The sequence below is a fragment of the Mesorhizobium denitrificans genome (assembly GCF_003403035.1).
GTDB lineage: Bacteria > Pseudomonadota > Alphaproteobacteria > Rhizobiales > Rhizobiaceae > Mesorhizobium_G > Mesorhizobium_G denitrificans.
Map to the genome: position 1 here is coordinate 112,955 of NZ_QURN01000009.1, position 57,671 is coordinate 170,625.

At 58.2% G+C, this 57,671-nt stretch carries 45 protein-coding genes (2 of these 45 running past the window's edge); 16 read left to right on the forward strand and 29 right to left on the reverse strand.

The annotated features are described in order from the left end of the window. Positions 1 to 140 carry the 3' portion of a polyphosphate kinase 2 gene (gene ppk2, locus DY251_RS13240; RefSeq protein WP_116624445.1) on the forward strand. Its footprint begins 778 nt before the window's first position, so only the last 140 of its 918 coding nucleotides appear in the window; the start codon falls outside the window, past its left edge; the stop codon is at positions 138 to 140. A 6-nt stretch (positions 141 to 146) separates the two neighbouring features. Here the strand turns inward: ppk2 and DY251_RS13245 are convergent, their stop codons facing one another. Then, a complete protein-coding gene (locus tag DY251_RS13245; RefSeq protein ID WP_116624376.1) occupies positions 147 to 1,940 on the reverse strand; it encodes a glycosyltransferase family 2 protein in 1,794 nt (597 codons plus the stop codon). Between the two features lie 190 nt (positions 1,941 to 2,130). On the opposite strand from DY251_RS13245, the gene DY251_RS13250 reads away from it, so the two are divergent. Then, the gene (locus DY251_RS13250; protein WP_116624446.1) at positions 2,131 to 2,928 is read left to right on the forward strand and encodes an ABC transporter substrate-binding protein; all 798 of its coding nucleotides are present in this window, start codon (positions 2,131 to 2,133) and stop codon (positions 2,926 to 2,928) included. Here the strand turns inward: DY251_RS13250 and DY251_RS13255 are convergent. Next, positions 2,925 to 3,338 carry a tellurite resistance TerB family protein gene (locus DY251_RS13255; protein ID WP_116624377.1) on the reverse strand — a complete coding sequence of 138 codons (414 nt, stop codon included), beginning with the start codon at positions 3,336 to 3,338 and terminating at the stop codon, positions 2,925 to 2,927. The genes DY251_RS13250 and DY251_RS13255 overlap by 4 nt on opposite strands. 134 nt (positions 3,339 to 3,472) lie before the next feature. Here DY251_RS13255 and DY251_RS13260 point away from each other — a divergent pair, with 134 nt between their 5' ends. Continuing rightward, the gene (locus DY251_RS13260; protein WP_116624378.1) at positions 3,473 to 5,125 is read left to right on the forward strand and encodes a lysine--tRNA ligase; all 1,653 of its coding nucleotides are present in this window, start codon (positions 3,473 to 3,475) and stop codon (positions 5,123 to 5,125) included. 66 nt (positions 5,126 to 5,191) lie between these two features. On the opposite strand, the gene DY251_RS13265 is transcribed toward DY251_RS13260, so the two are convergent. From DY251_RS13265 to DY251_RS13300, 8 genes are all read right to left on the reverse strand, one after another. Further along, positions 5,192 to 6,109, reverse strand: a complete 918-nt coding sequence (locus DY251_RS13265; RefSeq protein WP_116624379.1) for a thermonuclease family protein — start codon at positions 6,107 to 6,109, stop codon at positions 5,192 to 5,194. Positions 6,110 to 6,115: 6 nt separating this feature from the next. Continuing rightward, positions 6,116 to 6,748, reverse strand: a complete 633-nt coding sequence (locus DY251_RS13270; RefSeq protein ID WP_116624380.1) for a S24 family peptidase — start codon at positions 6,746 to 6,748, stop codon at positions 6,116 to 6,118. A 38-nt stretch (positions 6,749 to 6,786) separates the two neighbouring features. Beyond that, positions 6,787 to 7,365, reverse strand: coding sequence for a thioesterase family protein (locus DY251_RS13275; protein ID WP_116624381.1), 579 nt, complete (start codon positions 7,363 to 7,365; stop codon positions 6,787 to 6,789). A gap of 6 nt (positions 7,366 to 7,371) precedes the next feature. After that, on the reverse strand, positions 7,372 to 9,588 hold the full coding sequence (locus DY251_RS13280) for a 3-hydroxyacyl-CoA dehydrogenase NAD-binding domain-containing protein (RefSeq protein WP_116624382.1): 2,217 nt from the start codon (positions 9,586 to 9,588) through the stop codon (positions 7,372 to 7,374). 120 nt (positions 9,589 to 9,708) lie between these two features. Further along, positions 9,709 to 10,917 carry an acetyl-CoA C-acetyltransferase gene (locus DY251_RS13285; protein ID WP_116624383.1) on the reverse strand — a complete coding sequence of 403 codons (1,209 nt, stop codon included), beginning with the start codon at positions 10,915 to 10,917 and terminating at the stop codon, positions 9,709 to 9,711. Positions 10,918 to 10,944: 27 nt separating this feature from the next. Further along, complete coding sequence (locus tag DY251_RS13290; RefSeq protein WP_116624384.1) at positions 10,945 to 12,114, reverse strand: acyl-CoA dehydrogenase family protein; 1,170 nt, start codon at positions 12,112 to 12,114, stop codon at positions 10,945 to 10,947. Positions 12,115 to 12,141: 27 nt separating this feature from the next. Continuing rightward, complete coding sequence (locus DY251_RS13295; RefSeq protein ID WP_116624385.1) at positions 12,142 to 13,938, reverse strand: acyl-CoA dehydrogenase C-terminal domain-containing protein; 1,797 nt, start codon at positions 13,936 to 13,938, stop codon at positions 12,142 to 12,144. 173 nt (positions 13,939 to 14,111) lie between these two features. Further along, a complete protein-coding gene (locus DY251_RS13300; RefSeq protein WP_170971383.1) occupies positions 14,112 to 14,564 on the reverse strand; it encodes a MerR family transcriptional regulator in 453 nt (150 codons plus the stop codon). A gap of 348 nt (positions 14,565 to 14,912) precedes the next feature. Between DY251_RS13300 and DY251_RS13305 the strand changes: the two genes are divergently transcribed. The 3 genes from DY251_RS13305 (at position 14,913) to DY251_RS13315 (ending at position 20,199) form a co-directional block, all read left to right on the forward strand. Beyond that, positions 14,913 to 18,317 carry a peptidoglycan-binding protein gene (locus DY251_RS13305; RefSeq protein WP_116624387.1) on the forward strand — a complete coding sequence of 1,135 codons (3,405 nt, stop codon included), beginning with the start codon at positions 14,913 to 14,915 and terminating at the stop codon, positions 18,315 to 18,317. Between the two features lie 176 nt (positions 18,318 to 18,493). Next, complete coding sequence (locus DY251_RS13310; RefSeq protein WP_116624388.1) at positions 18,494 to 19,426, forward strand: sulfite exporter TauE/SafE family protein; 933 nt, start codon at positions 18,494 to 18,496, stop codon at positions 19,424 to 19,426. Beyond that, entirely contained in the window at positions 19,423 to 20,199 is a 777-nt protein-coding gene (locus tag DY251_RS13315; RefSeq protein WP_116624389.1) for a TIGR02186 family protein, read from the forward strand. The genes DY251_RS13310 and DY251_RS13315 overlap by 4 nt, the downstream gene beginning before the upstream one ends. On the opposite strand, the gene pdeM is transcribed toward DY251_RS13315, so the two are convergent. Both pdeM and DY251_RS13325 read right to left on the reverse strand, forming a co-directional pair. Beyond that, a complete protein-coding gene (gene pdeM, locus DY251_RS13320; RefSeq protein ID WP_116624390.1) occupies positions 20,200 to 20,910 on the reverse strand; it encodes a ligase-associated DNA damage response endonuclease PdeM in 711 nt (236 codons plus the stop codon). After that, a complete protein-coding gene (locus DY251_RS13325) occupies positions 20,907 to 23,408 on the reverse strand; it encodes a ligase-associated DNA damage response DEXH box helicase (protein WP_245415955.1) in 2,502 nt (833 codons plus the stop codon). Before DY251_RS13325 ends, pdeM begins: the two co-directional genes overlap by 4 nt. Positions 23,409 to 23,579: 171 nt before the next feature. Between DY251_RS13325 and DY251_RS13330 the strand changes: the two genes are divergently transcribed. Beyond that, a complete protein-coding gene (locus DY251_RS13330) occupies positions 23,580 to 24,746 on the forward strand; it encodes an acetyl-CoA C-acyltransferase (RefSeq protein ID WP_116624447.1) in 1,167 nt (388 codons plus the stop codon). Positions 24,747 to 24,950: 204 nt separating this feature from the next. On the opposite strand, the gene modA is transcribed toward DY251_RS13330, so the two are convergent. The 6 genes from modA to DY251_RS13360 all read right to left on the reverse strand — a co-directional run bounded on the left by modA (position 24,951) and on the right by DY251_RS13360 (position 31,239). Further along, positions 24,951 to 25,739 carry a molybdate ABC transporter substrate-binding protein gene (gene modA / locus DY251_RS13335; protein ID WP_116624392.1) on the reverse strand — a complete coding sequence of 263 codons (789 nt, stop codon included), beginning with the start codon at positions 25,737 to 25,739 and terminating at the stop codon, positions 24,951 to 24,953. 129 nt (positions 25,740 to 25,868) lie between these two features. Next, entirely contained in the window at positions 25,869 to 26,705 is an 837-nt protein-coding gene (locus DY251_RS13340) for a dipeptide ABC transporter ATP-binding protein (protein WP_116624393.1), read from the reverse strand. Continuing rightward, positions 26,702 to 27,586, reverse strand: a complete 885-nt coding sequence (locus tag DY251_RS13345) for an ABC transporter ATP-binding protein (protein WP_116624394.1) — start codon at positions 27,584 to 27,586, stop codon at positions 26,702 to 26,704. Before DY251_RS13345 ends, DY251_RS13340 begins: the two co-directional genes overlap by 4 nt. A gap of 2 nt (positions 27,587 to 27,588) precedes the next feature. Further along, entirely contained in the window at positions 27,589 to 28,509 is a 921-nt protein-coding gene (locus tag DY251_RS13350) for an ABC transporter permease subunit (RefSeq protein WP_116624395.1), read from the reverse strand. 10 nt (positions 28,510 to 28,519) lie between these two features. After that, positions 28,520 to 29,530, reverse strand: a complete 1,011-nt coding sequence (locus tag DY251_RS13355; RefSeq protein ID WP_116624396.1) for an ABC transporter permease subunit — start codon at positions 29,528 to 29,530, stop codon at positions 28,520 to 28,522. 116 nt (positions 29,531 to 29,646) lie between these two features. Then, positions 29,647 to 31,239, reverse strand: a complete 1,593-nt coding sequence (locus DY251_RS13360) for an ABC transporter substrate-binding protein (RefSeq protein WP_116624397.1) — start codon at positions 31,237 to 31,239, stop codon at positions 29,647 to 29,649. 221 nt (positions 31,240 to 31,460) lie between these two features. On the opposite strand from DY251_RS13360, the gene DY251_RS13365 reads away from it, so the two are divergent. After that, positions 31,461 to 32,012, forward strand: a complete 552-nt coding sequence (locus tag DY251_RS13365) for a DUF924 family protein (RefSeq protein WP_116624398.1) — start codon at positions 31,461 to 31,463, stop codon at positions 32,010 to 32,012. A gap of 164 nt (positions 32,013 to 32,176) precedes the next feature. Continuing rightward, positions 32,177 to 34,057 (forward strand): long-chain-fatty-acid--CoA ligase, encoded by a 1,881-nt coding sequence (locus DY251_RS13370; protein ID WP_281004460.1) that lies wholly within the window; start codon positions 32,177 to 32,179, stop codon positions 34,055 to 34,057. Between the two features lie 77 nt (positions 34,058 to 34,134). On the opposite strand, the gene DY251_RS13375 is transcribed toward DY251_RS13370, so the two are convergent. Together DY251_RS13375 and pgi are read right to left on the reverse strand one after the other, a co-directional pair. Continuing rightward, positions 34,135 to 34,845, reverse strand: a complete 711-nt coding sequence (locus DY251_RS13375) for an HAD family hydrolase (RefSeq protein ID WP_116624400.1) — start codon at positions 34,843 to 34,845, stop codon at positions 34,135 to 34,137. Positions 34,846 to 34,920: 75 nt separating this feature from the next. After that, positions 34,921 to 36,606 (reverse strand): glucose-6-phosphate isomerase, encoded by a 1,686-nt coding sequence (gene pgi, locus DY251_RS13380; RefSeq protein ID WP_116624401.1) that lies wholly within the window; start codon positions 36,604 to 36,606, stop codon positions 34,921 to 34,923. A 172-nt stretch (positions 36,607 to 36,778) separates the two neighbouring features. Between pgi and pdxR the strand changes: the two genes are divergently transcribed. Further along, complete coding sequence (gene pdxR / locus DY251_RS13385; protein WP_116624448.1) at positions 36,779 to 38,275, forward strand: MocR-like pyridoxine biosynthesis transcription factor PdxR; 1,497 nt, start codon at positions 36,779 to 36,781, stop codon at positions 38,273 to 38,275. A gap of 18 nt (positions 38,276 to 38,293) precedes the next feature. Here the strand turns inward: pdxR and DY251_RS13390 are convergent, their stop codons facing one another. Further along, positions 38,294 to 40,099 (reverse strand): IlvD/Edd family dehydratase, encoded by a 1,806-nt coding sequence (locus tag DY251_RS13390; RefSeq protein WP_116624402.1) that lies wholly within the window; start codon positions 40,097 to 40,099, stop codon positions 38,294 to 38,296. Positions 40,100 to 40,234: 135 nt separating this feature from the next. Here DY251_RS13390 and DY251_RS13395 point away from each other — a divergent pair, with 135 nt between their 5' ends. Continuing rightward, on the forward strand, positions 40,235 to 40,687 hold the full coding sequence (locus DY251_RS13395) for an SRPBCC family protein (protein ID WP_116624403.1): 453 nt from the start codon (positions 40,235 to 40,237) through the stop codon (positions 40,685 to 40,687). On the opposite strand, the gene DY251_RS13400 is transcribed toward DY251_RS13395, so the two are convergent. Then, entirely contained in the window at positions 40,684 to 41,568 is an 885-nt protein-coding gene (locus DY251_RS13400) for a choline/ethanolamine kinase family protein (protein ID WP_116624449.1), read from the reverse strand. The two genes, DY251_RS13395 and DY251_RS13400, sit on opposite strands and share 4 nt — an antisense overlap. 269 nt (positions 41,569 to 41,837) lie before the next feature. On the opposite strand from DY251_RS13400, the gene DY251_RS13405 reads away from it, so the two are divergent. After that, a complete protein-coding gene (locus tag DY251_RS13405; protein ID WP_116624404.1) occupies positions 41,838 to 42,707 on the forward strand; it encodes a sugar phosphate isomerase/epimerase family protein in 870 nt (289 codons plus the stop codon). Positions 42,708 to 42,710: 3 nt separating this feature from the next. Here DY251_RS13405 and DY251_RS13410 read toward each other — a convergent pair whose 3' ends face one another. From DY251_RS13410 to DY251_RS13435, 6 genes are all read right to left on the reverse strand, one after another. Next, complete coding sequence (locus tag DY251_RS13410) at positions 42,711 to 42,953, reverse strand: formate dehydrogenase subunit delta (RefSeq protein WP_116624405.1); 243 nt, start codon at positions 42,951 to 42,953, stop codon at positions 42,711 to 42,713. Beyond that, the gene (gene fdhD, locus DY251_RS13415) at positions 42,943 to 43,767 is read right to left on the reverse strand and encodes a formate dehydrogenase accessory sulfurtransferase FdhD (protein WP_116624406.1); all 825 of its coding nucleotides are present in this window, start codon (positions 43,765 to 43,767) and stop codon (positions 42,943 to 42,945) included. The genes DY251_RS13410 and fdhD overlap by 11 nt, the downstream gene beginning before the upstream one ends. Positions 43,768 to 43,776: 9 nt before the next feature. Beyond that, complete coding sequence (gene fdhF, locus DY251_RS13420; RefSeq protein ID WP_116624407.1) at positions 43,777 to 46,653, reverse strand: formate dehydrogenase subunit alpha; 2,877 nt, start codon at positions 46,651 to 46,653, stop codon at positions 43,777 to 43,779. Positions 46,654 to 46,693: 40 nt separating this feature from the next. Continuing rightward, entirely contained in the window at positions 46,694 to 48,256 is a 1,563-nt protein-coding gene (locus DY251_RS13425) for a formate dehydrogenase beta subunit (RefSeq protein WP_116624408.1), read from the reverse strand. Then, positions 48,253 to 48,732, reverse strand: a complete 480-nt coding sequence (locus DY251_RS13430; RefSeq protein WP_116624409.1) for a formate dehydrogenase subunit gamma — start codon at positions 48,730 to 48,732, stop codon at positions 48,253 to 48,255. The genes DY251_RS13425 and DY251_RS13430 overlap by 4 nt, the downstream gene beginning before the upstream one ends. 92 nt (positions 48,733 to 48,824) lie before the next feature. Beyond that, positions 48,825 to 49,748, reverse strand: coding sequence for a LysR family transcriptional regulator (locus DY251_RS13435; protein WP_116624410.1), 924 nt, complete (start codon positions 49,746 to 49,748; stop codon positions 48,825 to 48,827). 165 nt (positions 49,749 to 49,913) lie between these two features. On the opposite strand from DY251_RS13435, the gene DY251_RS13440 reads away from it, so the two are divergent. Then, complete coding sequence (locus DY251_RS13440; RefSeq protein ID WP_116624411.1) at positions 49,914 to 51,062, forward strand: Mrp/NBP35 family ATP-binding protein; 1,149 nt, start codon at positions 49,914 to 49,916, stop codon at positions 51,060 to 51,062. Positions 51,063 to 51,138: 76 nt separating this feature from the next. Then, complete coding sequence (locus DY251_RS13445; protein ID WP_116624412.1) at positions 51,139 to 53,652, forward strand: heavy metal translocating P-type ATPase; 2,514 nt, start codon at positions 51,139 to 51,141, stop codon at positions 53,650 to 53,652. Here DY251_RS13445 and DY251_RS13450 read toward each other — a convergent pair. Further along, entirely contained in the window at positions 53,642 to 55,744 is a 2,103-nt protein-coding gene (locus tag DY251_RS13450) for a bifunctional rhamnulose-1-phosphate aldolase/short-chain dehydrogenase (protein ID WP_116624413.1), read from the reverse strand. The two genes, DY251_RS13445 and DY251_RS13450, sit on opposite strands and share 11 nt — an antisense overlap. 227 nt (positions 55,745 to 55,971) lie before the next feature. Between DY251_RS13450 and DY251_RS13455 the strand changes: the two genes are divergently transcribed. Together DY251_RS13455 and DY251_RS13460 are read left to right on the forward strand one after the other, a co-directional pair. Beyond that, the gene (locus tag DY251_RS13455) at positions 55,972 to 56,751 is read left to right on the forward strand and encodes a DeoR/GlpR family DNA-binding transcription regulator (RefSeq protein ID WP_116624450.1); all 780 of its coding nucleotides are present in this window, start codon (positions 55,972 to 55,974) and stop codon (positions 56,749 to 56,751) included. Further along, positions 56,748 to 57,671, forward strand: the 5' portion of a protein-coding gene (locus DY251_RS13460; protein ID WP_116624414.1) for an FGGY-family carbohydrate kinase. The gene runs 489 nt beyond the window's last position; 924 of the gene's 1,413 nt are visible here — the first part of the coding sequence; its start codon is at positions 56,748 to 56,750; its stop codon lies off the right edge, out of view. The genes DY251_RS13455 and DY251_RS13460 overlap by 4 nt, the downstream gene beginning before the upstream one ends.

A 57,671-nucleotide genomic window follows, 5' to 3' on the forward strand; every position in this document is an offset into this window, starting at 1 on the left:
CAAACGACAAGCGCCGCGCGCGGCTGGAGGTAATCCGGCACATTCTCAAGAGCATCGATTATGAGGATCGCGACCTGAAACGCATCGGCGAGGCGGACCCGAAGATCATCGGGCGCGGCAAGGCGATGTTGAAGAACTGACGCCTTTCACGGTGTGAAGGTGAACGGCTTGTGACTGGTCTTGTCCCAATGAAAGGGTCTGAGACACAGATCGCGCAAAGCCTTCCACGAAGCGAGTGAAATCAGCAGCCAATATGCAGGCGTGGCCGCGACGATGCTCCAGATATCCGCGCGCTCCGCGCCGCGCATGCGGCTGATGCCGAGGAACAGAAAGCCGGCATATCCGCCAATGATGCTGAGAAGGTCTACGCCGACAAGCCACCGGTCCAGTGATGTGAGCGGCATTCCGAACACGACGACATAGAGAAAGTAAGGTATCGCCAAAACCATCAAAGGATGGATGATTGCGGAAAAGACCATCCCAAACAGAACGAATTGCGTGATGAGAAATGATCCGACGCCGAGATCCCGGATGAGTTGCGCGGGTGAGCGCATGTGAACCAGCCAGGTTTGCAGCCAGCCCTTGTTCCAGCGGGCGCGCTGGGGAAACCAATCGCTTAAAACATCAGGTGCTGTTTCATAGGTGGGATGGGTGAGGGTTCCAGCGGAATATCCCATGCGCGCGAGCCGGATGCCAAGGTCCGCATCTTCGGTGACATTGTGCGGATCCCAGCCGCCAACGGCTTCCAATACCGCGCGACGAAAATGGTTTGATGTGCCGCCGAGTGGGAAGACAAGCCGCCTCGACGCCAGCCAAGGCACCAACCCGCGAAACAAGGCCGCGTATTCAAAGGCAAAGCATCGCGTAAGCCAGTTCTTTTGACCATTGACGATTTCCAGTGGCGCCTGAAGGCATCCGAGCGTAAGCGGGGACCGGTCGAACACGCCAAATGCCTCGCGCAATTGCTTCGGGTGGGGAATATCTTCAGCATCGTAAAGCACGACGAACTCGCCGCGGATCATCGGCATGGCATATCGAAGCGCCTTGGGCTTCGTGCGGGGATCGCAGGCCGGAACGGCAATGATTTCGACCGCAGCAGCCAGCCGATACGATTCAATTGCAGCAATGGTTTCAGGGTCGTCTGCTTCGCAGATCAGCTTGATTTCGAGACGGTCTTTCGGCCAATCAAGTCCAGAAAGCGCTTCGAGCAATTGCGGCGCCATGTTTGCCTCGCGCCACAACGCCACGAGCACGGTGTAGACAGGTTCGGGCCGTAACGGCGGTGGTATCTTGGCAATCCTGGGCGCAGGTTGAAGCGCAGCGGCAAACCGCAATATGGTGCAGCCTACGAAAAACACCGTCGCCAGAACATGCAGTGTCAGCAGGGCAATCTGAAAATGAAACCACAACAGTTGTGCCAGCACCACGAAGGCTGAACCAACCATGACACCTTGCGTTGAATTGATACGAATGCGCGCGGAATAGCCCGGCATCAAATCGAACAGCCCGTTGGTTGCGAAATAGGTAAGCGCTTTGGCAGCACGTTCCTGCAAGGCTTTGCGCACCGTGCGCGCTGTCGCTACGCGGATGCGTGATTTAAGCGGATGCGCCGATGCTCGTGTCGGTTGCAGCGCGTGCGCGGCGCGCGAATTTGGGACGACGACGGCACTGGGCGTGCTTGAAGCGCCGTCGATACATGCCCAGACCTGCGGCCCCTCGCGCCTTAGCAGTTCGAGGCAGTCTTCCTCGCGGCCGGAAATTTGTGTGCCATTGAGGCTTGGCAGAAATTGCAAACCCAGCTGAGCCGCCAAAAGGCGTGCGGCTTTTTCTTCCGCGTCAAACGGACTTGCATTGGCATCGATACTGTCCGGTGGATTGGCGTTAGCCGCGCCGGTGATGGCTGCGCGTTTTACTAATGCAGGAAGTTCGAGCGGCGGCATCGGGGCGGCAATTCCAAGGGCGGTGCGGTATAATATTAGATATTGCTAATTTATTTGAAAACCAATGCCCTTCGCGGCAATGGCTGTGCGTATGATTGGCGCAGGCAAAATTTTGAGCGAATCAGTGCAGCAAAAGTGCTTGAAGGCGTTGAGAGCGAGCATTCGCGCATTCGCGGCGGCGGCCTTGCTTATGGTCGCGCAGCCTCTCGCCGCAGCGGAATCCGGCCTGCCCGCACTATGGGATGCAAAAGAACGGCTGCCGAAGCCCGATCTCTCGCAGGTGCAGCGGCTGCGCTTTCTGACAACGACGGATTTTCCACCGTTCAATTTTCTTGACGATGGCGGACGCCTGAGCGGCTTTCACGTCGATCTGGCACGCGCCATTTGTGCAGAGTTGAGCATGGCGGATCGTTGCCAAATTCAGGCATTGCCGTGGGACGAGTTGCAGACTGCTTTAGAAAAGGGTGAAGGCGAAGCGATATTGGCGGGCATTTCGGTCACTGCGCAGAGCCGCGCCACCTATGCCTTCTCGCGGCCCTATATGATTTTTCCTGCACGGTTCGTGACGCGCCGGGCATCGCCGCTGGATGAACCGATGGCGGATCGGCTGGTGAACCAGCGTGTCGGGGTGATCGCAGGTTCGACGCATGAGCGGATGCTGCGAGCTTATTTTGCGGGGGTGAAGGTGATCACCTACGACCAGCCGGACTGGATGTATCGCGATTTGCGCGACGCCAAGCTGGACGCGGTTTTCGGTGACGGCATGCAGCTTAGCTTCTGGCTCAGTGGCCCGGAGCAGCAAGGATGCTGCAGCTTTGCGGGCGGCCCCTATCTGGCCCCGGAGTTTCTTGGGCAGGGTCTGTCGATTGCAACCACGCCGGAAAATCGCGCGCTGGTCGATGCGTTCGACTACGCCTTGCAGGCGATTTCCTCCAAGGGGACCATGACTGAACTCTATCTGCGATATTTCCCTGTCGGGTTCTTTTAGGTCAGCGTTCTGACGCGAGCCTTCGTCGCCATTTCAATGGCTGCCACGCTTAGCGCATCGATATCCAGATGCTCGCGAACGCGCTGCAGAATGCGCGCTTCTTCGAGGCGCATTTCCAGATCGGCGGCGGCGACTTCAAATACCGCGGCGTAGGCCGTGTCACGCAGACGCGTGGGAATGACCTGGTGCGCGAGTTCAAGCACATGCTCAAGGCCATCATTGGCGCTGAGCAGAACCTGGCAATCCTGCGCAACGTCCAGCAGCCTCGACTTGTCGAAATCTTCAAAGATCGGCCAGGTGCGGACCACTTCGCCAATGCTTCCCAGTTCGATGTCCGCCATGTCGCGATCTGACGCGGAGGTTACGATCATCAGGTAGATAAGTGCTTCGTGAACGGAAGGCAGTGACATGAATTGCTCCTTTGGAGCGCGGAAGGTAGGTAGCCTTCTGCTCCACGGCAAGGAAAAAGACCAGAATCGTTGACGCGTGCGTTTGCGGCGCTTAAAGCCATCGCTTTCCGCCGGGCAAGGCGAAGGAAGAATTCATGACCCGTTTGAATGCAGTTGATCTAAGCCCCGAAATTCTGGCCGCAGCAGCCGAAAGCAAAGCGTGGCCGTTTGAGGAAGCGCGCAAGATCATCGAGCGTTACAAAGGTCGCGATTATCCAGAAACGGTGCTGTTCGAGACCGGCTATGGGCCATCCGGCCTGCCGCATATCGGCACGTTCGGCGAGGTCGCGCGCACCTCGATGGTGCGGCACGCGTTCCGTGTTCTGACGGAAGATAAGGTGAACACCAAGCTGCTGTGCTTCTCCGACGATGTGGATGGTATGCGCAAGGTGCCGGAAAACGTGCCAAATCGCGATATGATGGCACAGCACATGGGCAAGCCGCTGACCCGCGTGCCGGACCCGTTCGGCAAGTATGAGAGCTTCGGCCACCACAACAATGCGATGCTGCGCCGCTTCCTCGATACGTTCGGCTTCGACTACGAGTTTGCATCAGCGCTGGATTATTACACGTCTGGCCGCTTCGATGACGGGCTGGTGCGGATGCTTGAGCAGTATGACAAGGTGATGGCTGTCATGCTGCCGACGCTGCGCGAGGAGCGCCGCAAGACCTACGCGCCGATCCTGCCGATCCATCCCGAAACGGGCGTTGTCATGCAGGTACCGATTGACGAGGTTCATCCCGAACGCGCGACGGTGGTTTGGACCGATCCGGACACCGGCAAGCGCTGGGAAACATCGGTCAAGGCCGGCGGCTGCAAGGCGCAGTGGAAGCCGGACTGGGCGCTGCGCTGGGCGGTGCTTGGCGTTGACTATGAAATGTCGGGCAAGGACCACATCGACAATGTGAAGACCTCCGGCAAGATCTGCCGCATTCTCGGCGGCACCCCGCCGGAAGGCTTCAATTACGAGCTATTCCTTGATGAGAAGGGCGAGAAGATTTCCAAGTCCAAAGGCAATGGCATCACCATCGATCAATGGCTGACCTATGCGCCGACTGAAAGCCTTGGGCTCTACATGTTCCAGCGTCCGAAGCAGGCGAAGAAGCTTTATTTCGACGTGATTCCGAAGGCGGTGGACGAGTATTATTCGTTCCTCTCGGCCTATCCACGCCAGGATTGGAAGGAACGCCTCGGTAATCCGGTTTGGCATATTCATGACGGCAATCCACCGGCGATCGACTTGCCAGTGCCGTTTGCCCTGCTGCTCAATCTGGTGAGCGCATCCAACGCGCAGAACAAGGATGTGCTGTGGGGCTTCATCTCCCGCTATGCGGCTGGCGTGACGCCTGAAACGCATCCTGAGCTTGACCGGCTTGTCGGCTATGCGATCCGCTACTTCGACGATTTCGTGAAGCCCGCGAAGCAATATCGCGTACCTGATGAGGTCGAGCGAGATGCGCTGGCGAAACTGTCCGCTGCGATGGCAGCTCTGCCCGCCGGTGCAAATAGCGAAGTAATCCAGAATGCCTCGCTGAATGTCGCGCGCAAGATCGAGCGCTATCAGGACCATGCCAAGCAGAGCCCTGAAGGTGGCCCCGGCGTTTCGGTCGCGTTTTTCCAGATGATCTATCAGGTGTTGATCGGGCAGGAACGCGGGCCGCGCTTTGGCTCGTTCGCCGCGCTCTACGGCGTCGAGGAAACACGCGCCCTGATCGAGAAAGCAATCGCTGGAAAGCTGGCTGCTTAGCGGAACCGGCAGGCGGATGAGGGGTCAGCAAAACTCTGCCCGTCGCAAGCTCCCGGTTAAAGACAGCTATTGCGGTGAAGGTGGCGCTGGCGGGAAAGCGCCTGTCAGCGGCGGTTGCGGGGTTACGGGCGCAGGTTCCGGCTCCTGCTCTTGCAAGATGGGGCCAGTCTGCGGAAAGGCCATTGGTTCCGGGTCGGACAAATGCGGCAGGTTAAGCCCGCCCGTTGCCGCTGGAGGGCCAAAAATGCCCTTGTGTTCTTCAGATGCTTTGCGGCCGGCCTCCGCATAGGGACCATCCGCCGAAGCCTTGGCCCAGCCGCTCGAAACGAGCCATTCAGACAGGTCGAACTTGCCCATATTGCACGCTGCGACCAAAAGCTGCGGGTCCGGCTGAGGCGGCACATCACAGGCAATTGCGCGGCCCCGAAGCCATGACCGAAAAGCGGTCCGCGCCTGCAATCCGCAAGGCCACTCCTTGCCTTCAAACGTGCAGGTTTCGTTAGAGTCGGTCGGTTCGACGCCTTTTAGCGCAATCTTGTAACCCTGTGCTTCGATCGTTCCGGCAGATGAGGCCACCGGCTTGAACAAGCGCATGCTTTTCCATTCGTCCGGCATCGCCGCTTTTGGCGGCGTGGGCGATTTTGGCGAGGCTAGCTCGCTGAGTGGCGCACGAGCGGGCAGACGCTCAAGTTCCCCTGTCTGCTGCTCTTGAGTCTGGTCCGGTTCAGGTGCGACCGGCGCAGGCTGCTGCGCTTCTGTCGGCTCGCTCGGCGGGGCGATTTCGGATTCCGATGTGCCTTCAGCGGCCGTTTCGTCCTCGGTCGCTGGCGATTCAGGCGTGTCGAGCGAGGCCGCGTCGTTGACGTCAGCGGGGTCTACTTGAAAAGACGGCTGCGGTTCAGCCAATTGCGCACCGCTCCAGACAATCGCACCGGCCGCGAGACAAAGGCCAGCGAGGGCAATTGCTGCGTTGCGAGGCTGCATCGTCTGTTACTGGCTCGCCCAAACGATGCGTGCGACCCATTCGACTTCGTCGGAGCGCAAGCGACGCGCCGGGTGTTCGGGATTGAGGGAGTGCAGGTCCATATCTGCATTGCTGCGGCGAGCGAGCACTTTGGCCATTACCTCGCCGCCACGTGTCTTGACGACCACACGATCGCCCTTTCGCAGGCTCGCATCGGGCCGAACGATCAGCACGTCGCCATTGCGATAAAGCGGAAGCATGGAATCTCCCTGCACTTTCAACGCGTAGGAACCCTCTTCCGGTCCCGCAGGAAGGTCGATTGTGTCAAACCCCTGACCCGCCGGAAAACCACCATCATCAAAAAAGCCGCCGGCGCCAGCCTGAGCAAAGCCGAGCAACGGAACGACATTGCGCGAACGATTTGTTTCGCTCTCGCTCACCAGACTCATAAACTCCTCCACAGAGGAATTGGTTGCTTCGATGATCTTTGCCAACGACTCCGTGGAGGGCCAGCGCGGCCGGCCGTCCGAAGAATGACGCTTGGATTTGTTGAATGCGGTCGCATCCAGACCGGCGCGTTTCGCCAGGCCAGAAGCAGACAGTGAATTGCGAGCGGCCAGCGCGTCGATTGCTGCCCAGACGCGTTCATGCGAAAGCATGCGCGCACCTCTCAGAAAGGAAAAAATACCTTGCCGTTCTAGTCGGCTGGAGATGCATTGTCCAGCCTTTGCGATATGGGCAATTTTGCCTGCGCGCGAAGCGCTTCGTGCGATGCAAGGAACCGGCTTTCGGCCTCTGTCGGTTCGCGCGAAGCGGCGTTGATTCCCAATGCGACCATCACTTCATCAATCGCAACAAAACGTCGATTGCGGAGATCATATATGCCTGCCGTGGTGAGGATTTCGCAGGCGGTCTGGCCGTTTTCAAGCACAAAGCGGTGTTTGCCCATAAATTGCAGGCCGCGCCAAAGCTCAAGCGAGGAGAAAAGTTCAAAACGGCGCCAGAGCCTGATTTCACGCAGAAACACGCATTGAATGCCGCCCATCATCGGCGCCCAACCGCGCTCACGCCCAAGCTTCACCAAACCGCTGCGGAAGAAAATATCGTACCGCCCGACATCGGCGAGCATTGGATAGCGAGCGTTGTTCATGTGCAGATTGCTGTCGACATCGCTGGGGAGACAGCGGAAGGCAATGCACGACGTATCGCCAACGTTGAATGGGCCGCGACTTTTTGCAGTCGCGGCCATCTTCGCGAGGCGCGCCCAGACATACATGACGACTTACGCCGCTTGCTTGGACGAGTCCTTATAGGGGTCGAAGCGCTTGTAGAATGTGTCGTCCGTCCCGGCCATTTCCGAGAGCAACTTCGGTGCCTTGAAGTCTGCACCATATTTCTTCTGAAGCGCTTTCGCTTGCTTCACGAAAGCTGCCGTACCCATGAAGTCGATATAGGAAATTGCGCCACCCGTATAAGGCGCGAAGCCGAAAGCGAGTATCGAACCGACATCGGCCTCGCGAGGATCGGTGACGATGCCTTCCGCCATGACACGCGAAGCTTCCAACGCGATGGTGGTGAGGAAACGCTTCTTGAGTTCCTCGAAGTCGATCTCTTCCGGCTTGCGCTGCGGATAGAGGTCGGCGAGGCCGGGCCATAGCTTCTTCTTCGCGGGCTTTGGCGGATAATCGTAAAAGCCCTTGCTGTTTTTACGGCCAAGGCGACCATGCTTATCGACCATGATGTCGATGAGCTTCATCTGCGCCGGATCCACCGCATTTTCGCCGAGGTCACGAACTGTCTGATGCATGATCTTCTGCGCCAGATCGACCGCAGTTTCGTCGGTGAGCGCAAGCGGACCCACCGGCATGCCCGCCGATTTGGCAGCATTCTCGATCATCGCGGCGGGAACGCCCTCGATCAGCATCTTGTAGGCTTCCGACATGTAACGCAGTACGCAGCGGTTCACGTAGAAACCGCGCGTGTCATTGACCACGATGGGCGTCTTCTTGATCGCCCGCACGTAGTCGATGGCGACGGCCAGCGCCTTGTCACCTGTCTTTTTGCCGAGAATGATTTCCACCAGCATCATCTTGTCGACAGGTGAGAAGAAGTGAATGCCGATGAAGTTTTTCGGGCGGACGGAGTTCTTTGCCAGCGATGTGATCGGGATCGTCGAAGTGTTGGAAGCAAACACGGCGGTGGATTTCAGCACCGCCTCTGTGTTTTCCGTGGTCGCCTTCTTGACCTGAGAGTCCTCGAAAACAGCCTCGATCACCAGATCGCAGCCCCGCAGGTCGGCGTAGTCTGCGGTAGGCGTGATGAGCGACAAAAGCTTGTCCTTGTCGTCGGCCTTGGCGCGGCCTTTCTTGATAGCATCGGAGATGATGCTTTCCGAGTGCGCCTTGCCCTTCTCTGCCAGCGCAACTTCGCGGTCGAGCAGCACCACAGGGATGCCCGCTTTTGCAGTGACATAGGCAATGCCCGCGCCCATGAAGCCAGCGCCAACAACGCCGATCTTCTTGAACTTGGTTTCCGGAACGCCCTCGGGACGGCGCGCGCCCTTGTTCAACTCCTGCAAGGAGACGAAAAGCGAGCGGATCATCGCCGCCGCTTCCTTGGACTTCATGATTTCCGTGAAATAGCGGCGCTCGATCTTGAGGCCGGTGTCGAACGGAACCAACAGCCCCTCGTAGACGCAGTTGAGGATGGCAATCGCTGCAGGATAGTTGCCGTAGGTTTCGCGGCGAAGGATAGCTATTGCCGGTGGCCAGAGATTTGCCCCTGCGGCGGAGTAAACGGGACCGCCCGGCAGCTTGAAGCCCTTCTCGTCCCAAGGCTGGACCGGCTTGAGGCCGTCTTTAATCATCTGCTTTGCGGCGTTGATGAGTTCACCCGGTTCAGCAACCTGATGCACCAGGTTTATGCCCTTGGCCTTCTGCGCCGAGAGCGTTTGGCCGGAGGTCAGGAACTGCAGTGCAGATTGCGTATCTGCCAAACGGGGAACGCGCTGCGTTCCGCCCGCACCGGGGAAAATGCCGACCTTCACTTCGGGAAGGGCAATTTTCACCTTGTCGGAATTTGCCGCAACGCGACCATGACAGGACAGCGAAAGCTCGAACGCGCCGCCCATGCAGATGCCGTTAATGGCCGCTACCCACGGCTTGCCGCTGGTTTCAAGCTTGCGGAAAAGACCAGTCAAATGGCCGGTGCTGTCAAAAAGCGTTTGCGTCGCCTTTTCCAGATCTTTCACGCTGTCACGAGCGAACGCTCCCACCTGCCCCTGAAGCATTTTGAGGTCCGCACCACCGGAAAAGCTGTCCTTGCCCGAGGTGATGACCGCGCCCTTGATCGATGCATCGCCCGCAATCTGGTCAACAATCTTGTCCAGCTCGCGGATCACGCTCTCGTCGATGACGTTCATCGACTTGCCGGGCATGTCCCATGTGACGAGCGCAATGCCATCGGCATCGGTTTCGACCGTGAAGTTTGTGTATGTCATTGGAGAATTTCCTCCTGATCAACTCAACTAGGTCTGCGGTGTCCGCGACCGGGAAAATGTTGCCCCTCATCCGGCCCTTCGGGCCACCTTCTCCCCGTAAACAGGAGAAGGAAGGGAGCGCTAAACGCGTTCGATGATCGTTGCGGTGCCCATGCCGGCACCGATGCAAAGCGTAACCAACGCGGTGTTGAGGTTGCGGCGTTCAAGCTCGTCAAGAACGGTGCCGAATACGATTGCACCGGTTGCGCCGAGCGGGTGGCCCATCGCAATCGCGCCGCCGTTGACGTTGATCCTGTCGGGCGAAATTTCGAACGCCTGCATGTAGCGCAGCACGACCGAGGCGAATGCTTCGTTCAGTTCGAACAGATCGATGTCCTTGAGCGTCATCTTCGCGCGCTTGAGAAGCTTTTCGGTTACGTCCACCGGTCCGGTCAGCATGATGGCCGGTTCGGAGCCGATATTGGCGAACGCCCGAATGCGCGCGCGCGGCTTCAAATCCATCGACTTGCCCGCCTTTTTTGAGCCGAGAAGCACGGCAGCCGCGCCATCCACGATGCCGGAGGAGTTGCCAGCGTGGTGAACGTGGTTGATCTCTTCGAGTTCAGGATAGCGCTGGACCGCGACAGCGTCGAACCCGCCCATTTCGCCGGGAATGACGAACGATGGATTGAGCGAGGCAAGCGACTGCATGTCCGTGCCGGGGCGCATATGCTCGTCATGATCGAGGATGGTCAGGCCGTTGACATCTTTCACCGGCACGACTGACTTTTTGAAATAACCCTTTTCCCAAGCATGTGCGGCGCGCTTCTGGCTCTCGACCGCATAAGCGTCCACATCGTCACGCGAGAAGCCGTATTTGGTAGCGATGAGATCTGCCGAAATGCCCTGCGGCACGAACCAGCCGGGGAAGCCCACGGCGGGGTCCATGTACCAGGAGCCGCCCGACATGCCCATGCCGACGCGAGACATGGATTCCACGCCGCCTGCAATGACGATTTCATCAGCACCCTGCGCGATCTTCGCCGCGCCGAGATTGATGGCGTCGAGACCGGATGCGCAGAAGCGCGAAATCTGGATCCCCGGCGCCTTGTTGTCGTAGCCTGCTTCAAAAGCGGCGGAGCGGGGAATGACCGCGCCGGCTTCGCCGACCGGATCGACACAGCCGAAAATGATGTCATCGACGGTGCTGGTGTCGAGACCATTGCGGTCGCGCAGTGCGGTCAGGGTCGTGGCGGCAAGGCGCGGCGTCGGCACTTCATGGAGCGAACCGTCCTTTTTGCCGCGTCCGCGCGGGGTGCGCACCGCATCATAGACAAATACATCTGCCATCCTGCTTCTCCTTGTCGCTGACGGCGCTCAGAGCGAGCGCGCAATCAGAACCTTCATGATTTCATTGGTTCCGCCATAAATGCGCTGAACGCGCGCATCGCGGAACATGCGGGCAATCGGGTATTCGTTCATGTAACCGTAGCCACCGAAAAGCTGCAGGCATTCGTCGACGACTTTGCCCTGCAAATCGCTGAGCCAGTATTTCGCCATCGAAGCCGTGACCGGGTCCAGCCCGCCATTGATATGGCGCTGAACGCAATCATTGTAGAAGATGCGGCCGATGGTGATTTCGGTTTTAAGTTCGGCCAGCTTGAACTGCGTATTCTGGAAGTCGATGACGGCCTTGCCGAACGCCTTGCGCTCTTTCACATATTCGATGGTCACGGCAAGAGCGCGCTCGGCCATCGATATGGCCTGCGTGGCAACCAGCAAGCGCTCCTGTGGAAGCTGCTGCATAAGCTGAATAAAGCCCTGCCCTTCTTCCGACCCAAGCAGGTTTGTGGTGGGAACGCGCACATCGTTGAAAAACAATTCCGACGTGTCGTTGGCCTTGAGGCCGATCTTGTCAAGGTTGCGGCCACGCTCAAAGCCTTCCGCACCGTCTGTTTCGAGCACGATCAGCGAAGTGCCTTTCGCGCCCTGGCTCGGATCGGTCTTGGCGACAACAACGATAAGATTGGCGTTCTGGCCGTTGGTGATGAACGTTTTCGAGCCGTTCAGCGTGTATTGATTGCCGGATTTTTCGGCGCGGGTTTTTACGCCTTGCAGGTCGGAGCCCGCACCCGGCTCGGTCATGGCAATTGCGCCGATCAACTCGCCGGTCGCCATGCGTGGCAGCCAGCGCTGCTTCTGCTCCTCGCTGCCATAATGCAGGATATAGGGCGCGACGATTGCGTTGTGCAGCGCTATGCCGAATCCATCCGTACCGACGTGGCCCAAGGCTTCCGCGATGGCGCTCTCATGCGCGAATGTGCCGCCGGAGCCGCCATATTCTTCAGGCATGGAGGCGCAGAGCAGGCCGTTTGCGCCGGCCTTTTCCCAAGCCGCACGCTCCACGATTTCGTTCTTTTCATATTCGTCATATTTCGGCGCAATCTCGTTTTCGAGAAAGCGCACGGACATATCGTAGAGCATGGCAACATCGTCTGTTGCCCAAGCAGGCTTCGGCAGGCCCAGAACTTCAGATGCACTCGCCATGTTTCCTCCCGGCGGTGTGACGACTGTTTAGAACGCTTCCGCAGGCAGCGCCATCATAGACGCGGAGCCGCTGGAAATGCGCGCAAGATGCGCTGCCGTTTCCGGCATGATCCGCTCCATAAAATAGCGCGCCGTCACCAGCTTGCCTTCGTAGAAATCGGCGGTGCCGTTTGCTCCTTCGGCCAGCCGCGCCTGCGCAACCTTCGCCATTTTAGCCCACATATAACCGAGCGATACAAGACCAAAGAGGTGCATGTAGTCCGTGGAGGCTGCGCCAGCGTCATCAGGATTTTTCATACCGTTCTGCATGAGCCAAAGAGTCGCCGCCTGAAGATCGTTCAGACCCTTTTTTAGCGCCTTGGTGAACGGAGCCATCTTTTCATCGGAGCGGTTTTCTTCGCAGAAATCGCCCACTTCCTTGAAGAAATGCTGCACGGCGCGGCCACCATTTTGTCCGAGCTTGCGGCCAACCAGATCAAGCGCCTGAATGCCATTTGCGCCTTCATAGATCATGGCGATGCGGGCATCACGCACGAACTGGCTCATGCCATGCTCTTCGATGTAGCCGTGACCGCCGAAAACCTGCTGCGCCATGACCGCGTGCTCAAAGCCCTTGTCGGTCAGCACACCCTTGGCGACCGGTGTCATGAGCGCAAGGTGATCCTCTGCTTCCTGACGGTCGGCATTGTCGCCAGAGCGATGCGCAATGTCAGACTTGAGAGCAGTCCAAAGCATGAATGCGCGGCCACCTTCATTGAACGCCTTCATCGTCATCAGATTGCGACGAATATCGGGGTGAACGATGATCGGATCGGCCTTCTTGTCCGGCGCTTTCGGTCCGGTCAACGAGCGACCCTGCAAACGCTCTTTCGCGTAGCTGACGGCGTTCTGATAGGCCACTTCCGATAGCGCCAGACCCTGTGCGGCAACGCCGAGACGTGCCTCGTTCATCATGGTGAACATGGCTTTCATGCCGCCATTGATTTCACCGATGAGATAACCTTCGGCCTCGTCATAATTCATGACGCAAGTGGCGTTGCCGTGAATGCCCATCTTCTCTTCGATCGAGCCGCAGGACACGCCGTTGCGCGTTCCGGGATTGCCATCCGCATCGAGAATGAACTTCGGCACGATAAAGAGTGAAATGCCCTTGATGCCATCCGGCGAACCTTCAGCGCGCGCCAGCACGAGGTGGACGATGTTCTCCGACATGTCGTGCTCACCGGCAGAGATGAATATCTTTTGGCCGGAAATCTTGTAAGCGCCCTTGCCATCCGGCACGGCCTTGGTGCGCAGCAGACCAAGATCAGTACCGCAATGCGGCTCGGTGAGGTTCATGGTGCCAGTCCACACGCCTTCCACCATTTTCGGCAGCCAGGTGGCTTTTTGCTCGTCCGACCCGTGAACGTGAATCGCAGCTATGGCGCCGTGGGTCAGGCCCGGATACATCATCAACGCCATATTGGCTGAGATGAAATACTCGCTAACCGCCTGATTCACTGAATACGGCAAGCCCTGCCCACCATGTTCGGCGGGAATTGCGAGGCCCATCCAGCCGCCTTCGCGATAGGCATCATAGGCAGGCTTGAAGCTCTTCGGCGTTTTTACCGTAGCGTCGGCGTTGCGGGTGCAGCCTTCAACGTCGCCATCGCGGTTTGTTGGCTGGATCACGTTTTCGGCCAGCTTGCCTGCCTCGCCCAGAATCGCCTCCAGCATATCACCGCTTGCATCTGCAAAGCCCGGAAGATTGCTGTAACGCTCGAAACCGAGAACTTCGTTCAGCACAAAAAGCGTATCTTTGACCGGGGCCTGATAGATCGGCATGCGTTCCTCCACAAACAGATCAGAATTTGTCCTGTGATCCTTACGCGATCACGAGACTGGGATAGGGGCAACAGCAATGTTCTGCTGAGCCCTATTTAGTTGACGTTTGCGTAAACGTCAATTTGCAAAATGCACGCGAACGATGACCTGTTCGTGAGCGTGCGGCCGCATTGTCAGTTGCTTTGACGCGGGCTTTCGCCGGTTCTTTTTGCAAGATCGGCGCGAACGACTTCCATAGCGCCAGTCAGTTCGCCGATTGCATCATCAATGAGTGCGCGCTGCTTTTCCAGACGAAGAAGCTGCTTCTCCGACTTCTCAAGCGTTACCTTGAGCTGGCGCGTATTCGATCCGCTCGGTTCGTAAAGATCGAGCATCTGCTTAACTTCCCGCAGCGAGAAGCCGGCCTTGCGGCCCAAAAGGATAAGCTTCAGCCTCGCCTTGTCGCGCCGCGTATAAAGGCGCATTACCCCGTCGCGCTTGGGGCTTATCAGGCCCTTGTCCTCATAGAAGCGAAGCGTGCGCAACGTGATGCCGAACTGCTTTGCAAGTTCGCCGATACGCTCATATTCGCCGGTTTCGGCATCGAGAGCCGCAGGCTCCGGTGCAACCGAAAGATTCGTGTTCATGTCCATGATCCTTGCGCAGGCGCGCACATCTCAGCGCATCGCCTTCCCGTCAAAAGTTAAAAAGGAGCGCACTGGTCCCCGCCTGACGCCCTTACGTTTACGTAAAGGAAATATAACGCCGTGCGGATTGCGATGCAAGATGCAATCAAATGGTAATGGAGGTTAACCGAACATTTACCACGTTCGGCGAAAGCTGCGCATGCTGGTCTCCCGTGACTATTGTGTATTGAATTTTTCACGGTTCTTCGCTGCGCAAACGCCGGAATCGTTCCGGTCGCTGTCCACGATTGAAACCGGCCATCTTGGCGGTAACCCGGCTGCACTTCGCGGCCAAGCAGGACGGTCTCAATGGAAAGCAGGCGATCCTATCTCGATTCAGTCAACGAAGGCAGGCAGCGCAAGCCTTCGGCCAGTCTGGAGCATCTCAGCCGTTCGCTCGAACAGCTTGAGCAACAGCTCAGCCTGCGCCAGCGCGCACAGCAAGTGGTTCGCGCGCAGGCTCAGGGAGCCTATGCCGACGAGCGCCCGGCGCCGCACTATACCGAGCAGCGCGACGCGGCCTGGGGCAAAAGCGACCCATACGAAAATGTTGAGCGCGTCACCCGCGAATTTCAGACATTGCGCGCCGAGATGCTGAATTCCAACCTCGCGCGGCAGGACCATATTCGCGAGCAGGTGGGAAGTGATCTGCGCCGCGAGTTCAACGCGCTGCGGCGCGAACTCGAACAAAGCTATGAATCCGCCAATGCGCAAACCGGCGCAAAGCTCGATGCCGAAATTGCGCGTTTGACAAAAGCCATTCAGCACTCGAAAGACAAGTCCGACGACAAGGCGGTTAATCTGCTGCGGCTGGAAATCGAGCAGATCAAGAATTCAGTCGCCGGCCTTGCGCGGGAAGACTCCGTGCTGGCCGTCACCGCGCGCTGGGACGAATTTGAGCGCAATATGGGTCAGTCCGGTTTCGATCAGGCTATCGAAGCCTTAAGCACGCGCCTGGAACAAATCAGCGATGCAATCGGCACACTGCCTGAGCAGATTTCAGTCGACCGCGTTGATTCAAAACTGCGCAATCTCGCCGAAGTAATCGAGCGGTTCGTCCAGCAGGAAAGCGAGCGTAACCAGCCCCAAGCCATCAATGCGATTGAAAGCAGGCTGGAGGAAATATCCCGGTCGATCGTCGCGATTTCGATGGCGGACCAGAAGAATGCCTTCGATCCGTCGCTGATAGAGAAGTTGGATTCTCGCATCGTCGCGCTTGCCCGCCAGATCGAAGATGGCGCGGGCCAGACCGATGATGTTATCGTTCAGCGCCTCGACGTGATTTCCGACCGGATCGAGAAGCTGGTCGCAGCGGGCAGCATGACTGCCGCTACGGACGAGATGACCAAGGAACTGAACAATATCAGCAAGAAGCTGGCGGCGGCGGCGTTTCCGACCGGCATCGACAAGAGCATCGAGCAGCTTGAACAGCGGCTGGTCAATATTTCCAAGCAGATCGAAACGCAGGCCGCGAGCGACGACGCAATACTCGGTTTGCAGCAGCGGCTGGACGCGCTGACCGACAAGCTGGATGCCAATCAGTCGGAGCCGCTTGATCCTGCATTGATAAGGGCACTGGAGGCACAGCTTTCCGCCCTTTCAGCGCATCTCGACCAGCCGAATCCAACAATTGCTGAAGTTGTGGAACTGGCTCCACGGCTCGAGCGCATTGAAGCTGCGGTATCCGGAAGCAAGGACGGGCTGATTGAGACGGCGCGGTTGGCTGCGGAGGAAGTTCTGCGCAACTTCGCCGGTTCGCCGATTGAAGCGGCAGCAATAGCCGGTCTGACAGACGATCTGAAGTCTTTGGAAGGCCTGACGCGCGATGCAGATGATCGCAACACGCGCACCTTTGACGCGATCCACGAGACGCTTATCAAGATCATCGACCGGATCGGTCAGCTTGACGTCAGCGAACAATATGTCGTCAGCAATGACGCACCGCTCGCAATCGCCGAAGCAGTGGTTGAGGAAGAGCAGGAGGAAGCACCCAAACTGGACGTCGGGCAGGCGCCATCCATCGATATGGATGAAGTGCCACCTATCGACGAAGATTCGGCAAGCTTCGAGTTCAATTTCGAGGCGGCGCCCGTACCGGGTCAGGTTGCCGAAGCAGATACGGATGAAGAGGTCACGGCAATAGCTGAAGTCGAGAGCGTGGTTGAGGATGCACCCGCTCCGGCTCCAGCGAAGGTGAGCGGCTGGAAACGCATATTCCGCAAGAAGGAAAAGACCGAGGCGCCAGCCGCAACGAGCGAGCCTACCTTGGAGATGCAGGCCGAAGATCTCGACGCAAACAGGCCGCTGGAACCGGGCTCTGCCGCGCCGGACCTCAACGCAATCATCCGCCGCGTGCGCGAAAACCGTGACGACCTCGGCACGGAAGTTGAAAGTGATACGTCGCGATCGGATTTCATTGCAGCAGCGAGACGCGCGGCACAGGCAGCCGCAGCGGAAGCCGAACTGCTCAAGAAAGACGAGAATGGCGAAAAGCCGGGTCGCAAGTCGGTACTCGCCAGCATTCTCAAAGGACGCCGCAGGCCGATCTTGCTCGCGGTTGCAGCGATCATGGCGGCACTGGCTGGGCTTCAACTCGGAAAAGCCTTCGTCAAGGATCCGGTTGAAATCGCTGGTGGCAATACCGGACCGGTAGCCGAAATTGCGGCGACGATGACGCCCGTAAGCGCGCCAAAAATGGAAGTTGCTGCTCCCGCAGTGAAGAGCGAGACGGTGAAGGCTGCGGCTGACGACGGCGACAGCGGACCCGATACAACACTGACAACAGCCAGTGTGACGCCGGCATCACCCGACGACCGCGTTGCGGCCGCAAGCGCGCCGGTGACGGCAGCAGCTGCTACTTCGACCGAGATTCCGGCGCAGGTGGGACCGCTCGCGCTTCGCGAGGCCGCGCAGAACGGCGATGCAAAGGCGCTTTACGTAATCGGCTCGCGGCTGGCGGAAGGTGCTGGCCTTGCAAGCAACATGCAGCAGGCTTCGGGCTGGTTCGAAAAGTCAGCAGAACTGGGCTACGCACCCGCGCAATTCCGCATTGGGAACCTGTATGAAAAGGGCCTCGGCGTAACGCGCGATTTCGACAAGGCTCGGAGCTGGTATCAGCTCTCGGCAAATCAGGGCAACGCCAACGCGATGCACAATCTCGCGGTGCTTTATGCAACCGGTGCGGACAAGGCGCCGGACAATGAAGCCGCCGTGCGTTGGTTCACCAAAGCAGCCGCGTTTGGCGTGAAAGACAGCCAGTACAATCTCGGAATTCTTGCGGCCAAGGGCGCGGGCATGCCTCTGGATATGGAGCAGGCGTACAAGTGGTTTGGCCTCGTGGCTAACACTGGCGACCGCGATGCAAGCGACAAGCGCGACGAGGTTGCCAAGGCGATGAGCCCTGACCAGCTCAACCAGGCCAAGCAAGAGATAGCCGCATGGAAAGCACAGCCGCAGGACCCTGCCGCCAATGAGGTCGAGATTCCCGACGCATGGCAGGAGGCACCGAGCAGCACAGCCAAAGTCGACATGGATAAGGCTATCCGCAACGTGCAGGCGCTGCTCAACAAGGCGGGATATGATGTTGGAATGGCTGACGGGATGATCGGGAACAAAACGCGTCAGGCAATCGCCGCCTTCCAGGAAGATCACGGAATGCAGCCCACAGGGCGCATCGACGAAAGCATGGTTAAGGCGCTCCTCGCCAAGAACTGAGACTTTTTCGCTACTTAGTGAAAGCAAAGAATGGTTGAAAGCCGCCATCAGGGCGGCTTTCTTCTTTCCATTCCGCCGCAATATCGGCACAACTAATGCCTAGAAATTCTGAGCATTGCGGGGCGGCGAAGGGGGCTAAATTCCCATCACCGTCAGTTATATAATTGAGTCTGCCGGTGGGTGTTTATCTCCCGATTGCTGAAATGTCGGTCAACGCCCTTGTCCTGCTGGCCATGGGCGCGGCGGTCGGCTTTTTGTCCGGGCTTTTCGGCGTCGGCGGCGGCTTTCTGATTACCCCGCTGCTTATCTTCTATAATGTGCCGCCTGCAATTGCTGTTGCCACCGGCGCGAACCAGGTTATCGCTTCGTCCTTCTCCGGCTCTTTAACGCACTTCAAACGCGGAACGCTGGATTTCAAACTGGGGCTGATGTTGCTCGCGGGCGGTCTGGTTGGGTCCACCATCGGCGTCTATGTGTTCGCGCTGCTGCGCAGCGTTGGCCAGTTGGACCTGTTTATCTCACTGCTCTATGTGGCGTTGCTTGGAACAGTTGGCGGGCTGATGCTGGTTGAAAGCGTCAATGCCCTGCGCGCAACGCGCGGGGGTGCGGCAGCGCCAGCGCTAAAGAAACCCGGCCACCACAACTGGATTCACCGCCTGCCGCTCAAAATGCGCTTTCGCGCTTCCAAGCTTTTCGTCAGCGTCATTCCAGTGCTGATTATCGGCGCGGTGATTGGCTTTCTCGCGTCGATCATGGGTGTCGGCGGCGGCTTCATCATGGTGCCAGCGCTGATCTATCTGCTGAAAGTGCCGACCAATGTGGTTGTTGGAACTTCGCTGTTTCATATCACTTTCACAGCGGCGTTCACGACGATTGTGCACGCCACGACCAACCAGACTGTAGACATAGTACTGGCGCTGCTTCTGATGCTTGGCGGCGTTCTTGGCGCACATTACGGCACCAAAGCCGGACGAAAATTGCGCGGCGAACAATTGCGTGCGCTGCTGGCATTGCTGGTTCTGGCCGTTGCCATTCGCCTTGGCGTGGATCTTTTCGTGCCACCCACAAGCCCCTATTCGCTGACCACGCTCGAAGGGTCAGGCCAATGAGGTGGGCACTTCTCGCTTTTACGCTTCTGCTCCTGCCCTCTATCGCTCGCGCGCAGATCGTCAACGAGGAGTCTATCCAGATCGGGCTTTCTACAGATCATGTTGCGCTGACTGCCGGCTTTTCAGGAGCCGACCTCACAATCTTCGGTTCAGTCGAAAATGCTGATCCGCAGGTTACGCGGCGCGGCGGCTATGATGTGATCGTTGTGCTTGAAGGACCATCGGATGCGGTGGTTGTACGCCGCAAACAGCGCGTGCTTGGCATGTGGATCAACACGCGGTCCGAGACATTCGTGAATGTGCCGATTTCCTATTCTGTCGCGACGACGCGGCAACCGCAGGACATAACCGATCCCCAGAGCTACAAGCGACTTTCACTCGGGGCGGACAATATCTTCCTCCAGCCGCTGAACAAGCATTCGGGCCCGGTTACCATCCAGGAATTCACCGACGCGCTGCGTGAGCGCAAAAAGGCGACGAGCCTCTACAGCACCAATTATGGCGGCGTGCAGTTTCTTTCCCAAAGCCTGTTTCGCGCGACCTTGCGTCTGGCTCCAGATGTGCCGGTCGGCACGCATCGCGCGCGCGCGTTCCTGTTCAAGAACGGAACTTTTGTGAGCGAATCCTCGGCACAGCTTGAAATTCGCAAGTCGGGTTTTGAACAGTCAATCTTCGACTATGCGCATCAGGACAGCTTTACGTACGGCATTTTCGCCGTCTTCCTTGCCATGCTGACCGGATGGCTGGGGCAACTCGTGTTCCGCAAGGAATGATCAACCCGGCCTGAGCAAGGAGCTGGCAATCGGGTAAACCTGCCTGTCGCCAAGCATATAGGCCATGAAGCGCTCCCACGCGAACAGCCCACGATATGCATGGTCCATCACATTGAGCGAACCGGTGAACGCGCCAAAGGCAGGCATGATGAGGCGCGCGCCATCCGACGCGAAACAACGCCGACGAACCGAGCGCCCGCGCTGCACGATGCGCGCGCACGGGTGCAGATGGCCCGCAATTTCGCCCGGCACCGCATTGCGTGACGGCTCATGCCGGAATGCCAATCCGGCAATCGCAATCTCCTGCACGCATGAGCCGGGAAGGTCGGCAGGAACATCAGGATCGTGGTTGCCCGCAACCCAGATCCATTCGCGACCCAACATCAGCGCTTCGAGTTGCACACGGAACGCGGCAGGCAGGCGCGCCGCGCCCTCGCCATCATGGAAGCTGTCGCCAAGGCTGAGCACAATGCGCGGCGCGTAGGTGGCGAGTACGGATTGAAGCCTGAGCAAGGTTGCGGCGGTATCATAGGGCGGCATCAGGCGACCACGCCGCGCTAAGGATGAACCTTTTTCCAGATGCAGATCCGACACGACGAGCAGCCCAAGCTCGGGAAAATACAGTGCGCCGCTCGGGTCGCAGACTGCAGCATTATCGGCCACGACAATGTCGCCCGAAAAGCTTCTGCGGTGCGCGGCATGCTCGTTCAAGCTGATCCCTCTTCCGGTCCCATCGCTTCTTCTATCAATGTTGCCGCTTCGGCCAGCAAAGTGTCGTTGGCCTCGCCCTTCACGCTTTCCTTGCCGATTTCAAGCATGACCGGCACGGCAAGCGGCGATATGCGCTCTAATGGCTTATGCACGATTCGCCCGCGAATGCGCGAGAGCATATCGCCAAGTCTCCTGACATCGAGCAACCCCGCAGCAGCATCCGCACGGGTGGCTTGCAACAGAATGTGATCCGGCTCATGCGCGCGCAGAACGTCATAAATGAGGTCTGCGGAGACGGTGATCTGGCGGCCATTCTTCTCCTGTCCGGGAAATTTCTTCTCGATCAGGCCAGCAATGACGGCGCAATTTCGAAACATGCGCTTGAGCATCCAGCTTTCATTCAGCCATGCATCGAGATCGTCACCGAGCATGTCTTCATCGAAAAGTTCGGAAAGTGATGGCTTGCGGGATTTAAAGCGGACGCCCAGATCATCAAGCGCCCACACGCCGAGCGAATAGTCAGTCGCGACAAAGCCCAGTGGACGCGCACCCGCACGCTCCAGCCGCCTGGTCAGCAACATGCCAAGCGTCTGGTGCGCGAGCCTTCCCTCGAACGGATAGCAAACCATGTAGTGGCGATCGCCGCGCGGAAAGGTTTCGACCAGAAGATCGCCCCTGCCCGGAAGCACGGATTTTTCCTGCTGCGTGCGCAGCCAATCCGACACCTGATCGGGCAGCGCATTCCAGCGCGACGGGTCCGACAGCAGCGAGCGCACACCATCGGCAAGATAAGTCGATAGCGGGAACTTGCCGCCCGCATAAGATGGAACGATGATCTGCGCAGCAGAGCCGTTCGACACATAGCACTCGTTCTCGCGAATACCTTCGAAACGCAGGATCTTTCCGGCAAACAGGAAATTGTCGCCGGGACGAAGCGCCTCCGCGAAATATTCCTCGACCTTGCCGAGCACCGCTCCGCCGCGCGAAACACCGCCCCTGCCCTGCCGCACATAGCGCACGTTCAATTCCGGCATTTCGACAATTGTGCCGACATTCAGCCTGTATTGCTGGGCAACGCGCGGGTTGGATACTCGCCATAGCCCGTCCTTATTCTGACGGATGCGAGCATATCGCTCGTAGGTTTTCAGCGCGTAGCCGCCGGTCGCCACGAAATCGACAACGCGGTCAAAGGTCGAGCGGTCAAGCGTGGCATATGGTTCGGCGCTGCGCACTTCATTGAAAAGGCTGTCCGCATCGAATGGCGCGCCGCAAGCGCAGCCAAGAATATGCTGGGCAAGCACATCCAGCGCGCCCACGGCCAGCGGCGGCGTATCCTGCGCGCCGACCGCATTTGCTTCCAGCGCGGCACGGCATTCCAGCACTTCAAAACGGTTTGCCGGCACGAGTATCGCGCGGCTGGGCTCGTCCATGCGGTGATTTGAACGCCCGATGCGTTGCGCCAGACGACTTGCGCCCTTCGGCGCTCCAACATGCACGACCAGATCAACATCGCCCCAATCAATGCCAAGATCGAGCGTGGAAGTGGCGACGATGGCTCGCAGTTCATTGCCCGCCATTGCCCTTTCGACTCGCCGCCGCTGGCCAACATCAAGGGAGCCGTGATGCAGCGCAATGGGCAAGGCGTCTTCATTCACTCGCCACAACTCTTGAAACAGAAGTTCCGCCTGGCTGCGTGTATTGACGAATAAAAGCGTCGTGCGGTGCTCTTTGATTGCGCGGTAAACGTCTTCGACGGCATAGCGCGCGGAATGGCCTGCCCACGGCACGCGCTGTTCAGAGTCCAGAATCGTGATGTGCGGTTTCGCTCCGCCCGACACCGTTATGAGGTCTGCCAGCGCCGCATCTCTGTTCTGTGGCACGAGCCATTTCTGCAATTGTTCCGGCTCCGCGACGGTGGCCGAAAGTCCGATGGTTTGAAGCTCTGGACGCAGCTTGCGCAGACGCGCCAAGCCCAGCGCCAGAAGGTGGCCGCGCTTGGATGTCACCAGCGAGTGCAGCTCGTCAAAAATCACATAGCGCAGGTCTTTGAAAAAGCGTTGAGCGTCATTAGCTGCAATCAGCAGGGCTAGCTGTTCGGGCGTGGTCAGCAGGACGTCGGGCGGGACGAGCTTTTGACGCTGGCGTTTGTGTTGAGGCGTGTCGCCTGTGCGGGTTTCCACGCTGATGGGCAGACCCATTTCCGCGATCGGACGCCCAAGATTGCGTTCAATATCAACCGCCAACGCTTTTAGCGGCGAGATATAGAGCGTGTGAATGCCGCGATGCGCCTCGCCCGGTTTGCGCTTCGAGCGAACGGCCAGATCGGTCAGCGTTGGGAGGAACCCGGCCAGCGTCTTGCCCGCGCCCGTGGGCGCAATCAGCAGCACGGATTTGCCCGCCTGCGCCCTGCCGAGCAGTTCCAGCTGGTGCGCGCGCGGCGACCAGCCACGCTCCGCGAACCATTTCACGAAGGGTTCGGGCAGAGCGGCTTGGCTCACCTGCGCTATCGGATGCTCTTGCCGGGTCACACGCGACAGGTAGCGCGGCTTTCCTCAAAGGAAAAGAAAAAAGAACAAAAAGGGATCATTTCTTGTTGGCTCAAAGAGCCGACCATTGCTTTCGCGCCCGCCATCCGCCACATGAAGGCCAGTGAATCAGGGAGCATGAATATGTCCAGCCACGATCCAATTGTCATTGCAGGCGCAGCTCGAACGCCGATGGGAGCCTTTCAGGGCGCATTCAAGAGCGTTGGCGCGACAGAACTCGGCGCTGCCGCGGTTCGTGAAGCTGTGGCGCGCGCCGGAATCGCGGCAGACGCCGTCGATGAGGTAATCATGGGCTGTGTGTTGCCTGCCGGTCTCGGACAGGCTCCCGCCCGTCAGGCGGCGCTCGGCGCGGGGCTGCCGCTCAGCGTGCCGTGCGCGACGCTCAATAAGGTTTGCGGGTCGGGCATGAAGACGACCATGCTTGCGCATGATCTTATCGCAGCGGGCAGCGCAGACATCGTGGTTGCGGGCGGCATGGAATCCATGACCAACGCGCCGTACCTGCTGGACAAGGCGCGCGGTGGTTATCGCATCGGCCACGGCAAGCTTTACGACCATATGTTCCTCGACGGCCTCGAAGACGCCTATGACAAGGGCCGCGCGATGGGCACTTTTGCCGAGGACACCGCGCAGCATTATCAGTTCACCCGCGAGGCGCAGGACGAATATGCGCTGACCTCATTGCAGCGTTCGCTGAAGGCTATTGCGGACGGAGCGTTCCGGTCTGAGATCGTATCGGTCGCGGGCGTAGTTGACGATGAGCAGCCGTCTAAAGCCAAGCCGGAAAAGATTCCACAGTTGAAGCCCGCTTTCCGCGAAGGCGGCACGGTGACCGCTGCGAATTCGTCTTCCATTTCAGATGGTGGTGCGGCGCTGATCATTACGCGCCTCTCCACGGCGGAGAAGAACGGCATGACGCCTTTGGCGAAGATCCTCGGCCATGCCAGCCACGCGCAGGAGCCCGCATGGTTCACCACCGCGCCGGTTTTCGCGATGCGCAAGCTGCTGGAACGGCTCGGCTGGAAATCGTCGGACGTCGATCTCTATGAAATCAATGAGGCGTTTGCGGTGGTCGCGATGGCAGCGATGCGCGAACTCGATCTGCCGCACGATAAGGTCAATGTGAACGGCGGCGCCTGCGCGCTCGGACACCCTATTGGCTGCTCAGGCGCACGCATAATAGTCACGCTGCTTGCGGCATTGAAGGCTCGCGGCGAAAAGCGCGGCATGGCATCGCTCTGCATCGGCGGTGGCGAAGCCACCGCGCTAGCAGTCGAGATTATGCAGTAGGATTTTTTGGTTGGCGTGGTGAAGGAAATATCCCTCATCCGCCTGCTGGCACCTTCTCCCTCAAGGGGAGAAGGGGATAATTGAGACGTTTCGCACTACTTGCTAACGATCGTGCTTGAAACCAGCATTGAAACAGCTGCCTTCTCCCCTTGAGGGAGAAGGTGCCGACAGGCGGATGAGGGGTGTTCATGTCCCTCGTAAGTCTCAGTTCGACAGCGGTTGGTTGAGCCAGCTAAAGCCTTCTTTTTCGAACAGTGCTTTCGCCTTGTCGGTCTGGAGGCAGGCTTCGAACTTCGCCGCTTCCGGGTCCTTCGTAGAGGCGGTCAGGCCGATCGGGTAAACGATCGGAGCGTGCGAATCTTCCGGGAACGTGTCGATGATCTTCACATTCGGGTCAGCGGCGGCGTCGGTCTGGTAGACAATGCCGAGCGCTGCTTCGCCGGTCGAAACGAACTTCAACGCAGCACGAACATTCTCGGCCTGCGCGACTTTCGACGAAACGCCATCCCACGCACCAAGCTTTTCCAGCGCGGCCTTGCCGTATTTACCAGCAGGCACCGAATCCACATTCGCCATTGCCAGTTTACCATCGCCGACTGCGGCACCAAGATCAAAGCCCTGATCGATCTTCACATCGGCCTTGGAATCCTTCGGCGCGATCAACACGATGCGATTGCCGAGCAGGCGCACTTCACTGGCCTTCTGCGTCAGACCCTTTTCCGACAGATATTTCATCCAATCGAGATCGGCTGAAATGAACACGTCCGCAGGTGCGCCCTCTTCAATCTGTTTGGCGAGCGCCGAGCTTGCGGCATAGGAAATGTTGGCCTTGGCACCAACATCGGTTTCGCAGGCGGCGTTCACATTGTCCAAGGCGTTTTTGAGGCTTGCAGCCGCGAAAACAACCAGCCCGTCATCAGCAGAAGCTGGCGTGACAGAAAGGGCGCCCAGAAAACCCGCGACGACAGCAGAAAGAATCAAACCACGCTTCATAAAAACCTCCCGGCGAAAATTGCGTTATGTTCATATGAACACAACACATTGCAGCACGCAACGCGGCGGTTTCTGAATTAGCTTAAATTTGTTGGCGCAGGCGACTCATGCGAAATGGTCAACTGACTATCAGGCGGCAACCTTCTTCCGGGCGAGACGCGCCTTGATGGAATCAACAGTGGCACGCGGCGTCGCGGCAAACAGCGATTTGGTATAAGCGTGCTGTGGATTGGCAAACACTTCATCGCGCGGGCCGTATTCGACCGCTTCGCCGAAATACATGACCATTACGTCGTCGGCGATGTAGCGCACGACTGACAAGTCATGGCTGATGAAGACGTAGGTAAGCTGGAACTCGTCCTGCAAATCGGCGAGCAGATTCAGCACTTGCGCCTGCACGGAAAGGTCGAGCGCGGAAACGGGCTCGTCAAGCACCAGCAGGCTGGGATTGAGCATCAGCGCGCGCGCAATCGCGATGCGCTGGCGCTGGCCACCGGAAAACATATGCGGATAGCGATTGAAGTGGATTTCCTGCAAGCCGACCTTCTTGAGCATGGCCATTGCGCGCTCGTTGCGCTCGCTCGCCGGCATGTTGGTGTTGATGAGAAGTGGTTCGGCCAGCACGTCGCCGATCTTCTGACGTGGGTTTAGCGAGCCGTAGGGGTTCTGGAAAACGATCTGCACTTTGCGGCGCATTTCGGTCGTCAGACCACCCTTGGTGATATCGATCTTGTGGCCGTCGATCAGCAGGTCGCCGGAAGTTGCAGGATCGATCAGCGTGATGATGCGCGCCAGCGTGGACTTGCCGCATCCGCTTTCGCCGACAATCGCCAGCGTCTTTCCTTTTTCAACGGAAAAGTTGACGCCTTTGACAGCGTGGACTGTGCGGGCGCTGCTGAACATGCCGCCGGGAATATGGTAGTCCCGGACGATATTGCGCCCCTCGAGAACGATGGGTTCGCTCATAGCGGAGCCTCCAGCGGCGGCGTTTTCACGGCAGTCGATGCCTCAGCGGGACGTTCATCGACAAACAATTCGGTGATGGTCGGCAGGCGGTCGCCGGTCGCGTTGTCTGGCAGCGCAGCGAGCAGCGCCTTTGTGTAATTGCTCTTTGGGGACTCGAAGAGCGAGAGCACATCCGCCTCTTCCATCTTGCGACCCTTGTACTGGACGACGACGCGATCCGCCGTCTCCGCCACCACGCCCATATTGTGCGTAATCATGATGAGGCCCATGCCGTGTTCAGCCTGCAAGCCCATGAGCAGGTCGAGAATCTGCTTCTGGATTGTCACGTCGAGCGCGGTCGTCGGCTCGTCCGCGATCAGCAGTTTCGGATTGCAGGCGATCGCGATGGCGATCATCACGCGCTGACATTGGCCGCCCGACATCTGATGCGGATAATGGCCGAGTCGCTCGGCAGGGTCCGGAATGCCGACCGCCTTGAACAATTCAATGGCGCGGGCGCGGCGTGCGGCCTTGTCCAACTTCATGTGGACACGCAGCACCTCCTCGATCTGGAAGCCCACCGTGAAACAGGGATTCAGGCTGGCGACGGGCTCCTGAAAGATCATGGCGATATCCTTGCCGATCAGCTTTCTGCGATCCGCATCGCTGATGTCCAGCAAATCGCGACCGTTAAAGGTCATCTTGTCGGCTGTGACCTTTGCAGTCCATGGCAGCAGCCCCATGACGGCAAGCATGGAGACGGATTTTCCAGAACCGGATTCGCCAACGATCGCCAGCACTTCGCGCTCGTGGACTTTCAGCGAAACACCATCCACCGCGCGGAACATGCCGGACGCGGTCTGAAATTCGACGACAAGATTTTCGATTTCCAGCAGCGCCATGATCAAGACCTCTTCAGCTTGGGGTCAAGCGCGTCGCGCAGGCCGTCGCCCATCAGGTTAATGGCAAGCACGGTGATGAGGATGGCGAGGCCGGGGAACGTGACCACCCACCATGCGCGGAGGATGAATTCACGCGCTTCGGCCAGCATGGTTCCCCACTCGGGCGTTGGCGGCTGTGCGCCCTGCCCAAGAAAACCAAGCGCGGCTGCGTCGAGGATGGCGTTGGAGAATGAGAGCGTTGCCTGAACGATCAGTGGCGCCATGCAGTTTGGCAGGATCGTTTTGAACATGAGCCGCAGCGGACCCGCACCAGCAACCTTGGCCGCCACGACGTAGTCGCGGGTCTTTTCGGAAATAACCGCAGCGCGCGTGAGCCGCACAAAGTGTGGCTGGAAGACCAGCGCAATCGCGATCATCGCATTGGTGAGGCCAGGGCCGAGCACTGCGACCAGAACCAGCGCCAGCAGCAGCGATGGAAAGGCGAGGATGATGTCCATGACGCGCATGATCACCGTATCCACCCAGCCCCTGAAATAGCCCGCAATGACGCCGATCAGAATGCCGCCGACAAGCGAGATGGTGGTGACGATGACGCCGATGAAAAGCGAATAGCGCGTGCCGTAAATCAGGCGAGAGAGGATGTCGCGCCCAACGGCATCGGTGCCGAGCAGATATGTCGCGCGACCGCCCTCTTCCCAGAACGGCGGCACCAGCACCGCGTCACGATACTGCATCGTTGGCGCGTGAGGCGCGAGCAATGGCGCGAACACGGCGACAATGATGAGGAACAGGAAGAAGAACAGGCCGATGACCGCGCCTCTGTTCTCGGAGAAATAATACCAGAATTCGGCAAGTCGCGCGCGACGGGAAGAGTCTGTCGAGACTGGGCCGATTTGCGAAGGAGAGGTGGTTGTCTGTGCCATGCAGTGCCTCTCAGTTCTGATGCCGAATGCGTGGATTAAGCAGGCCGTAGAGCAGATCCACGATCAGGTTCACCAGCATGATCATGCCCGCGATGATTAGCAGCCCGCCCTGGATAACCGGATAGTCTCGCCGGAAAACCGAATCCACCATCCACTTGCCGATGCCCGGCCACGAAAAGATCGTTTCGGTGAGGATTGCGCCAGCGAGCATAACGCCGATCTGCAAGCCAATGGTCGTGACGACGGGGATCATCGCATTGCGCAGCGCATGTATGCCGACCACACGGAAAGACGACAGGCCCTTGGCGCGCGCCGTGCGTACATAATCCTCGGAGAGAACCTCCAGCATTGCCGAACGGGTTTGCCTGGCGATAACCGCCAGCGGGATTGTGCCGAGCACGATGGTCGGCAAGATCAAATGGCTGAGCGCCGATGTGAAAGCGCCCTTTTGCCCGGACAAGAGCGAGTCGATCAGCATGAAGCCGGTGACCGAGGGGAAGAAATACATCAGCGAAATGCGGCCGGAAACGGGTGTCCATTGGAGCACGCCTGAAAACAGGATGATGAGCAGCAGGCCCCACCAGAAGATTGGCATGGAGAAGCCAATCAGCGCCGTTCCCATAATGGTTTGATCCCAGAAGGAGCCGCGCTTTATGGCAGCAAGAACACCTGCCGGAATACCCAGCACCACCGCGAAGATGATGGCGCAAAGCGACAGTTCGAGTGTGGCTGGAAAGAGCTGGAAAAACTGGCCGAGAACGGATGATTTGGTGGAAATCGACGTGCCGAAATCGCCGCGCAGAATGCCCCATAGATAATCCAGATACTGAACTATGTACGATCGGTCATAGCCGAGCCTATGTGAAATCTCCGCATATCGCTCCGGCGTCATCACGCGTTCGCCCGACATCAGCATGACCGGATCGCCCGGCAACAAGCGGATGAATGAGAAAGCGATTATGGAGACGCCGATAAACGTCGGAATGAGAACTGCCAGCCGCCCAAGCAGGAATCTGAACATTGCAAGCCTCGTTGCCTGCGGCGCTTTTCCAGCCGCCGGCTAATTCAGTCTACGCGTTCTGAAATCGAAAAAAAGGGGCGTCAGTGAAGACGCCCCTCCAAACACCAAATTAGTGCTTATTCCTCGACATCAACACCAGAGAAGGAGTGATGGCCGAGCGGACTCATGATGTAGCCCTTGACCTTCTTCGACATCGGCATGACGACGACCGAGTGGTCGAGCGTATCCCACGGCGCTTCGCGCTTGAACACGACCTGCGCTTCTTCGTAGAGCTTTGTGCGCTCAGCCTGGTCAACGGTGGTCTTGGCCTTCAGAACCAGATCGTTGAACTCCTTGTTGCACCACTGCGCGCGGTTGTTACCGCCGACAGCGTCACAACCAAGCAGGGTGTGCAGGAAGTTGTCCGGATCACCATTGTCGCCGGTCCAGCCGAGGATGACCGCACCGTCGCGCTTCACGTCCTTGGACTTGGCCAGATATTCTGCCCATTCCATCGAGACGATCTCTGCCTTGACGCCGATCTTGTCGAGGTCAGCCTGCATCAACTCTGCCGCGCGGCGAGCGTTGAGCATGTATGGACGCGCAACCGGCATTGCCCAGATCTTCATAGACAGATCCTTGACGCCTGCTGCTTCCAGAGCCTTTTTAGCGGCTTCCGGATCGTACTTGTCGTCCTCGATAGCCTTGTTGTAGCCCCACATTGACGGCGGGATCGGGTTCTTGGCGACCTCAGCCGCACCTTCAAACACCGCGTCGACGATGGCCTTCTTGTTGATCGCCATATTGAGCGCCTTGCGGACCTCAACCTTGTCGAACGGCGCCTGCTGTGTGTTGTAGGCCAGATAGGCAACGTTCAGGCCGTTCTCTTCCATCGTCGTCAGCGTGTCGTCCGACTTGATGGCGGGAACGTCAGCAGCGTTCGGATATGGGAAGATCTGGCATTCGCCGGCCTTCAGCTTCTGAAGACGAACGGCGGCATCCGGCGTAATCGCGAATACGAGATCGTCGATCTTCTCACGGCCTTTCCAGTATGCGTCATTCGCTTTGAAGCGAATTGCTGCGTCCTGCTGGTAGGCAACGAAGGTGAACGGGCCGGTGCCGACTGGCATCTGGTTCAACTGAACCATCTTGTTGTCAGCCTGAAGCTTGTCAGCATATTCCTTGGACTGGATCGAGCCGAAATCCATGCCGAGGTTTGCCAGGAACGGTGCTTCCTTGTTCTTCAAGGTGAACTTCACGGTGAGGTCGTCAACCTTCTCGATGTTTGCGAGAAGTTCCGGCAAGCCCATGCCCGCGAAATACTCATACGAGCCTTCCGGGATGTACTTGTGCCACGCATTGTCTTCCTTCCACTGGCGCTCGAAGCTGAAAACCACGTCATCAGCATTCATGTCACGCGTCGGCGTGAAGAAATCAGTGGTCTGGAACTTGACGCCCGGGCGCAGCTTGAAAGTGTACTGCAAGCCATCGTCGGAAATGGTCCAGCTTTCGGCAAGGCCGGGCTCGATCTCTGTTGTTCCTGGCTTGAATTCGACAAGGCGATTGAACACTGGACGCGAAGAAGCGTCGAAGGTGGTGCCGGCGGTATAGAGCGCCGGGTCGAACCCTTCCGGCGAACCTTCCGAGCAGTATACCAGCGTCTTGGCGTTAGCTACGCCAGCGAGCGCGGTTGCGGCCAGCAACGCCGCCGCGAAGATGGTTTTTTTCATTACTTACTCCCTTATTGACAAGCCCCTCTGTGGCTCGCAGGCGCGCATATAAGCATGTTTTTCAGTCGAAGAAACTCCCGTTTTGGCAAACCGCCCAAAGGAGGTACCGCTTTGCAAAATCTTTCAATTCTGCGGTATTTTCTTCTCATAAATTACACGCAATGGTTGTTTTTCGAAACCATGCTTACAAACTGTTGATAGCAATTATAGGGAGTTCCGCGATGGAGCCTGTGTGGACCCAAGACATTCTGGATTTCTGGTTCAAGGAACTCACACCCGACGACTGGTTTACGGGAGGTGCGCAATTGGACGAGCGCATTCGCGCGCATTGCCTGCCGCTGTATGAAAAATTGGCAGCGCATGTTCCACCGGAAGCAATGACCGATCCGCGTGCAGCGCTAGCGGCAATTATCGCGCTCGACCAGTTTCCGCGCAACATGTTCAGGGGAACGGCGCGCGCCTTCGCCACGGATCACCTTGCGCTTGAGCTCTCTCGCAATGCTTTGAAGAATGGCTTCGACCGCGACATGAATGATGCGGAGCGCAGCTTCCTCGCGATGCCGCTTATGCATTCCGAAGCATTGTCGGATCAGGAGCATTGCGTGAAGGTATTTGCGGAAATCGGCGATGAAGAGTCACTCAAATATGCGCTGGAGCATCGCGATATCGTAGAGAAATACGGGCGCTTTCCTCACCGCAATCGTGCGCTGGGTCGCAACAGCAGCGAAGACGAGCAAGCGTTTTTGGAAAGCCACAAAGGTTACGGTCAGTAACGCATTTTTGAGGTGGATGGAGCGCGCAGGGTTCCGTAGCGTTAGACTTGCGCTATCGCGCTCTGCCACTCATAGATGCGTAAGATATAATCGTGCAGTTAAAACGTAGCGTGTCGGACACTGAGAAACAGTTCCGATGTTTCGGCAAGGAAGGGAGGATATTCTTGGCAAAGACACCGAAGGAGTCGACCGGCACGAAACGGAGCGCAGTGAAATCAGACGCCAAGGCAAGCGCTGACAAGCCAGCCGCGAAAGCGGCGGCGAAAACCAGAAAGCCTGTTGCATCCAGGCAGGCTGCGAAGCCCGTTGCGGCAAAGGCTCCTGCCCCGAAGGCTGAGGAAAGCAAAGCGCCACACCTCAAGCGGGCGACGTCGCCCTATACATCAAAGCCATGGCTTGCCAGCTATTCGCAGGTCGTTCCGCCCACAATCGCGCCGCTGAGCTTCAACAGCATCGGCGAGCTGCTGGTGGATTCGTGCCGTCGCTTTGCGGGACGCCCTGCATTCACCTGCATGGGCAAGACGCTGACCTTTGCGGAAATGGAAAAGCATTCGTCCGCGTTCGGCGCCTATCTGCAATCGCTCGGGCTTTCACCCGGTGCGCGCATTGCGATCATGATGCCAAACGTATTGCAGTACCCCGTTGCGATGATGGCGATACTGCGGGCCGGTTACGTCGTGGTCAATGTCAATCCGCTCTACACGCCGCGAGAACTGGAACATCAGCTCAACGACTCGGGCGCTGAAGCCATCATCATTCTGGAGAATTTTTCTTCGACGCTGGAGCAAGTCGTTGCCCGCACTCCAGTGAAGCACATGGTCGTCGCAACCATGGGGGACATGCTCGGCCTAAAAGGCCATGTCGTAAACCTGATCGTGCGCCGCGTCAAAAAGATGGTGCCCGCATGGTCGCTGCCGGGCCATGTCAAATTTCCCGCAGCGATGAAAAAGGGCGGCGCGCTGAGTTTCCAGCCAGCGAAGCCTGGTCCGGATGATATTGCCTTCCTGCAATATACGGGCGGAACGACCGGCATCTCCAAGGGAGCGATTTTGCTCCATCGCAACATTATTTCCAACGTCGCGCAGAACCTGCTTTGGCAGGAAACCGCCTATGTCAAAAAGCCCAGACCCGACAAGCTGATCTTCGTCTGCCCGCTGCCGCTCTATCATATATATGCACTGACCGTGAACGCGCTGATGGGCATGAGCCAGGGCGCGCAAAACCTTCTTATACCCAATCCGCGCGACATTCCCGGTTTCGTCAAAGAACTCGCGAAATATCCGGTCAATGTTTTCCCCGGCCTCAACACGCTGTTTGTCGCCTTGCTCAACAATCCGGATTTTCACAAGCTCGACTTCAAGCCGCTTTTGCTCACCTTTGCAGGTGGCATGGCGGCGCAGCGCAACATGGCGGAACGTTGGTTCAAGACGACGGGCGTTCCGGTCAGCGAAGGATACGGACTGTCCGAAACCTCGCCCGTTGCGACGGCCAATCGCTTCGACGTTGAAGAGTTCTCCGGCACTATAGGGCTGCCTATTCCTTCGACCGAAGTGGCGATCCGCGACGACAGTGGCGCAGATGTTCCGTTGGGCGAAGTAGGTGAGATCTGCATTCGCGGCCCGCAGGTTATGCTGGGCTATTGGAACAGACCCGATGAGACGAAAAAGGTGATGTCCAAGGACGGTTTCTTCAAAACCGGCGACATGGGCTTCATGGACGAGCGCGGCTACATCAAGATCGTCGACCGCAAGAAGGATATGATCCTTGTTTCCGGGTTCAATGTGTATCCGAACGAGCTCGAGGATGTTGTGGCAACGCATCCCGGCGTGTTGGAAGTCGCCGCTATCGGGGTTCCCAACGAAAAGTCAGGCGAAGTGCCGAAGCTATTCATCGTCAAGAAAGACCAGTCGCTTACGGAGAAGGAAATCATCGACTTCTGCCGCAAGAATCTCACGCCGTATAAGGTTCCACGTCTGGTGGAGTTTCGAACCGAACTGCCGAAATCGCCAGTCGGCAAAATTCTACGGAAAGAACTTCGGGGGTAGGGCTAGAGCACACTGCGGGTGGTGCTCATACCCCTCATCCGCCTGCAGGCGGATGAGGGTTCCAAGACAATTATCGTCTATCCCTGAGCGGCCAGCAGCGTGGGCAGTTCGGCAACCGAGCCGATCACGATATCTGCCAGCGGCGACAGGCTTTCCTGCGTGCCGGTGCCGGACAGCACGCCGACGTTCAGCCCAACGCCGCCTGCCCTGCCGAGTTCGAGGTCGTGGCGATTGTCGCCCACCATCGCAATTTCGGAGGGTTTCAGCCCGGTGAGATCACAGAAGGCAATGACGGAGTCCGGTGCAGGTTTCGGCTTAGCAACTGCGTCATAGCCGAAAGCGGCATCGAACATTTGCGCAATGCCAAGCGCCAGAAGTGTGCGCTCTGCGCCCGCGGTGGAATCGTTGGTGGCAACACCGAGCTTGATGCCGCTGGCATGTAAATCCCTGATGGCCTGTAAAACACCAGGCAGGGCAACGGCCTTGGCCGCACCCTCGATTGCACAAAAGCTGTCGAAGCGTTCGATCATCGCAAGGCGCTGACCGTCGGTCAGACCCGGATGCCAAAGGGCGACGATATCGGCGTTGGTTCCGGCGGCGAAAACGGAATCAGCACGAAATCTTTCGCCGGTTGCGTCATAGCCCGCCGCGTCCATCAGCACGTCCGCCCGCATGCGATCGCCCTGTGCGGCTTCCAGTGCCATTGCGTCGCCAATGGCGTGCCACGTTGCTTGAAAATCGACAAGCGTGCCATCCTTGTCGAACAATATGCCTTTTATCTGCGTCACCCGAAACTCCCTGTCGTGCCGCTTTTATACAGCGTAGCTAAGCTAGCCAATCTGCCGGCCTTCCACGCCACGGTTTTAGCCGCGCAGCTTGCGGATATAAGCGACCAGCCCGTCGGTCGATGCATCGCTCGAAGGCTTTTGCTTTCCCTCAATAACCGGCAGCAGGTTGGTGGCAAGCTCCTTGCCAAGCTCCACGCCCCATTGATCGAAGGAATTGATGTCGAATAGAACGCCCTCGACGAATACGCGGTGCTCATACAGAGCAATCAGTCTGCCTAGCGTGCGCGGATCGAGCATGCAGTAGAGAATCGTGATCGAAGGCCGATTGCCTGAAAAGACGCGGTGCGGCGCGATTTTCTTGATCTCCTCCGCACTCACGCCCTTGGAGCGCATCTGCGCTTGCGCCTCGGCAAGCGTGCGCCCCTTCATCAGCGCCTCGGATTGCGCAAGGCAATTGGCAAGCAGAAGGTCCTGATGCTGTTTGAGGTCGGGCTCATGCCCTTCTGCTGCAATAAGGAATTCGACTGGAATAGTGTCTGTGCCCTGATGCAGAAGCTGGAAGAATGCGTGCTGGCCGTTCGTGCCGGGCTCGCCCCACACGAGTGGTCCGGTTGGCGTTGCCACCCTGCCGCCGCTGAGCGTCACGCTCTTGCCATTCGACTCCATGTCGAGCTGCTGGAGATAGGCAGGAAGCCGTGCCAGCCGCTGATCGTAGGGGATAATTGCGCGCGCCGGATATTTGCACGTCACGCGATGCCAATACCCCACCAGGCCGAGCAACGCGGGGAGGTTTTTCTGGATCGGCGTCTTTAGAAAATGCTCGTCCATTTCATGCGCGCCGGCGAGAAACTCGCGGAAACGCATGGCGCCTATAGCAATCATGATTGGCAGGCCAATGGCGGACCACAGCGAATAACGCCCGCCGACCCAATCCCAAAAGCCGAACACCCGGTCGGACTCGATGCCGAAGGCGGCAACCTTGTCGAGTGCGGTCGAAACTGCCGCGAAGTGGTTCTTCACCGCTTCCTTGCCCAAGGCACGGATAATCCATTTGCGCGCCGTCTCGGCGTTGGTCATCGTCTCGACGGTGGTGAAGGTCTTGGAAGCCACGATCACCAGCGTCGTCGCAGGATCGAGCCCTATCAGCGTGTCGTGGATATGCGCGCCATCGACATTCGAAACGTAGTGCGTGCGCGGGCCATCATGGTAGGGCGCGAGCGCGAGCGTTGCCATGACCGGGCCAAGATCAGACCCGCCAATGCCGATATTGATAACGTCAGTTATGCGCTTGCCGGTCGCGCCGGTTAACTTGCCGCTTCGCACTGCATCCGAGAAGCGACCCATCGCATCGAGCACTGACAGAACATCGGCCTGCACATTTTGGCCATCGAGGGTGATGCCCTTGCCGGAAAGATTGCGCAGGGCCGTGTGCAGTACGGAACGGTTCTCGGTGACATTGATCTTTTTGCCGGTGAACATGGCTTTGCGCCGGCCGGGCAGATCAGCCGCTTCTGCGAGCTCGCCAAGCAAACCCATCGTGTCCGCATCGACCGCGCATTTGGACCAGTCGAGCAACATATCATCCTGCGTGCGAGAGAAACTCTTGAAGCGCTGAGGATCATTCGCGAACGCCTTGCGCATGTCTTTGGGGCCATCGCGGAGATGAGCAACAAGCGACTTACGAATATCGGCAACGGTTTTATCGGTCACGGGGGGTCCCTCTGAAGGCAATCGCACGGCACAATACCAGACCACACGCATTCGCAAGAGGAATTCGTATGGCTGCTCAACCGAACATTGTGCTGTTGGACTAAGCGCGATCTATCAGTGGCATTAATGGTTGCAATCAGAATTATTCATTGGCGCAATGCATTGGCCCACGGATACGCTGGTCCAGTCGCGCGTCGTGATTGCGCCAAAAGGAATACGCCAAATGCCGCACAGAAACGATACGGCCATCTGGTCCGGACTTTTCAGGATTTCAGCAGAGTCCGGGCAGACTTTACAGGCCCAGATTCGCCAGGCGATTGTTGCAGCAATCCTTGACCGGCAAATTGCGGCCTCCATGCCATTGCCCTCATGCCGGATATTGGCGGAAAAACTGGGCGTAGCACGCGGTACGGTTGTATTGGCGTTCCAGCAGCTTGTGGATCAGGGCTTTCTGGTCGCGCGCGAACGTCGCGGCCATTTCGTCAATCCCGAAGTGTTGGCCAGCCCGCCCAAGCCGCAAGATCGGCCCGCTGCTTTAAACAGTGACGTGAACTGGAAGGCGATGCGGAAAGTCGCGGCGAGCGAAATGCCGCCGCCGCTCAAGCACGATAACTGGATCAAGACGACCTATCCGTTTGTTTACGGGCAGTTTGACCCGACGCTTTTCCCGACAGCGGAATGGCGCGAGTGCAATCGTATGGCGCTCGCGGTTCTGGAAATTCGCAACTGGGCGGCCGACATGGGCGACCGTGACGATCCATTGCTGATCGAGCAGATACAGGCACGGCTGCTGCCTCGTCGCGGCATCTTTGCGAATCCCGACGAGATCATCGTGACCTTGGGCGCGCAGAATGCGCTCTACATGCTGGCCAATTTGCTGATGAGCAAGGGCACCAAGGTTGCAATGGAAGACCCCGGCTATCCAGACGCGCGGTCGATCTTCCGGCTTGCGGGTGCGGATATTTTTGCGACGCCCGTGGATGAGCAGGGGATCGTCACGTCGGCAATTCCGAATGACGCGAATTTCGTATTCGTTACGCCCAGCCACCATTGCCCCACGATGGTGCCCCTGTCGCCGGAGCGGCGCGAAGATTTGCTGACGCGCGCGCAGCGCAACAACCAGATTATCATCGAAGACGGCTATGACAGCCAGTTGATCGATCAGGCTCCGCAGCAGGCGCTCAAGAGCCTCGACCGGGCGGGTCGCGTCATCCATGTCGGCTCCATGTCCAAAACGCTCGCGCCGGGCCTGCGGCTTGGCTACATCGTGGCCTCGGCTGAACTGATCGCGGAACTGCGCGCGCTGCGCCGCTTCATGTTCCGCCATCCGCCAGCGAACAATCAGCGTGCCATCGCGCTGTTCTTGTCGCTGGGCCATCATGAGGCGCTGGTACGTCGGCTTTCCTCCGCGTTCGATGAGCGGCGCAAGCGGCTTTCCCAGGCGCTCGGCACATTGATGCCGGAATGGCGTTCTACCGAACCGGCAGGCGGTTCGTCGATCTGGCTGGAAGGTCCGGCCGGCGTGAACGTGCGCGGCCTTGCCGAAGCAGCCGCGCAACGCAATGTGTTGATTGAGCCGGGCGACCGCTTCTTCGACCGCACGGACAAGCCGACGCGCTTTATGCGGCTCGGAATCTCGTCGATCTCGTTGCAGCACATTGAGCCCGGCATTCGGGAGCTTGCGGGCATTGCTGGAAGAACAAGGGCGGTGGCGGCCTAAGCCGCCATCTGCCTCTTATCAGTGGTTGTCGCGGGGGATGCCGCTGGTTTCGGCCACGCGTTGATATTTCACCGCAGGTTTGAGTACCATACCGCTGCCGAGCTGATCTACCATGCCACGCTGGATTTCCTGCCATGGAGTCTGGTGCTTCGGATAATGGTAGCCACCGTTCTTTTGAAGTTCCTCGCGACGGCGCGCCAGCTCCTCATCGGAAATGAGGATATTCGCGGTGCCCTTGCGCAAATCGATGCGGACTCGATCACCCTTTTTGACGAGCGCAAGACCGCCACCCGCAGCTGCCTCCGGCGAAGCGTTGAGGATTGAAGGAGAGCCGGACGTTCCCGATTGGCGACCATCCCCCACACAGGGCAGCGCATGGATGCCCTTCTTGATGAGGTATGCGGGCGGCTGCATGTTCACCACCTCGGCGGCGCCGGGATAGCCGATGGCGCCTGCACCACGCATGAACAGGATGGTGTGTTCGTCGATCGCTTCTGCCGGATCGTCGATGCGCGCGTGATAATCTTCGGGTCCGTCGAACACGATGGCCGTACCCTCGAATGCATCGGGATCATCCGGGTTTGACAGATAGCGCTCCCGGAATTCGTCCGAAATAACGCTCGTCTTCATAATAGCCGTATCGAACAGATTTCCCTTGAGATTGATGAAGCCAGCATCGCGTTTCAGCGGGTCGGAGACAGGCCGGATGACCTTTTCGTCCGCGTTTTCCACCTGGGCGCAGTTCTGACGCATCGTCTTGCCGTTGGCGGTGATGACGTCGGGATGCGGCAACAGGTTTGCCTTGATAAGTTCGGAAATTACCGCGGGCACACCACCCGCATGGTGATAGTCCTCACCCAGATATTCGCCAGCGGGCTGCAGATTGACCAGCAGCGGAATGTGATGGCCGATTGTCTGCCAGTCGTCATTATCCAGCGGCACGCCGAGATGACGAGCGATAGCGTTGAGATGGATCGGCGCATTGGTCGAGCCGCCGATGGCCGAATTGACTACGATGGCGTTTTCGAACGCATCGCGTGTCATGATTTGCGAAGGGCGCAGATCTTCGTGGACCATGGAAACAATGCGCTTACCAGTCTCATAGGATATTTGCCCGCGCTCGCGATAAGGCGCAGGTATCGCGGCGGCACCCGGCAGTTGCATTCCCAAAGCCTCGGCCAGCGAATTCATTGTGGTTGCTGTGCCCATCGTATTGCAGTAACCGACTGACGGAGCCGAAGACGCGATGATCTCCATGAACTCCTCATAGCCGATCTCGCCGGCCGATAAGCGCTGGCGCGAATCCCAGACAATTGTGCCGGAACCGGTGCGCTGCCCCTTGTGCCAGCCGTTCAGCATCGGCCCGACCGAAAGCGCAATGGCGGGGATGTCGACCGTTGCGGCGGCCATCAACAGCGCCGGAGTGGTCTTGTCACAACCGATGGTAAGCACGACCCCGTCGAGCGGATAGCCGTAAAGCACCTCTACCAAAGAGAGATAAGCCAGGTTGCGGTCGAGCGAGGCGGTTGGGCGCTTGCCTGTTTCCTGAATTGGATGGCACGGAAACTCGAACGGAACACCGCCAGCTGCCTCAATGCCAGCGCGCACGCGCTTCGCCAGTTCCAGATGATGCCTGTTGCAGGGCGAGAGGTCCGAACCGGTTTGCGCAATGCCGATCAGCGGCTTGCCAGACTGAAGCTCTTCACGCGTAAGCCCGAAATTCAGGTAGCGCTCCAGATAGAGCGCGGTCATTCCGGGGTTGTCGGGATTGTTGAACCACTCCTGCGACCGGAGTCTTTTCTTTACGCCGCCTGCGTCCGCCATATTCTTCTCCGAGGACTGGGTTCCGCATCGTTATAACCCCTGAGAATTTCCGGCAAGCGGGATGAGGACTTTGGTGCGATAGACATTCAGCCTGCGCGTGCGGTAACGCTTAGCAACGCACAGGAGGAACCGCGCATGGCTCTGGTGATCGAAGGCACCGAACGAATTGCCGCCCCAATCGATAAGGTCTGGAAAGGATTGAATGATCCGGACATTTTGCGCGCCTGCATTCCGGGGTGCGAGTCGCTGGAAAAGAAGTCTGACAAGGAAATGTCAGCAACAGTTGTGCTCAAAATCGGACCTATCAAGGCGACCTTCGGCGGCGAAGTGACGCTGTCTAATCTCAAGCCTCCGCATTCGTATACGATTTCTGGAGAGGGCAAGGGTGGGATCGCCGGCTTTGCCAAAGGCGGCGCGGATGTGACCCTGAAAGAGGACGGTCCCGACGCCACAGTGCTGACTTATGCCGCAAAGGCCGACGTTGGCGGTAAAATGGCGCAGCTTGGCAGTCGCCTTATTACCTCGACGTCGAAGAAACTGGCCGGACAATTCTTCTCGAGCTTCGGCGAGAAAGTCACCGAAGGCTAAGACGGATAGCGTTCGCGATAGAGCGCAAGGCTTTCGCGCATGCGGGCGAGGTTGTCGGACGTGTAGCCGACATAATCTGCGCCCGGCGCGTTCAGGTGCAGTTCCGACACCATGCTCCACATCGCCTCGCGCAACAGCGAGGCGCATTGCATTGCCGCATAAGATCGCATTGTCGCCGCATCCGGCATTTCGCCGAAATAGGCGGTGAGAAGCGCGCCTGATTCCGCGTCGTTCATCCCGGAGTTCGATGCCACGCCTGCAAGGTCGAACATCGCGGTCGAAAAGCCTGCATATTCGTAGTCGATCAGCCAAAGCCGTTCGGAATCGTCCAGAAAATTGTTCGGCAGCAGATCATGGTGTCCGAAGATGATGGGCAGCGGCACCTGCGCCTGCTCCAACTCATCATTTAACGACAGATAGAAATCGAGTTCCTTGACCATGCGGCTACCGCCCTGCCTGAGCGTGCGCGCATAGTCGCGAATTACGTGGAAAACCCAGAACATGAACGCCGGACCGCTGACGAATTGCGGCATGGTCTGGTGAAACCGCCGCAGCAACTTGCCGGTACGCTCTGGATCCTGGCGAACATCTTCCGCCGTCAGCGTTTTACTTTCAATGTAAGCCGTGACCATCAGTCCATGCTCGGCATGTTCCACAGCCGGAGCAAATCCCGCCTCGTAGGCGGCGCGGGAAGTCATTAACTCGCGGTCGCGGGATACGTGATGGAAAGGGTAATCCTTGCCAATGCGCACGACATGTTTGCCCGCGCCATCTGTGACGAGATAGCTCTCATTGCTCAGCCCACCTCGCAGCGGCGCGAGCGCAATCCCCCCCTTCCATATGGGGAGTTGGCGAATACGAAGCTCATTGCTTTTGATCATTGGCGCACTGCTTATGATCGCGGCATCCCAGCCGCACTGCATTGCTTCTTGTAAAACGAAATGATTACCGCAAGCCGAAACGGACCGATATTCTCGGCCCGTTTGCTGAAATGACTATGGCGTTGACGCTGCGTCAAGTAAATATACCCGATGTTCTTATGTAAGAAGCGGGGCACCTGCCATCTGTTCATGACAAAATTGCGATCAGACGCCCTTGCGTTTCGCCAAATGCAGCCCCAATCTGGTCCGACCAGATTGAGGAGGAACGCATGAAAATTGGCTTCTGCATGTTTCTATGGACAACGCACGTAACGGCCAAGCATGAGAAATTGCTCAAGGATATCAAGGCCACAGGGTATGACGGCGTTGAGATTCCGATCTTTGAGGGTGAGCCGGATCACTACAAGCGGCTTGGCGAGATGCTGGACAGGATCGGGCTTGAGCGAACCGCGGTCAGTGCTATGGGCGACCCATCGATGAATCTCATCGGCGCGGATGCGGCGACTCGCAAAAAGGGTATCGCCTATATGCGCTGGGCGCTGGACTGCGCACAAGCGCTGGGTGCGGACCGACTTTCGGGGCCACTGCATTCGACACTCGGGCTGTTTAGCGGAGCGGGACCAACCGCCGCCGAATTCAAGCGCTCGGTATCCTCTCAGCGCGCGATTGGTGACCATGCAGGTAATCGCGGAGTTACAATCGGGCTGGAGGCGCTCAATCGCTTTGAGTGCTATCTGCTCAACACGATGGACGGATTATCGGCGCATATTGCCGAGATCGGACATCCGAATATTCGGGGCATGTATGACACGTTTCACTCGAATATCGAGGAAGCCGACCCTATCGCGGCGTACACGCGCAACGTAAGCAACTTCGCACATATCCACATTTCGGAGAATGACCGCGGCGTGCCGGGGCGTGGCAACATTCCGTGGAAGGAAACATTTCAGGCGATTCGCGCCAGCGGCTATGACGACTGGCTAACCATCGAGTCTTTCGGGCGCGGCCTAAAAGATCTTGCAGCGGCGACCAAGGTGTGGCGCGACTTTGCCGAGAGTCCGGAAGCTGTCTATCGTGATGGATATCGACACATCGTCGATCACTGGAAGAAGGCGGCGCGCTACGCACCCAAGCAATGATGCTCAGTCCTTGGGACGCCTGATCTTGGGCAGCGCCTCCATAACAAGAGGCGCAAGGCCCTTGGTACCCGCATCGATAAGCTGGAAGAACTCACGACGCATCCGTGGTTCCCAGAAATCGTTGATGTGCTTTGCTACACCATCCGCCGCTTCGCTTTTCGGCTGTGACTGAAAAAACGCGGCAATCTGATTTGCCATGTAGAACAGCTTCTCTCCGGTGTTCATCGCAGTATGTTCATGCGACATTTCGGGCTTCTCCGAATTCAATTCTTTCAGCATGTGCAAAGACGTCGAACTCGTCGTCGCGCACGAGTGCGACAAGCGTCATGCCCGACAGTTCGGCCGTTCTGATAGCAAGCGCCGTGGGCGCTGAAACTGCGATGATGAAGGGCGCGCCAATTGCGGCTGTTTTCTGCACAATCTCCACCGACACGCGCGAGGTAACGACGACTGCGCCGGTGGACGTTGCCTGACCATCACGAACCAGCGCACCTGCCAGTTTGTCCAATGCGTTATGCCGACCCACGTCCTCGCGCGCGGCGACAATACCCTTTTCGGGAAGATAAAATCCCGCGGCATGTACCGCGCCGGTTGCCGCATGCATGGGTTGATGATTAGACAGGTCGCGAACGGACTGAGCGATTTCCCAGGAAGATAATGTAATTTTTGCCTTACCTACTTCGGGGACCGAGCGCATAGCCTCATCGATAGATTCAATGCCGCACAGGCCGCAGCCGACAGGCCCGGCCAACCTGCGCCGTCGTGCCTGAAAGCGTGTGTTCGCCTTATCTTTCAGCCTGATCTGGATATCGATGCCCGCGCCAGCCTCAATGATTTCAATGGTTTCGATTTCTTCGGCGCGCGCGATAATGCCTTCGGTCAGGCTGAATCCTATCGCGAAATCCTCAAGATCTGCCGGGCTTGCCATCATGACGGCATGAGTTGTGCCCGCATAGGAAAGCGCAATAGGCGTTTCCTCCGGCACCTTGCGTTGCGCGCTTGTTACGCCGGTTGCGCGCCGCGCAACGCGAGCAACCTTTTCGATTGGAAGTGCCTTCATTTGCCTTCGCTACTCGGCAGCCTCCAACCGACCGGAAATTCGCCGGTTGCGGCGTGCAAGCGCGTCATATTCTTCCTGCCAATCGGACGGGCCGTTCGATGGGCCGACCTGAACAGCCGTGACCTTGTATTCCGGACAGTTTGTGGCCCAGTCGGAATAGTCGGTGGTAACGACATTGGCTTGTGTGTCGGGGTGGTGGAATGTCGTGTAGACGACGCCGGTTGCCACGCGGTCGGTTATAAGGGCGCGCAAGGTTGTTTCGCCCGCGCGCGACTTGATACGAACCCAATCACCGTCCCGAATGCCGCGGTCCTCCGCATCATGCGGATGAATTTCCAGCCTATCCTCTTCATGCCAATGCACATTTTCGGTGCGCCGGGTTTGCGCGCCGACATTGTACTGGGAAAGGATGCGGCCTGTTGTCAGCAGCAGCGGGAAACGCGGCCCGGTTTTTTCGTCGGTCGCGACGTACTCGGTTCTGATCAGCTTACCCTTGCCCCGGACAAATCCGCCAATGTGCATCACAGGCGTGCCGAGCGGTGCTTTTTCATTGCATGGCCACTGCACCGAACCTTCGCGCTCGAGCAGGTCGTAATTAACGCCGGCAAAGCTCGGTGTAGTCGCTGCAATTTCGTCCATGATCTCGGTTGGATGGGTATAATTCCAATCGAAACCCATAGCCCTGGCCATCAACTGCGTAATCTCCCAATCCGCATAGCCGTTCTTGGGAGCCATGACCTTGCGGACGCGGTTGATGCGGCGCTCGGAGTTGGTGAACGTCCCATCCTTTTCAAGGAAGGTCGAACCCGGCAGGAACACATGCGCGTAATTCGCCGTCTCGTTCAGGAAAAGGTCGTGAACCACAACGCATTCCATCGCCTCAAGACCAGCCGCGACGTGCTGCGTGTTGGGATCCGACTGAAGAATATCTTCGCCCTGCACATACAGCCCCTTGAACGAGCCATCCACAGCAGCGTCGAGCATATTGGGAATGCGCAGCCCAGGTTCTTCGTCCAGCGTCACGCCCCAAAGGCTCTCATAGACCGAGCGTGTCGCGTCATCGGAAATATGCCGATAGCCAGGAAACTCATGCGGGAACGATCCCATATCGCACGAGCCCTGCACATTGTTCTGGCCGCGCAGCGGGTTAACGCCAACGCCCGGACGACCGATATTGCCAGTGAGCATTGCAATATTTGCGATTGCGATGACGGTCGTCGAGCCTTGGCTATGTTCGGTGACGCCAAGGCCGTAATAGATCGCGGAATTTCCGCCCCTGGCATAAAGCCTCGCCGCATTGCGGATCAGATCGGCTGGAACGCCGGACAGCTTTTCAACCTCTTCCGGGCTGTGCCGCTTTTCTGAAACGAACTCTGCATAGTCCTCAAATTCAGACCAGTCGCAGCGCTCGCGGATGAACTGCTCGTTGAACAATCCCTCCGTGACGATCACATGCGCCATCGCTGTGATGACGGCGACATTCGTGCCAGGTCGCAGCGGCAGGTGATAGTCAGCCTGTATGTGCGGCGAACGCACGATGTCCGTGCGACGTGGATCAATCACAATGAGCCGTGCGCCCTGGCGCAGACGCTTCTTCAACCTCGATGCAAACACCGGATGCCCGTCTGTCGGATTTGCGCCAATGATCAGAACCGTATCCGTGTGTTCGACGGAATCGAAATCCTGCGTGCCAGCCGAAGTGCCAAAAGTCGACTTCAGCCCATAGCCCGTGGGCGAATGGCAGACGCGGGCACAGGTATCGACATTGTTGTTGCCCATCACCTGACGCACAAGCTTCTGTACGAGGAAGGTCTCTTCGTTGGTGCAGCGTGACGAAGTTATGCCGCCGATAGAGCTGCGCCCATACTTGTCCTGAATTCGGCGGAACTCGTTTGCGATATGGCTGATCGCCTCGTCCCAGCTAACTTCGCGCCATGGATCCGAGATTTTCTCACGAACCATGGGATTCAAAATGCGATCCCTATGCGTGGCATAGGTCCATGCGAACCGACCTTTCACGCAGCTGTGGCCGCGATTGGCCTTGCCATCCTTATAAGGCACCATGCGAATAACTTCTTCGCCCTGCATCTCCGCCTTGAAGGAGCAGCCAACTCCGCAATAGGCGCAGGTCGTTATCTCCGAGCTTGTCGGCATACCCTTTTCAAGCACAGACTTTTCGCGGAGCGCGTCAGTTGGGCAAGCCTGCACGCAGGCACCGCAGGAAACGCATTCCGATTCCAGGAAAGGCTCGGCAGCGCCGGACCTCACGCGCGCTTCGAAACCACGCCCCTCAATCGTCAGCGCAAAAGTTCCCTGCACTTCTTCGCAAGCGCGGACACAGCGCGAGCACACGATGCATTGAGACGAATCAAATGTGAAATACGGATTGGATTCGTCCTTCTCGACGAAATCGGGATTGATAGCGCCATTCTGCGCGATGACATGATTGCGGCCATGCATGTCGTAGCGCACTTCGGTCAGACCGACTTGCTTGATCGTCTTGTCAAACTCGCTTGCGCCCGTGCCCGCTTCGATATCGTGACCAATCGGGTGATCGGAGACATAAAGTTCCATCACGCCCTTGCGGATTGCCTGAAGGCGCTCCGTCTGGGTGTGAACGACCATGCCTTCCATCGCGGGCGTGGTGCACGAAGCAGGCGTGCCACCGCGACCTTCGATTTCCACCAGACAAATGCGGCAGGAGCCGTATGAATCCAGCATATCGGTTGCGCAGAGCTTCGGAATTTCCACTCCGCCATCCATCGCCGCACGCATGATCGACGTGCCTTCCGGCACCGTGATCTGCTTGCCGTCGACGGTCAGCGTTACAGTCTTTTCTGACAGCGAAGCCGGCGTGCCGTAGTCGATTTCGTGAACGAGGCTCATGGCTGACGTTCCTTGTTCATGGTGTTGGCAAAAACGGATTTCATTCTGCTGCCTCCCGCATCGCATCGGGGCGGAAATCATCTGGGAAGTGCGTTAGCGCACTCATTACCGGGTATGGTGTGAAGCCACCAAGTGCGCACAGCGATCCGAACTTCATTGTGTTGCAAAGGTCTTTGACGATTTCGATCTGCTTTTCCGGTTCGATGCCCTGGGCGAGCCGGTCCAATGTTTCCACGCCGCGCGTCGAACCAATGCGGCAAGGCGTGCATTTTGAGCAGCTCTCGATTGCACAGAATTCCATCGCAAAGCGCGCCTGCTTTAGCATGTCCGCGGTTTCGTCAAACACCACAATGCCCGCGTGACCGATTAAGCCATCCTTTGCCGCAAAGGCTTCGTAGTCGAAAGGAGTGTCGAACAGCGATCGCGGGAAATAGGCTCCCAACGGTCCGCCCACCTGCACTGCCTTAACGGGAGAACCTGTCGCCGTGCCGCCACCGATCTCGTCAATGATTTCACCGAGTGTCAGGCCAAATGCAGCTTCGAAGAGCCCGCCATGCTTGACATTCCCCGCAATCTGCAAGGGCATGGTTCCGCGCGAGCGACCCATGCCGAAATCCTTGTAGTAGGCTGCGCCCTTATCCAGAATGATCGGCACGGACGCTAGCGAAATCACGTTGTTAATGACAGTCGGCTTGGCAAATAGGCCCTTGTGCGCCGGCAGAGGCGGCTTGGCGCGCACTTGTCCACGCTTGCCTTCCAGCGATTCCAGCAAGGAGGTTTCCTCGCCGCAGACATAGGCGCCAGCGCCAACGCGCACTTCCATGTCGAAAGCATAATCGCCGCCAAGAACATGCGAACCCAGCATGCGCTGCTGCCGCGCAATCAGTATCGCCTCGCTCATGACCTTGATGGCTTCGGGATATTCGGATCGAATGTAGATATAGCCTTTGGTCGCCCCCACCGCGATGCCGGCAATCGCCATGCCCTCGATGAGAACGAAGGGATCACCCTCCATGATCATGCGATCTGCAAATGTGCCCGAGTCGCCCTCGTCCGCATTGCAGACAATGTATTTTTGATCCGCCTGCGCATCGAGAACGGTCTTCCACTTGATGCCCGTCGGGAAGCCTGCGCCGCCACGACCGCGCAGGCCGGAATCCGTAACCTCCTGCACAATTGCAGGCTGGCTCATGGACAGCGCTTTTTTCAATCCTCGCAGGCCGCCATGCGCGCGATAATCGTCCAGCGACAGGGGATCGATCAGCCCGCAGCGCGCAAAGGTCAGCCGTGTCTGCCTGGCAAAGAACGGAATTTCCTCTGCATTGCCGAGCGCCAGCGGATGCGCGCTATGCGCAACCAATCCCAAGCCAGCGTCAAACAGCGCAGGAACATCCTTGGCCTTGACCGGTCCATAGGCCGTGCGACCGGATGAAGTTTCCACCTCGACCATTGGTTCCAGCCAGAGCATGCCACGCGAGCCATTGCGAACGACGCGCGCATCCATGCCGCGCGCTGCAACCTCGCGTTCGATGGCCTCGGCAACCTTGTTTGCGCCCAGCGCAAGGGCGGCAGAATCACGCGGAACATAGATGGTGATGCTCATGTGCGGATCACCTCAAGCATCTCGCCGATTTCATCGTCGCCGACGCGACCGATCAATTCGCCATCCAGCATTGCGGAAGGCGAGCAAGCGCAAAGGCCAAGGCAATAGACCGGCTCAAGCGTGACCGAGCCATCGCTGGCAGTTTCGTGAAAATCTATGCCGAGCAACTGCTTGATCTTTGCCGCGACCTTGTCCGACCCCATCGACTGGCAAGCCTCGGCTTGACAGAGCTTCAGAACGTGGCGTCCGGCGGGCGCTTTGCGGAAATCGTGATAGAAGGAAACTACCCCGAAGACCTCGGCACGTGAGAGGTTCAACGTGTCCGCGATGACCTGATAAGACTCCTGCGGAACATAGCCAAATTCTTCCTGCAGCCCATGTAAAATAGGCAGCAGCGGACCTTCCAGACCGCGATATTCGCTGATTACGGCCGCTGTTCGCGCCGGTATATCGGTACGCGTAGGCTGCACGGTCATGCAGCTTCCTCCCTACATATGTTTACCCTATCAGATCAAACAGAAGAGCCGAAATCAATAAAGGCGGATCGTCGTTTGATAGAAAACATCTATCAAGCTTGTGACGGATCGGCTTTTCCAGTTTCGTCGCGCAATGTCGCTGCCAGAAGCCTGGCTTCATCAAGTAGCGCGGAAACGAGCGGCGTGTGCGGTGCGCGCGGCGCAGCCACAAGTCCGACGGTGTGGCTTGCGTCGGGCTGCACGATGGGAATGGAGCGAATGGGCTCCATGAAACCGAACGTTTCCGCGAGATTGAGCGGCATGATGGACGACCATTTGCCGGTGCGGATGTGCGCGAAAAGAACCAGCATCGAGTTGGATTCCAGCGTTGGGCGCACCGTCGCGCCTGCTTCGTGCAAATGCTGGTCTATGATGCGCCTGTTCTGCATATCGGGCGTGAGCAGGCATAGCGGCAGTGCCGCAATTTCCGCCCAGCTGACCGATTTGCGATCAGCGAATTCTGTACCGGCGGCGGTTATGAGCTGATAGCGCTCCGAATAAAGCGGGACGGAGACGACCCGGCCCAGCGGCTCATTGTCAAGATAGGTAATTCCTACATCGACATCGAGATTGCCGAGCAGCGAGAGCACTTCAATCGATGTTCGAGACAGAATGGAAAAGGTTACGCCGGGGTGCTTTTCGCGAAACGGCGTGGTCAATCGCGATACCATCGCGAGCGCGGTCGGGATTGCGGCGATGCGAATGCGACCCGACAGGCCGCCGCGAGCAGCTCGCATTTCCTCGCGCATGGCGCGCGCATCGCCAACGATGCGCCGCGCCCAGCCAAGCACTTGCTGGCCCTCATCAGTCAGCCCCTGAAAGCGCGAGCCGCGATTGACGAGCATGACACCCAACTGATCCTCAAGCTGCTTGATGGCCGCCGAAAGCGTAGGCTGCGTAATGCCTAGATCTTCCGCAGCGCGGCCAAAGTGCTCGGCCTTTGCGAGAGCGATAAAGAACTCCAGCTTGTCGATCATGCGTTCGCCATAAGCTCGGTGTCGATAAGTCCACTCTATTGCATCCGGCAGCAAAGGCACGGGCCAAATTTAGAGTGCGCAGTGGCGGCTCATCGCCGCGCCCGCTTGGTTCGGCGCAAAAATTAGCCTATCTCATGCGCGAAATCGTGCTGAGGATTGATAGCCATGTCCGTGACCAAAGAGGCCGTTACCGAAAAGCTCAGGACCATTCAGGGGCCGGATTTTTCGAGCAACATCATAGATCTGGGGCTGGTGTCGGACATTTTCATTGCCGATTCGAAAGTGTTTTTCTCCATAACCGTTCCTGCCGCACGCGCAAAAGAGCTTGAATCTTTGCGTGCGGCCGCTGAGCGCGCGGTCAAGGATATACCGGGTGTCGTCAGCGCGATGGTTGCGCTGACAGCAGAGAAAAAGGGCGGCGGCATGGAAAATGCGCCTCCGAAGCCTGCTCCTCGGCCTGCCGCGCCGCCTCAATCGCCGCCGCCGCATCAACATCAAGAGTCGCGCAAGCGCGGCGTGCCGGGCATTGCTTCGATTATCGCGGTCGCTTCGGGCAAGGGTGGGGTCGGCAAATCCACGACCGCCGTGAACCTGGCACTTGGGCTGCAATCGCTCGGGCTGAAAGTCGGTGTGCTGGACGCTGATATTTATGGACCGTCCATGCCGCGCCTGCTTGGCATTCATGGCAGGCCGCAGACGGTCGATGGCCGCGTCTTGAAGCCGATGGAAAATTACGGCCTGAAAGTCATGTCGATGGGCTTCCTCGTCGATGAAGAAACGCCGATGATCTGGCGCGGGCCGATGGTGATTTCGGCGCTTACGCAGATGCTGCGCGAAGTCGATTGGGGCGAGCTTGATATATTGGTGGTCGATATGCCTCCCGGCACGGGCGATGCGCAATTGACCATGGCGCAGCAAGTGCCGTTGGCTGGCGCAGTGATCGTTTCGACACCGCAGGATCTGGCGCTAATCGATGCACGCAAGGGGTTGAACATGTTCCGCAAGGTCGATGTGCCGTTGCTCGGCATTGTCGAGAACATGAGTTATTTCATCGCCCCCGACACCGGCAAGCGCTACGATATTTTCGGTCATGGCGGCGCCCAACGTGAAGCGGAGCGGCTTGGCGTTCCGTTCCTTGGCGGTGTGCCGCTTGAGATGGAAACGCGAGAATTGTCGGACCTCGGTCAACCGGTTGTGGCATCGCGACCAGGCAGCGCGCAGGCCGCAGTCTATCGTGAGATCGCCGAAAAGGTGCGCGAGCGGTTGAGCATGGAGACGGCAAACGCCGAGGGTCCGGCAATCGTTTTCGAATAGCGAATGCCGGGGCCTTGACCTTCCAGTTGCTGGAAGGCCTATCTGAGCCGGATCATTGCGACTCCGGGTAAGAAAAATGGCAAGCCACGATCATCATCACCACGCACATAGCCACGGCGCCGGGAACTGCTGTTCCGGCGCGAACGCCGCTGCAGGCGAAGTCACTCGCGATCCCGTTTGCGGCATGCTGGTGGATCCGAATGCCGGCAAGCCTCGCGCTGAGCATGGCGGACATACCTACCATTTTTGCTGCGAAGGTTGCCGTACGAAATTTCTGAATGATCCGGCTGCCTATATGACGGCCAAAGATCCCGTATGTGGCATGAGCGTGGATCGCAGCACCGCCAAGCATTTCCTGAAATATGAGGGCGAAAAATTCTATTTCTGCTCCGCGCGTTGCAAGGAACGCTTTGAGGCGGAGCCATCGAAATTTCTGGGCGAGCGCGCGGCGCCGGAACCAATGCCGAAAGGCACGCTCTACACCTGCCCTATGGACCCGGAGATCATCCGAGATGCGCCCGGCGATTGCCCGATTTGCGGCATGGCGCTGGAGCCTATGATACCCTCTGCTGACGATGGCCCAAGTCCAGAGTTGGTTGATTTCACGCGGCGCTTCTGGATCAGCGCAGCGCTTTCCGTGCCGCTGTTTATTATCGCGATGGGGCCAATGGTCGGCATACCCGTGCGCGATTGGATCGGCGATGGCATCGCCAAATGGCTGGAGCTTGCGCTGGCTACGCCTGTAGTTTTATGGGCAGGCCTGCCGTTCTTCCGGCGTGGATGGGCGTCTATCGTCAATCGCAGCCCGAACATGTGGACGCTTATCGCCATCGGCGTTGGCGCGGCCTATTTCTACAGCCTGTTCGCGACGCTTTTCCCTGACATTTTTCCGCATCAGTTCCGTGGGCATGGCGGCTCCGTACCGGTTTATTTCGAGGCCGCTGCGGTCATCATCACGCTGGTGTTTTTCGGGCAAGTGCTTGAGCTCAGGGCGCGCGAACGGACCGGCTCCGCGATCCGCGCGTTGCTTGACCTTGCTCCGAAGAGCGCGCGCCGGATCGATGCAAATGGCGATGAGGCGGACATACCGCTTGCCGATGTAAAGGCTGGCGACCGCCTGCGTGTTCGTCCCGGCGAGAGTGTACCGGTCGACGGTGTGGTTGTGGAGGGCGCTTCTGCAATCGACGAATCGATGATCAGCGGCGAGCCTCTTCCAGTTGAAAAGACTGAGGGTTCCGCGCTTATCGGCGGTACGCTGAACCGTAACGGCACACTCATCATGCGCGCCGAAAAGGTTGGCGCGGACACGATGCTGTCGCGCATTGTCGAGATGGTTGCCAAGGCTCAGCGCTCGCGCGCGCCGATCCAGAGCCTTGCGGACAAGGTCGCATCCTATTTCGTCCCGACCGTGGTTGCCGTAGCGATACTTGCGTTCATTGTTTGGGCGCTGGTCGGTCCCGAACCGAGCATGATCTACGCTATCGTCGCTGCGGTTTCGGTTCTGATTATCGCATGTCCCTGTGCGCTTGGCCTTGCCACGCCAATGTCCGTGATGACCGCAACAGGCCGCGGCGCGCAAGCTGGTGTGCTTGTGAAAGAAGCAGCCGCGCTGGAACGGTTGGCGGACATCGATACACTGATTGTTGACAAAACCGGCACGCTGACCGAAGGCCGCCCCGTTCTCACCGATATTCATGCGGCGGAGGGAACCAGTGAAGACTTGGTGCTCAGCCTCGCAGCAAGTCTTGAAAAGGGTTCCGAGCACCCGCTGGCTGAAGCCATCGTTGCAGGTGCGAAAGAATGCGGTTCCGCAATCGGATCGGTATCAGATTTTCAGGCAGTCACGGGCAAGGGTGTGCTTGGCACGGTCGATGGTCGCAGGGTTGCGCTTGGGAATGCCGCGCTGATGCAGCACGTCGGCGCGCCGACTGGCGACCTCGCGCAGGTTGCACAATCACTCGCCGAGCAAGGTAAGACGGCTATGTTCGTAGCAGCGGATGGCAAAGTGCTTGGTATTGTCGCAGTGAGCGACCCGATCAAGTCGAACGCTGCCGATGCCATCAACGCTCTGCATGCACGCGGCCTGAAAATCATCATGGCGACAGGCGACAGCGAGCGCACCGCGCGCGCCGTAGCCGCAAAGCTCGGCATCGATGAAGTGCGCGCCGGAATGCTGCCCGAGGCTAAGAAGGCGCTTGTCGATGAACTGCGCGCCAAAGGAGCCAAAGTTGCGATGGCGGGCGATGGCGTCAACGACGCGCCCGCGCTTGCCGCTGCCGATGTGGGCATTGCCATGAGTACCGGCGCGGATGTGGCACTGGAAAGCGCAGGCATCACGCTGGTCAAGGGTGATCTCAGCGGTATCCTGCGGGCGCACAAACTCGCGCAGGCAACAATTGCGAATATCAAGCAGAACCTGTTTTTCGCCTTCATCTACAACACAGTCGGCGTGCCGGTGGCGGCAGGTGTTCTCTATCCGATATTCGGCATGCTGCTTTCGCCTATGCTGGCGGCCGCAGCAATGAGCCTGTCGTCCGTTTCGGTGATTGCCAACGCGCTGCGATTGCGCAATCTCAACCTCAACGCGTGAAGCTCTGCGCGTTTCCGGCATCGACGTTGATGATGTTGCCGGTCGATTTCGCTGACATTTCCGAGGCGAGGAAGTAAACCGCCTCGGCAATGTCTTCCGGGAAAACGGAACGCTTGAGCATGGAGCGCTTGCGATAGTGCTCCTCCAACTCATCAGGCTTCATGGCATAGGCAGCGGCGCGTTGCTCGCGCCATTCGCTCGTCCAGATTTTCGAGCCACGCAGCACCGCGTCCGGGTTCACGGTGTTGACCCGTATTTGATGGTCCGCGCCCTCCAGAGCAAGGCAGCGCGCCAGATGAATCTCCGCAGCCTTGGCCGTGCAATACGCCGCGGCATTTGGCGAGGCCGCGAGGCCATTCTTCGAGGCGATAAAGACAATATTGCCACCGATCTTCTGCTGCTTGAACAGGCGGAACGCTTCACGCGAAACGAGGAAATAGCCCTTCGCCAGAATATCCAGATTGCGGTTCCACATGGACAGTTCCGTGTCTTCAATCGGCGCAGAGGACGAGATGCCGGCGTTCGACACAAGAATGTCAGCGCCGCCGAAGGTGACAGCCATTTCCGCAAAGCCGTTTGCCACATCATCTTCGCTGGTCACATCCAGCTTCACGGAATGCACGAGGTCTTTCCCGAAGCCCTTGCCGAGTTCTTCCTTGGCAGCAGCGAGTGCTGTTTCGTCAATATCGGCTAGCACCACGCAGGCACCTTCGCCGAGAAGGCGCACCGAGGTCGCCTTGCCGATGCCCCCTGCCCCGCCGGTCACAAACGCTACACGACCTGCGAGCGATTTCGGCTTCGGCATACGCTGAAGCTTTGCTTCTTCCAGCAGCCAATATTCAATATCGAATGCCTCTTGTTCCGGTAGGCCGACATAAGATGATACGCCAGACGCACCACGCATGACGTTGATCGCGTTGACATAGAACTCCCCCGAAATGCGCGCCGTCGCCTTGTCTGCCGCAAAGGTGAACATGCCTACGCCCGGCACGAGATAGACCACCGCGTTCGGATCGCGGATGGCGGGCGAGTTGTCGTGCTTGCTGCGCTCGTAGTATGCGCGGTAGCCTTCGCGGTACTCCTCAATGGCTGCGGGGAGCGCGGCCAGCACGGCATCGACATCAAGTTTCGCGGGATCTAATTCGATCACCAGCGGCCTGATCTTGGTGCGCAGAAAATGGTCCGGGCAGGAAGTGCCAAGCGCCGCCAACGGGCGCAAATCCTTCGAATTGACAAACTCCAGCACCGCAGCGGAATCGTCAAAATGACCGACCTTATAGCTGTTCGCGGAGATCATGCCGCGGATCACCGGCATCAGACGCGCGGCCACTGCGCGGCGTTGCTCAGCGGGAAGCGACTTGACCGCCGCACCGCCAAAAGCGGGCTTGCTTTTCAACTCACCCTCGAACCATGCGATCGCCTTGTTGATCGCGTCGATGGTCGTTTCGTAGCATTCCTTCGGCGTGTCGCCCCAAGTGAAAAGCCCGTGGCTTTCGAGAATGACGCCCTTGGCATTGGGGTTCTCAATGCAGAATTTTTCAAGCCACAGACCAAGCTCGAAGCCAGGGCGCTTCCACGGCAACCAGCCAATGTCATCGCCAAAAATCTTGCGCGTCAGTTCTCTGGAATCTCTCGACGCGGCAATAGCAATGATCGCATCCGGGTGCATGTGATCGACAAAGGCGCGGGGCACATAGGCATGAAGCGGGGTGTCGATTGAAGCAGCGCGCGGGTTCAGATTGAAGGTGCAGTGCGGCAGATAGCCAACCATCTCGTCTTCGTGCTCAAGGCCGCGATAGAGTCCCTTCAGCGCGCGCAGCTTGTCCATATAGAGCGTGGCAAACCCGTCCAGTTTGATCGACGCGCTGTCGCCGCCCGATCCCTTGACCCACAAAACCTCAACCTTTTCGCCGGTCAGCGGATCTTTCTGCCAGATCTTCGATGAGGTGTTGCCGCCGCCGTAATTTGTAACGCGCTTGTCTGAACCCAGAATATTGGAGCGATAGACCAGCCGTTCCGGCTCGCTCATGCTGGCAGCTTTTGCATCATCCCACAGCTTTTCAAGCCGCGTGGCGGAGCGTTTCTCAACCATAGGAAAATTCCTCCCGGGCGCGGCGCCTCTGGCCGCATTTACCAACAATTCACGCCACAATCTGCCGAAAGTCAATCAGAAAACGATTAAACTAAATCATATTGCAGTGCAATATGACGTATTTGCACTGCATCATGAGCGATTTTTATCATAATTCACTTGCCAAGGGGGGATTTTTGCATAAGTTGGATCATGAGCTTCGGTTGTGCGAAGCCGGGAGGAGCACTTTGAGCGATTTGGTCCGCCAACGGCAGATCGTGGAACTGTTGCGCGATCGTCCGTTTGCTTCAGTTCGCGAATTGCAGGAACGCCTCGGCGTTTCGGCTGCGACTGTGCGCCGCGACATCGACAAGATCGACGAGCAAGGCACCGCCCGCAAAGTTTATGGCGGCGTTTCGGCTTTGGACGGTGCGTCCAGCGTCTCAACCGCCTATGCCCGCCCCTATGATGAAAATCGCGACCTCGCGGTGGAAGCCAAACGCGCGATTGCAGAACTTGCTGCAACGATGGTGCAGGATGGCGACGCGGTGATCGTCAATGGCGGATCGACCTGCTTTCATCTGGGCGTAAAGCTGGCTGACCGCAATGTGCGGCTTTTCACCAATTCGATGCCGCTGGCGGCGTTTCTGAGCGACCACGGCAAATGCAGCCTCACTGTCGCTGGCGGAGAGTTGCATCGCGAACCACGCGTTATCTATTCCCCGCAAAATGTGCCGCAATTCTACGCGTCCAAATTCTTCCTCGGCGCGCAAGGCATAGGGCCGGACGGATTGCTGGAATCGCACCCGCTTATGGTGCGCTCCATCGTAGAACTGAGCCAGAATTCGGATCAGATCATCGTGTTGGCCGATAGCCGTAAATTTTCGATCCACGCGCGCAACCTCTCACTTCCACTCTCGCGCGTCGGCAGTGTCATCACGGATGACGGCCTGTCGGACCAAGCCGCGCGGATGCTCGAAAACGCAGGCGTAGCCATCCACATTGCCCGTGCTGGAGGACTGCAATGACCCGCGCGCTGGCCGTTTTCGATTTCGGGAAAACCAACTCAAAGCTGTTTGTGTTTTCGCACGAAGGCGAGTTGCTGGACGAGCGGCGGACCAAGCCAATCTGGAAAGATTATCGCGGACGCAGCGTGCTGGATGATGCTGCGCTGTTCGATTGGCTGCAGCTTGAACTGGCTGGTGCAGCAAGCCGTTTCGACCTTTCCGGTGTGATGATTTCCGCGCATGGCTGCGCATTTGCGCTCACGCGCGGCGAAAATGAGCTTCTTCACCCTGTTCTCGATTACGAGCAGGAAATTCCCGACGATGTCGCAGCCGTAATCGATCCGATGCTGCCGGACTTTTCGGAGACGTTTACACCCCACCTGCCGCTCGGCTTCTGCTTTTCCCGTCATATCTATTGGCTTGAAAGCAAAGAGCCGGAGACTTTTGCGCGGGTGCAAAACATTGTCTGTTACCCGCAATTCTGGGTTTGGCGGCTGACCGGCGAGGCCGTTTCCGAATATTCCTATCTCGGCGCGCACAGCCAGATCTGGGCTCCGCTGAAACGCGACTTCAGTTCGCTCACGGACAAGCTCGGCTGGCGCGAAAAATTCCCCCCGATCATTGCCTCTGGCGCGGTGGTGGGCGAAACCACAATCATGACGCCTGAAGGTCGAGCGGTGACGCTGGCCGTGCACAATGGCGTGCATGATTCCAATGCGGCACTTGCGTACTACCGCATGACCGGCCTGTCGGGCTTTACTCTCGTGTCCACCGGCACATGGGTCATCATCATCAATCTGGATTGCCCGCTCGACGCGCTCGATCAGGACCGCGACATGATCGCGAACGTCACAGTGAATGGCGAGCCAGCACCCTCGCTGCGCTTCATGGGCGGGCGCGAGTATGACCGTATCAGCGGTGAGTGGAACAAGGCGATTTCG

Excerpts from the sequence above, each read along its gene's own strand:
- DY251_RS13245 (WP_116624376.1), bottom strand. The coding sequence starts at position 1,940 with ATGCCGCCGCTCGAACTTCCTGCATTAGTAAAACGCGCAGCCATCACC.
- DY251_RS13250 (WP_116624446.1), top strand. The coding sequence starts at position 2,131 with ATGGTCGCGCAGCCTCTCGCCGCAGCGGAATCCGGCCTGCCCGCACTA.
- DY251_RS13255 (WP_116624377.1), bottom strand. The coding sequence starts at position 3,338 with ATGTCACTGCCTTCCGTTCACGAAGCACTTATCTACCTGATGATCGTA.
- DY251_RS13260 (WP_116624378.1), top strand. The coding sequence starts at position 3,473 with ATGACCCGTTTGAATGCAGTTGATCTAAGCCCCGAAATTCTGGCCGCA.
- DY251_RS13265 (WP_116624379.1), bottom strand. The coding sequence starts at position 6,109 with ATGCAGCCTCGCAACGCAGCAATTGCCCTCGCTGGCCTTTGTCTCGCG.
- DY251_RS13270 (WP_116624380.1), bottom strand. The coding sequence starts at position 6,748 with ATGCTTTCGCATGAACGCGTCTGGGCAGCAATCGACGCGCTGGCCGCT.
- DY251_RS13275 (WP_116624381.1), bottom strand. The coding sequence starts at position 7,365 with ATGTATGTCTGGGCGCGCCTCGCGAAGATGGCCGCGACTGCAAAAAGT.
- DY251_RS13280 (WP_116624382.1), bottom strand. The coding sequence starts at position 9,588 with ATGACATACACAAACTTCACGGTCGAAACCGATGCCGATGGCATTGCG.
- DY251_RS13285 (WP_116624383.1), bottom strand. The coding sequence starts at position 10,917 with ATGGCAGATGTATTTGTCTATGATGCGGTGCGCACCCCGCGCGGACGC.
- DY251_RS13290 (WP_116624384.1), bottom strand. The coding sequence starts at position 12,114 with ATGGCGAGTGCATCTGAAGTTCTGGGCCTGCCGAAGCCTGCTTGGGCA.
- DY251_RS13295 (WP_116624385.1), bottom strand. The coding sequence starts at position 13,938 with ATGCCGATCTATCAGGCCCCGGTCAAAGATACGCTTTTTGTGCTGAAC.
- DY251_RS13300 (WP_170971383.1), bottom strand. The coding sequence starts at position 14,564 with ATGAACACGAATCTTTCGGTTGCACCGGAGCCTGCGGCTCTCGATGCC.
- DY251_RS13305 (WP_116624387.1), top strand. The coding sequence starts at position 14,913 with ATGGAAAGCAGGCGATCCTATCTCGATTCAGTCAACGAAGGCAGGCAG.
- DY251_RS13315 (WP_116624389.1), top strand. The coding sequence starts at position 19,423 with ATGAGGTGGGCACTTCTCGCTTTTACGCTTCTGCTCCTGCCCTCTATC.
- DY251_RS13330 (WP_116624447.1), top strand. The coding sequence starts at position 23,580 with ATGTCCAGCCACGATCCAATTGTCATTGCAGGCGCAGCTCGAACGCCG.
- modA (WP_116624392.1), bottom strand. The coding sequence starts at position 25,739 with ATGAAGCGTGGTTTGATTCTTTCTGCTGTCGTCGCGGGTTTTCTGGGC.
- DY251_RS13340 (WP_116624393.1), bottom strand. The coding sequence starts at position 26,705 with ATGAGCGAACCCATCGTTCTCGAGGGGCGCAATATCGTCCGGGACTAC.
- DY251_RS13345 (WP_116624394.1), bottom strand. The coding sequence starts at position 27,586 with ATGGCGCTGCTGGAAATCGAAAATCTTGTCGTCGAATTTCAGACCGCG.
- DY251_RS13350 (WP_116624395.1), bottom strand. The coding sequence starts at position 28,509 with ATGGCACAGACAACCACCTCTCCTTCGCAAATCGGCCCAGTCTCGACA.
- DY251_RS13355 (WP_116624396.1), bottom strand. The coding sequence starts at position 29,530 with ATGTTCAGATTCCTGCTTGGGCGGCTGGCAGTTCTCATTCCGACGTTT.
- DY251_RS13360 (WP_116624397.1), bottom strand. The coding sequence starts at position 31,239 with ATGAAAAAAACCATCTTCGCGGCGGCGTTGCTGGCCGCAACCGCGCTC.
- DY251_RS13365 (WP_116624398.1), top strand. The coding sequence starts at position 31,461 with ATGGAGCCTGTGTGGACCCAAGACATTCTGGATTTCTGGTTCAAGGAA.
- pgi (WP_116624401.1), bottom strand. The coding sequence starts at position 36,606 with ATGCGTGTGGTCTGGTATTGTGCCGTGCGATTGCCTTCAGAGGGACCC.
- pdxR (WP_116624448.1), top strand. The coding sequence starts at position 36,779 with ATGCCGCACAGAAACGATACGGCCATCTGGTCCGGACTTTTCAGGATT.
- DY251_RS13390 (WP_116624402.1), bottom strand. The coding sequence starts at position 40,099 with ATGGCGGACGCAGGCGGCGTAAAGAAAAGACTCCGGTCGCAGGAGTGG.
- DY251_RS13395 (WP_116624403.1), top strand. The coding sequence starts at position 40,235 with ATGGCTCTGGTGATCGAAGGCACCGAACGAATTGCCGCCCCAATCGAT.
- DY251_RS13400 (WP_116624449.1), bottom strand. The coding sequence starts at position 41,568 with ATGATCAAAAGCAATGAGCTTCGTATTCGCCAACTCCCCATATGGAAG.
- DY251_RS13405 (WP_116624404.1), top strand. The coding sequence starts at position 41,838 with ATGAAAATTGGCTTCTGCATGTTTCTATGGACAACGCACGTAACGGCC.
- DY251_RS13410 (WP_116624405.1), bottom strand. The coding sequence starts at position 42,953 with ATGTCGCATGAACATACTGCGATGAACACCGGAGAGAAGCTGTTCTAC.
- fdhD (WP_116624406.1), bottom strand. The coding sequence starts at position 43,767 with ATGAAGGCACTTCCAATCGAAAAGGTTGCTCGCGTTGCGCGGCGCGCA.
- fdhF (WP_116624407.1), bottom strand. The coding sequence starts at position 46,653 with ATGAGCCTCGTTCACGAAATCGACTACGGCACGCCGGCTTCGCTGTCA.
- DY251_RS13425 (WP_116624408.1), bottom strand. The coding sequence starts at position 48,256 with ATGAGCATCACCATCTATGTTCCGCGTGATTCTGCCGCCCTTGCGCTG.
- DY251_RS13430 (WP_116624409.1), bottom strand. The coding sequence starts at position 48,732 with ATGACCGTGCAGCCTACGCGTACCGATATACCGGCGCGAACAGCGGCC.
- DY251_RS13435 (WP_116624410.1), bottom strand. The coding sequence starts at position 49,748 with ATGATCGACAAGCTGGAGTTCTTTATCGCTCTCGCAAAGGCCGAGCAC.
- DY251_RS13440 (WP_116624411.1), top strand. The coding sequence starts at position 49,914 with ATGTCCGTGACCAAAGAGGCCGTTACCGAAAAGCTCAGGACCATTCAG.
- DY251_RS13445 (WP_116624412.1), top strand. The coding sequence starts at position 51,139 with ATGGCAAGCCACGATCATCATCACCACGCACATAGCCACGGCGCCGGG.
- DY251_RS13450 (WP_116624413.1), bottom strand. The coding sequence starts at position 55,744 with ATGGTTGAGAAACGCTCCGCCACGCGGCTTGAAAAGCTGTGGGATGAT.